This window comes from Pseudomonas sp. FW305-96 (assembly GCF_058783825.1).
Window position 1 is genome coordinate 56746 of sequence record NZ_JBYSYW010000017.1, and the last position, 55447, is coordinate 112192.

A 55447-nucleotide genomic window follows, 5' to 3' on the forward strand; every position below is an offset into this window, starting at 1 on the left:
TCGCACACCCTGATCGGCTCGATCCTCGGCGTCGGCCTGGCCAACGCCCTGCTCAGCGACATTCCGCTGGGTGACGGCGTCAACTGGCAGAAGGCCATCGATATCGCCATGTCCCTGGTGCTCTCGCCAATGGCCGGCTTTGCTGTCGCAGCCCTGGTGCTGATTGGCCTGAAATGGTGGCGCCCGCTGTCGAAGATGCACAAGACCCCTGACCAGCGCCGCAAGCTCGACGACAAGAAGCACCCGCCGTTCTGGAACCGCCTGGTGCTGGTGATCTCGGCCATGGGCGTGAGCTTCGTGCACGGCTCCAACGATGGCCAGAAAGGCATCGGCCTGATCATGCTGGTACTGATCGGTATCGTCCCGGCCAAGTTCGTCCTCGACCTGAACAGCACCACCTACCAGATCGAGCGTACCCGTGACGCCACCTTGCACCTGAGCCAGTTCTACCAGCGCAACGCCGCCACCCTGGGCGAGTTCCTGGCACTGGGCAAGGCGCAGGCAAGCGACCTGCCGGAGCAGTTCAGCTGCAATCCGCAGCAGACCGAGCCGACCATCGCCGCGCTGCAATCGTCGCTCGCCGGTGTGACCGACTATCGCGCCCTGAGCGCCGAGAAGCGCGTCGAAGTGCGCCGCTACCTGCTGTGCCTGGACGACACGGCGAAGAAGGTCGGCAAGCTGCCAGGCCTGGAGCCTCGCGAAAAGGCTGACCTGGATAAACTGCGCAAGGACCTGACCGCCACCACCGAATACGCCCCGTTCTGGGTGATCGTCGCTGTCGCCCTGGCCTTGGGCCTGGGCACCATGGTCGGCTGGAAACGCGTGGTGCTGACCGTTGGCGAGAAGATCGGCAAGCAGGGCATGACCTATGCCCAGGGCATGTCGGCCCAGATCACCGCGGCCTGCGCCATCGGCATGGCCAACGTGTTCAGCCTGCCGGTGTCCACCACCCACGTGCTGTCGTCTGGTGTCGCCGGTACCATGGTCGCCAACAAGAGCGGCCTGCAGGGCGGCACCGTGAAGACCATCCTGCTGGCCTGGGTACTCACCCTGCCGGCGTCGATGGGCCTGGCGGCCGGCCTGTTCTGGCTGGCCACCAAGGCCATTAGCTGAGTGCTGATGCAGTACTGAAAAAGGCGCCCCTTGCAGGGCGCCTTTTTCGTGGGAGCGGCGGTGCGCCGATGCGATTTGTCCCGAGATAGGCCCATTGAGGTTTAACGTTTCTTCCCACCCAACAGCGACCCCATCAACCCACGCACCAACTGGCGCCCCAGCTGATTGGCCGCCTGGCGCACCGCCGACTTGATCGCCTGCCCCGCCGCGCTCTGCAAGAAATCGCCTGCCTTGTCGGCGAAGCTGTCTTCCTCGGCCTTGGCCTGGGGTACCGGTTCCACAGGCTCACCCTTGCGCTGCGTGAGCATTTCATAGGCCGACTCACGATCGATCGGTTTGTCATAACGCCCTGACAACGCTGACGCCGCGATCAGCGCACTGCGCTCAGCCGCGCTCAAGGGTCCGATCCGCGACTGTGGCGGCGCGATCAACACCCGCTGAACCATGGCTGGCGTGCCCTTCTCCTCCAGGGTGCCAACCAAGGCTTCGCCGATACCGAGCTCAGTGAGCACCGCCAGGCTGTCGAACGCCGGGTTCGGCCGGAAACCATCAGCCACGGCACGCAATGATTTCTGCTCCTTGGCGGTGAAGGCGCGCAGGCCATGCTGGATACGCAACCCCAACTGAGCCAACACCGCATCCGGCAGATCTCCCGGCGACTGGGTGACGAAGTACACCCCCACGCCCTTGGAGCGGATCAGCCGCACCACCTGCTCCAGGCGGTCCTGCAACGCTTTGGGCGTACCATTGAACAGCAGATGCGCCTCATCGAAGAACAGTGCAAGCACGGGCTTGTCGGCATCGCCGCGCTCCGGCAACTGCTCGAACAGTTCAGCCAGCAACCACAACAGGAACGTCGCATAGACCTTGGGTGCGTCATGCACCAGACGGCTGGCATCGAGCAGGTGAATGCGGCCGCGCCCGTCGCCCTCCGGGCGCAGCAGATCTTCGAGCTGCAGCGCCGGTTCGCCGAACAATGCCTCGGCGCCTTGTTGTTCCAGCGTCGCCAACCGGCGCAAGAGCGCCTGCGTGGAAGCGCTGGTCATCAACGCGCTGTCCTCGCCCAGCAATTGCGGGTTGTCCTTGAGGTGCGCGAGCAGGGCCTTGAGGTCCTTCAGGTCGAGCAGCAGCAAGCCCTCCCGGTCGGCCACCTTGAACGCCGCATACAAGGCAGCCTGCTGGCTGTCTGTGAGCTCCAGCAGGTTGCCCAGCAACAGCGGCCCCATTTCACTCATCGTGGTGCGCAGGGGGTGCCCCGTTTGCCCCGCGACATCCCACAGGCTTACCGGGTAGCCCCGGGGCGTGTGATTCAGCCACGGCATGCCGGCGATCCGCTCGGCCACCTTGCCCTGTGGCGCGCCCGCCGCACCGAGGCCACACAGATCGCCCTTCACATCCGCCGCGAATACCGCCACCCCGGCGTCACTGAACAGCTCGGCGAGGTGCTGCAGGGTCACCGTCTTGCCGGTGCCCGTGGCTCCGGCCACCAGGCCATGCCGGTTGGCCAGGCGCATGGCCTGGGATACCGGCTGACCATCCGGCCCCGCCCCTACAACCATTCGTAAGGAATCTGACATCTTCTTTCATCCCCTGCTCAAGTTCTGCCGCGTGACAGCCGATATTTCAAAATGATTCTTACCAGAAAGACAGTAACAACCCGAAAAGGACCCACGGGACTTGTTGCACTGTTTTCCAGCCGTGCTTTGTGCGAACGACCCGATAAAAACCTTAGCGGACACGATCACGTTATGAACAAAAGCCTTCGTTTCAGCCACAAGATTCTTCTGGCGGCATCACTGATCGTGATACTCGCCTTCAGCCTGTTCACCCTGTACAACGACTATCTCCAGCGTAACGCCATTCGCGAAGACCTGGAGAACTACCTGGCCGAGATGGGCGAGTCTACCTCCACCAACATCCGCAACCTGTTCGAAGGGCGCATCAAACTGGTCGACAACGTCGCCCAGAACCTCGCCCAGTTCCCACAGAACACCGGCACCCTGCTGGGCCAGAGCGCGCTCACCTCGAGCTTCCTGACCATCTACCTGGGCCAGCCCGACGGCACCTTCACCGTGCGCCCCGACACCAAGATGCCCGACGGCTACGATCCGCGCGTGCGCCCGTGGTACAAGGACGGCCTGAACGCCAGCGGCCCGATCCTCACCGAGCCCTACATCGACATGGCCACCAACAAGATGGTCATCTCGATCATCAGCACTGCGTCGCGCTCGGTTGGCGTGGTCGGCGGCGACCTGGCCCTCGACGGCCTGGTGGAGATCATCAACTCGCTGAACTTCGGCGGCATGGGCTATGCCTTCCTGGTCAACGACCAGGGCAAGATCCTGGTGCACCCGGACAAGAGCCTGGTGATGAAATCGCTGACAGACCTGTTCCCGCAGAACACCCCTCGCCTGTCCCGCGACCTGACCGAAGTCACCCTCAATGGCGAAACCCGCCTGCTGACCTTCACCCCGGTCAAAGGCCTGCCATCGGCCAACTGGTACATCGGCCTGTCGGTGGACAAGGACAAGGCATTTTCGATGCTCAGCACCTTCCGCACCTCGGCAGTGATTGCCACAGTGGTGGCGGTGGTGATCATCATCGCCCTGCTCGGGCTGTTGATCCGCGTGCTGATGCAGCCACTGCACACCATGACCCGCGCCATGTCGAACATCGCCGAAGGCGAAGGCGACCTGACCCGCCGCCTGGAAATTCACAACCACGACGAATTCGGCATTCTCGGCACCGCTTTCAACCGCTTCGTCGAACGCATCCACGGTTCGATCCGCGAGGTGTCATCGGCCACCGAGCAGGTCAACGAAGTGGCGCTGCGCGTGATCAGCGCCTCGAACTCGTCGATGGCCAACTCCGACGAGCAGTCCAATCGCACCAACAGCGTCGCCGCCGCCATCAACCAGCTCGGTGCCGCCGCCCAGGAGATCGCCGGCAATGCCGCCCAGGCCTCGCAGCATGCCAGCTCCGCGCGGCTGCTGGCCGAGGAAGGCCAGCAGGTGGTGCAGCGCAACATCGATGCGATGAACCGCCTTTCGGACCTGATCGTCACCTCCAGCGAGCATATCGAGACGCTGAACAACAAGACCGTGAACATCGGCCAGATCCTCGAGGTGATCACCAGCATTTCCCAGCAGACCAACCTGCTCGCCCTCAACGCCGCCATCGAGGCTGCACGCGCCGGTGAGGCCGGGCGCGGCTTCGCCGTGGTCGCCGACGAGGTACGCAATCTGGCGCACCGCACCCAGGAGTCGGCGCAACAGGTGCAGACCATGATCGAAGAGCTGCAGGTTGGCGCTCGCGAGTCGGTCGACACCATGGGCCAGAGCCAGCGTCACAGCCAGGACAGCATGGACATCGCCAACCAGGCCGGCGAGCGCCTGGGCAGCGTCACCCAGCGTATCGGCGAGATCGACGGCATGAACCAGTCGGTGGCCACCGCCACCGAAGAGCAGACCGCCGTGGTCGACTCGATCAACATGGACATCAACGAGATCAACATGCTCAACCAGGAAGGCGTCGAGAACCTGCAGGCCACCCTGCGCGCCTGTTCGGACCTGGAACAGCAGGCCGGTCGCCTCAAGCACTTGGTCGGCAGCTTCCGCATCTGACCCTGCGCCCGCTCCCACATTTGCAGTGGGAGCGGGCCGCGCCAAACCTCGATCGAACAAACTATCCTTCAAGTAGGTCAACCCTAAGGCGCGTCATCGCCGGCCCAGTGCCGCCTGGTGACACACCCGAGGACGATCCCGGAGGGATGCTGATCGTGCACATCGCCGACATCACCATGTTCTATGCCCCGGCCAGCGGCGGGGTAAGAACCTATCTTGATGCCAAACACCGCCGCCTCGACGCCATGTCCGGCGTTCGCCACAGCCTGTTGATTCCCGGCGCCAGCGCCAGCCAGACCAATGGCGTCTACCATGTTCCCGCGCCGCCCCTACCCTTCGGCAACGGCTACCGTTTCCCGGTGCGCCTGGCCCCTTGGTGCAAGGAGCTGCGTCGTCTGCAGCCCGACCTGATCGAAGTCGGCGACCCCTACCTCACCGCCTGGGCGGCCCTGGAAGCGCGGCGCAAGCTCGATGTCCCGGTGATCGGCTTCTATCACTCCGACCTGCCGCTGCTGGTGAGCAACCGCATGGGCAATTGGTTCACCCCCAATGTCGAGGCCTATGTCAGCAAGCTCTACGGACATTTCGACCGGGTACTCGCGCCCAGCCAGGTGATGGCCGACAAGTTGCGCAGGCTGGGGGTCGAGAATGTGCATGTGCAACGCCTGGGGGTGGACCTGATGCAATTTCACCCTGACAAGCGCGACCCCGGCCTGCGTCGCGAACTGGGCATCGCCGATACCAGTCGACTGCTGGTGTTTGCCGGCCGTGGCTCGCGGGAAAAGAACCTGCCGGTACTGCTCGACTGCATGCAGGCACTCGGGCAGCCCTATCACCTGCTTTTGGTGGGCTCGAACATGCCGATCGGGGTGCCAGACAATGTCAGCGTGATCGACCACTTCTGCCCCCCCGATGAAGTCGCTCGGCTACTGGCCAGCGCCGACCTGCTGGTGCACGCCGGCGACCAGGAAACCTTCGGCCTGGTCATTCTCGAGGCCATGGCCAGTGCCACGCCCGTGGTGGCCGTGCACGCTGGCGCCTTCGGCGAAATCGTCAACGAACAGTGCGGCCGCCTGTGCCCACCTAACGACGGCCGCGCCATGGCCGCCGCCGTGCGCGAAGTCTTCGACCACGGCGTGCGCCAGCTTGGCAGCCAGGCGCGTCGCCACGTGGAACGCCATTACAGCTGGGACAACGTGGTCAGTGGCCTGCTCCAGCATTACCAGGCGGTGCTGGGCCACCCGCTACCGGTGCGCGCCCATGGCTGAGCCCGCCTCCACCCGACGCAGCCTGATGCTGGTGCTGCACGACGTGGCGCCGGAAACCTGGCCGGACTACCAGCCCTTCGTCCAGGCGATCGATGACTTGGGGGACGTGCCCATGACCTGGCTGGTGGTGCCGGATTTCCACCACCGCAATCCGCTCACGCATTCGCCCACCTTCTGTCGCCTGCTCGACCGACGCCTGGCCCGTGGCGACGAACTGGCCCTGCACGGCTACTACCATGCCGACGACGGTCCGGCGCCACGCGGGCCGCGCGAATATTTCATGCGCCGGATCTACACCCACGAAGGTGAGTTCCACGGCCTGGAACAGGCCAGCGCACTTCAGCGCCTGCAAGCCGGGCTGGCATTGTTCGGGCAACAGGGCTGGCCAGTGGCGGGGTTCGTCGCCCCCGCCTGGCTGATGAGCGAAGGCACGCGCCAGGCGCTGCGCCAGCTGCCGCTGCGCTACACCAGTACCCCAAGGCACCTGTACCGGCTGCCGGACTTCACCGCCTTTGATGCCCCGGGGCTGGTATGGAGTGCCCGCAGCGCCTGGAGACGAGGGTTGTCCAAGGTAGTCAGTGACTGGCAGTGCCGGCGCTGGCGCGAGGCCGATACTCTGCGCCTGGGCCTGCATCCGGTGGACATGCGCCACGCCAGCTCACGCAATTACTGGCTCGAGACCTTGCAGCAATTGCTGGCGCAGGGACGTGAGCCACTGACCAAGTCGGCCTGGTTGGAGCGCCAGGCCGCGCCATGAGTCGCCTGGGCTGGCTAGGCCTGGCATTGCTGCTGGCAGTGTCAGTGCCCGCCCTGCTGGGCGGCCGCGATTTGCTCCCACGCCTGCAATCCTTCGCCCCCGGCCTGATGGCGCTGCTGCTGGGCATGATCCTGCTGTGCTGGACGCTCAATGCCCTGCGCCTGCGCCTGCTGCTCGGCGAACAGGGCGCCCGGGTGGGCCGGCTCCGCAGCCTGGGAGTAGTCATGGCCACCGAGTTCGCCATCTGTACCACTCCTGGCGGGACGGGGGGCCCACTGACGCTGATGACCCTGCTGAAACGCGAGCGTATCGCGCCTTCGCTTAGCGGCGCGGTGTTCGCCATGGACCAGTTGAGCGACCTGCTGTTCTTCTTCTGCGCCATGCTGGCGATAGCCGCGTACGCCCTGTTCCACAGGCTCGGCCACAGCCAGACGCAAATGTTGATGGGCAGCGCGTTGCTCTTGTGCACCGCGTTGGCGGGAATCGTCCTGCTGCTGCGTTATCGACGCGGGGTGATGCGCGGCAATGGCCGGCTGTTGCGGCGCCTGGGCATGTCACCGGCACGGCGGCGACGCTGGGCACGCAAAGTGCTGCGCTTCATCCATGCCCTGGGCGATACCTGGCGCATGCCACGGCGCACACTGGCTGCGGTGTTCTTCCTGACCTGCGCGCACTGGTGCCTGCGCTATAGCGTGCTGTACCTGGTGTTGCGCGGATTGGGCGTGGAGCTGGCGTGGATTCCGAGCTTCCTGGTGCAGATGCTGTCGCTCAGCGCGGGGCAGTTCAGCCTGCTGCCGGGCGGCGCCGGCGCGGCGGAGCTGACTTCGGCGACCTTGCTGTCACCGCTGGTGGGCAGTTCGACGGCAGCCGCGGCCATTCTGATCTGGCGCGCGGTTACCTACTATTTCTATCTGTTGGCCGGGGGGCCGGTGTTTCTATATCTGCTGGCGCGGCCATTGCTGGATCGTCGGCGCCGACAGACGGGTTGAGCCGCCCCCAGAGTTCGACAGCACCAGGGAACTCAGTGCCGTCTTCGTCGCTCAGGGACTCGGGATCGAAGCGGGCCAGGCACCCCTCGCCCAAGGTCGCTGGCGCCGAGGCGCCGGCCTTGTCACGTGGATCCGCCATGCACCGGCCCTCGACTCAGTTGAACACCACGGTCTTGTTGCCATGCACCAGGACGCGGTCTTCGAGGTGATAGCGCAAGCCACGGGCCAGGACCATCTTCTCCACATCGCGGCCGAAACGGACCATGTCCTCGATGCTGTCGGCATGGCTGACCCGTACCACGTCCTGCTCGATGATGGGGCCGGCGTCGAGCTCCTCGGTCACGTAGTGGCAGGTCGCGCCGATCAGTTTCACGCCACGCAGCGCCGCCTGGTGATAAGGCTTGGCGCCGACGAACGACGGCAGGAAGCTGTGGTGGATGTTGATGACCTTTTCCGCGTATGCCTGGCACAGCTGCGGCGGCAGGATTTGCATGTAGCGCGCCAGCACCACGGCATCGGCGCCGCACTCCTCGACCAGGCGCGATACCTCGGCGAACGCCGGCTGCTTGTCCTTCGGATCGACCGGCACATGGTGGAACGGAATACCGTGCCATTCGACCATGCTGCGCAGGTCGTTGTGGTTGGAGATCACGCATGGGATCTCGCAGTCCAGCTCGTCGGTGTGCCAACGGTGCAGCAGGTCTGCCAGGCAGTGCGACTCGCGGCTGGCCATCAACACCACGCGCTTCTTCTGTGCCGAATCGGTGATCCGCCAGGTCATGGAGAACTCTTCGGCGATCGGCGCGAACGCCTCGCGGAAAGCCTCGATACCGAACGGCAGGGACTCGGCGCGAATCTCATGGCGCATGAAGAACCAACCGCTCTGCTCGTCGGAATGGTGGCTGGCTTCGTTGATCCAGCCATTGTAGAGGGCCAGGAAATTACTGACTTTCGCCACGATGCCGACACGGTCGGGGCAGGCAATCACCAGTCGATAGGTGCGCATGAGAGAGACTCCAGAACTTCGCAAAGGCGCATATTCTAGCGGCCTGCCGGGGAAAACGCAGTAATCATCTTTACCTGAGCGCCTTGCCTGAAGGGCTCGATCACACAGGTCCATAGCCTTTTTCCCAAGGAGGTAATCGGCATTGCCCCAAGAAATTTGTAAATTTTTCTTAACCTAATGACCGTGAAGTCATGCCCTACTATTAATTGAGTCTTCAATTTTAAATTGTTTACTTGAGAGTATCGTCTGTCTATTATTGCCCCCACTGTCTCTCTCCCTGAACATGTACTAAGGAACACACCATGTCCCTGATCAACGAGTACCGCGCCACCGAAGAAGCTATCAAGGAACTTCAGGCCCGTCTGGCCAACCTGTCGCAAGACGGCAAACTGCAAAAAGAGCTGGAGTTCGAAAAGAAGCTGCGCGAGCTGATGGCCGAAAACGGTAAATCGCTGCGTGACGTGATCGCGCTGCTCGATCCGGAAAGCAAACTGAGCAAGGCGCCACGTGGCGCAGTCAAGACCACCGGCACCAAACGTGCACGCAAGGTCAAGCAATACAAGAACCCGCATAACGGCGAGGTTATTGAAACCAAGGGTGGCAACCACAAGACCCTGAAAGAGTGGAAAGCCAAGTGGGGCGGCGACGTCGTCGAAAGCTGGGCCACCCTGCTGGACTGATACGCTTAACGGGCGCATTGGTTTCAACATGAAAACGCCGGCAGTTGCCGGCGTTTTTGTTTATCTGCACATTTCAAAGCTGGTATTGCACTTTCAGTTGTCGGATATGGCCCTGCCAGGCTTCCAGTACCTGGCGCCCCGCCTCGCTGGCGTCTAGCAGGCTGCTTTGGCATGCCAGCTCGAAATCGCCCAGGGTGTTCGGTGCACCAAAGGCAGGGTCTGTAAGACGTTGCTGACAGAACGCATGCCAACGTGCGCGCTCTTGTTCATCAAGGGTGTCGGAAAAGTTTCGCGCCCGATAGCGGAACAACAATTCCGGCATGCGCGGATCATCGAACATCCACTGCCCCTTGGCCAATTGCGCCGGATCGGTACACCGCACTTGCTCGCTCAGGCGTTTGTCGCGGTCACCGAGGAAACCGTCATACAACTGTTGCTCCGGATCTTCACTGGGTGCAAAGCCCTCTTCCTGATAGATGATGCCCAGCTTGTCTCGCCAAACAGTTTGCTGGTTGGCCAACTGCTGCGCCTGTGCCTGCAACACCGACAATTCAAGCCCCAACCGTTGTTGATCGGCCGGGCGCAGTACCGATAGCGGCGCCAGCACCGGGCACCGATTGATATGCACCAACTTCAGCGGTACCGGTAGTTCGCCCTCGGCCATATCTTCGTGCCGCGTGTACAAACGCTCACGCAATGCTTGCGCGCTCTCCTCGAGCAGCGGCGAACTATCCTGCTGCAAGTCGCAGACGATCAGCGCGTTGCGATTACGCGGGTGCCAGGCCAATGGCAACACCACACCGATATAGTTGCGCTGCGCCGAGAAACGTCCGGATACATGTACCAGGGGCTGCAATAGGCGGATCTGCTCCATGACCTTGTGCTTGCTGCGCAACTGGAACAACCAGTCATACAACCTGGGCTGCCGGTCCCGAATCAACCGGGCCAGGGCAATGGTCGCCCGCACGTCGGAAAGCGCTTCGTGGGCATGGCCATGGTCGATGCCATTGGCCTTGCTCAACAGCTCCAGGCGCAAGCTGGTGCGCCCATCCTGCTGTGGCCAGACGATGCCCTCGGGGCGCAGCGCATAGGCCGTACGCACCACATCGATCAAGTCCCAGCGACTGTTGCCCCCCTGCCATTCACGGGCATAGGGGTCGAAGAAGTTGCGGTAGAGGCTGTAGCGGGTGACCTCATCGTCGAAGCGCAACGTGTTGTAGCCGGCGCCACACGTGCCAGGCCGGGCCAGTTGCGCATGGATGCGCGTCATGAATTCGGCCTCGCACAGCCCCTGGCTGGCCAGCTGCTGTGGAGTGATGCCGGTCACCAGGCAGGCCGCCGGGTGCGGCAGGATATCGTCGGAGGGCCGGCAATAGAGGCTGATCGGCGCCTCGATCTCGTTGAGATCGAGGTCGGTGCGCACGCCGGCCACCTGCAGGGGGCGGTCGCAGCGTGGATTGATGCCGGTGGTTTCGTAGTCGTGCCAGAAGATGCTGGAGCTCACGGGGTCTTCCTGTAACAAGGTCGACCAGAGTCTAACGGCACGCGCGAGGGCTGGGCCAGTTACGCAGAGGCGTTCATGGGCCGGAAGCTGAAGAAATCGCGCAGCGAGCGGACAAAGCCGTCGTATTCCTGCGGCGCCTGCAACAACATGAAACCGGCATCGAAATGCCCGGGCGTTTCATCTTCGCGGCACCACAGGCAACTGGCGGTCAGGTTGATGAACTGCAGGCCACCGCCGGCAAGGGGAACACGCAGTTGCAGCTCGAAGTCCGGCCCCACCAGCACCGGCAACTGGCTGATCAGCATCAGGCCGTCTTCGGAGGCATTGCCCAGATAGCCGATCTGCTGGTCGGTGCAGCGGTTGAAGACCTTGAGCACGCAAGGCAGTTGATGACGCTCTATATGTCGCTCGATAAACATGATCGCAGTGAAGTCCTGTACCTGGAGCCAGGAAGACAAGGTACTGGCGATGATCGTTACAACTCTCCAACAGATTAGCCCAGTCCGACGGACGGACTACATGAAATCATCGACACCTTGGGATTAACGCCAAGGTGTAGTGTTCACCGGGCTGGCCACCGCCGCTTCGCTGCCACGCAGGTGGCCGAGCTTCTCCAGCGTCTGCAGGCGCGCCTGAGCGCGGTAGGCGTATTCGTTGCGCGGGTACTGCTGGATCAGGTACTGGTAGGTCTGCGCCGCGTCGACGTAGAGCTTCTGGCGCTCCAGGCACTGGCCACGCAGCAGCGATACTTCCGGGTGGATGAACGGTCGGGCACGGCTGGTGCGGTCGACCTGCGACAGCTCCAGCATCACCTTTGCACAGTCACCACGGTCATAGGCGCGATAGGCATTGTTCAGGTGGTGGTCCATGGACCAGCGGGTGCAGCCGACGACACTGGCCGCCATGGTCAAAACGATCAGGGTGCGCATGGGAATTCTCCTTTGATGGCAGTGTATCGGCCTTTCACGGCAAATCTTCACAGCCTTTTGCAAGCATACCGCGACCGTTCAAACGCCACCCTCGCAACCGTACAGGTAGTGCAACGGAACAATGACTACAGCGCAATTGAGGAGTAGCCTTTCGCTGCGCTTCACTATAGGAGTCTGTGCATGACCATCCGCCGTACCAAAATCGTCGCCACCCTTGGCCCCGCCAGCAACTCGCCGGAAGTGATCGAACAGCTGATCCTCGCCGGCCTGGACGTGGCACGCCTGAACTTCTCCCACGGCACCCCGGACGAGCACAAGGCCCGCGCCCGCCTGATCCGCGACATCGCCGCCAAGAATGGCCGCCATGTCGCGCTGCTGGGCGACCTGCAGGGTCCGAAGATCCGCATCGCCAAGTTCGCCAACAAGCGCATCGAACTGAAAGTCGGTGACAAGTTCACCTTCTCCACCGCTCACCCGCTGACCGAAGGCAACCAGGATATCGTCGGCATCGACTACCCCGACCTGGTCAAGGACTGCGGCGTCGGTGACGAACTGCTGCTCGACGACGGCCGGGTGGTCATGCGCGTCGAAACCGCCACCGCAGACGCCCTGCACTGCGTGGTGATCATCGGCGGCCCGCTGTCGGACCACAAAGGCATCAACCGCAAAGGTGGCGGCCTGACCGCACCGGCCCTGACCGAGAAGGACAAGGCCGACATCAAGCTGGCCGCGGAAATGGACCTGGACTACCTGGCCGTTTCGTTCCCGCGCGACGCCAGCGACATGGAATACGCCCGCAAGCTGCGTGACGAAGCCGGCGGCAGCGCCTGGCTGGTGGCCAAGATCGAACGCGCCGAAGCGGTCGCCGACGACGAGACGCTCGACCAGTTGATCCTCGCTTCCGACGCAGTCATGGTTGCCCGTGGCGACCTGGGCGTGGAAATCGGCGATGCCGAGTTGATCGCCATCCAGAAGAAGATCATCCAGCACGCCCGCCGCAACAACAAAGCGGTAATCGTGGCGACCCAGATGATGGAGTCGATGATCCAGAACCCGATGCCGACCCGCGCCGAAGTATCGGACGTGGCCAACGCCGTGCTCGACAACACCGACGCAGTGATGCTGTCAGCCGAAAGCGCCGCCGGCAGCTACCCGATCGAAGCCGTACAGGCCATGGCCCGTATCTGCTCGGGCGCCGAGAAGCACCCGACCAGCCAGAAGTCCAGCCACCGCCTGCACACCACCTTCGAGCGCTGCGACGAGTCCATCGCCCTGGCGGCGATGTACACCGCCAACCACTTCCCCGGCGTCAAGGCGATCATCGCCCTCACCGAAAGTGGCTACACCCCGCTGATCATGTCGCGCCTGCGTTCGCACGTGCCGATCTTCGCCCTGTCGCCGCACCGTGCTACCCAGGCCCGTGCCAACATGTTCCGCGGCGTCTACCCGATCGCCTTCGACCCGGCCTCGCTGCCGGCCGACAAGGTCAGCCAGGCGGCGGTCGACGAGCTGCTCAAGCGCGGCCTCGTAGAGCAAGGCGACTGGGTCATCCTGACCAAGGGTGACAGCTACCACACCATCGGTGGCACCAACGGCATGAAGATCCTGCATGTCGGTGATCCGCTGGTCGGCTGATCTGCCAGCAAAAGCCATCGCGGGGCAACCCGACTTGCCCCGCGATGCTTTCAGGCCTCAGGCGTGTTCGCTGAAAACATCCGCCAACACCTGATTCCGCGGTACCCCGGCAATGAACAGTCGACGGGCGAACCGCTCGACACTCCCCGGCGCCCCGCACAGCAATACCATCGTCTGGCGCGACGCCAGGCGCAAACCGGCCAACGCCTCATCCAACTGCTCGGCCAGTACCAACTCCACGCTTACCCCTTCCAGCGCCTGCAACGCCTCGGCCAGGTAGTGCCCGGCTGGCGTGCGCGCCACATGCAGCAGCCGAATCTCGCCCTGATGCCCCTGGCGCAGCGCCTCGCGCAGGATGCCCCACAAGGGTGCCAGCCCGGTGCCCGCCGCCAGCAGCCACAAAGGCCGCGCCTGCCAGTCAGGGTCGTAGTGCAGCGCCCCGCCGCGCAGCTCGCCCAGCCTCAATGCATCGCCTACGTGCAACTGCCGGGCCCTGTCGCAAAACACGCCGGGGCGACTGCAATCCAGGTGAAACTCCAGCGCCTCATCCTCTCCCGGCAGGCTCGCCAGCGAGTAGGGGCGGGCCACGTCGCCGCACCACAGCACCAGGTGCTGGCCAGCCTGGTAGCGCAGCGTCCGGCCTGGGCGCAGGCGCAGGCGCAGCACATCGCCGAACCAATCCCGTGCAACCACCGTGGCCGGCAGGCCATCCTGCAGCGGGTCGAACAGCGCCACCCGCAGGTCGCCGGCCACCGAGCACTGGCAGGCCAGGCGCCAGCCCTCGTCGCGCTGGGTCGCACTCAGGGCCTCGGGCCTGGCATCCACGGGCAGGCCATCGAGGCAGCGCACCAGGCAGGCGTGGCAGCTGCCGGCGCGGCAGCTGTAGGGCACATTCAGGCCTGCCTCGTTGAGGGCATCCAGTAGATTGCTGCCGCCTGGCACTGCCCATTGGCGCTCGCCCACGCAAAGTTCGGGCATGGTCAGGTTTCTCATTCGATTCAAGGTTTTCTGGGGGGCGCTGAAGCACGAAGCGCTCCCGAGGCCACAGCATCGCATGTCATCAGCAAAAAGGATGCCCCTTCCCTGCCGACCTTGGTCCAGACCACGTGCAGGTGTTTCCGAAGACGGGGGCACGGTATACTGCCGCGCCTTTTTTGTGCCGGCCCGACCAGCCGGCGCCTTGCCAGGCGTTCCTGACATACAGGTGTGCACTGTCGGAATGCCTTTTCGAATGTTCCCGTCTTTAAGAGGAGCGCGCTGCATGACCGTGATCAAGCAAGACGACCTGATTCAGAGCGTCGCCGACGCCCTGCAATTCATCTCGTACTACCACCCCGTCGACTTCATCCAGGCGATGCACGAGGCCTACCTGCGTGAAGAGTCGCCTGCCGCGCGTGACTCGATCGCCCAGATCCTGATCAACTCGCGCATGTGCGCCACCGGCCACCGCCCGATCTGCCAGGACACCGGCATTGTCACCGTGTTCGTGCGCGTCGGTATGGACGTGCGCTGGGACGGCGCCACCCTGAGCGTCGACGACATGATCAACGAAGGTGTGCGCCGCGCCTACAACCTGCCCGAGAACGTCCTGCGCGCCTCGATCCTGGCCGACCCGGCCGGTGCCCGCAAGAACACCAAGGACAACACTCCGGCAGTGATCCACTACTCCATCGTCCCCGGCGACAAGGTCGAGGTGGATGTCGCGGCCAAGGGCGGCGGCTCGGAAAACAAGTCGAAGATGGCCATGCTCAACCCGTCCGACTCGATCGTCGACTGGGTGCTCAAGACCGTCCCGACCATGGGCGCTGGCTGGTGCCCGCCTGGCATGCTGGGCATCGGCATCGGCGGCACCGCCGAGAAAGCCGCGGTGATGGCCAAGGAAGTGTTGATGGAATCCATCGACATCCATGAGCTGAAAGCCCGTGGCCCGCAGAACCGCATCGAAGAGATCCGCCTGGAGCTGTTCGACAAGGTCAACCAGTTGGGCATCGGCGCCCAGGGCCTGGGCGGCCTGACCACCGTGCTCGACGTCAAGATCATGGACTACCCGACCCACGCCGCCTCCCTGCCGGTGTGCATGATCCCCAACTGCGCCGCTACCCGTCACGCCCACTTCGTGCTCGACGGTTCCGGCCCGGCCGAGCTGGAAGCGCCATCGCTGGACGCCTACCCGGAAATCGTCTGGGAAGCCGGCCCAAGCGCTCGCCGCGTGAACCTGGACGCGATCACCCCGGAAGAAGTCGCCAGCTGGCAGCCCGGCGAGACCATCCTGCTCAACGGCAAGATGCTCACCGGCCGCGACGCCGCGCACAAGCGCATGGTCGAGATGCTCAACCGCGGTGAAGAACTGCCGGTGGATCTCAAAGGTCGCTTCATCTACTACGTAGGCCCGGTCGACCCGGTCGGCGACGAAGTGGTCGGCCCAGCCGGCCCGACCACCGCCACGCGGATGGACAAGTTCACCCGCCAGATCCTCGAGCAGACCGGTCTGCTGGGCATGATCGGCAAGTCCGAACGTGGCCCGACCGCCATCGAGGCGATCAAGGACAACAAGGCCGTGTACCTGATGGCCGTCGGTGGCGCCGCCTACCTGGTAGCCCAGGCCATCCGCAAGTCGAAGGTCCTGGCCTTCGCCGAGCTGGGCATGGAAGCGATCTACGAGTTCGAGGTGAAGGACATGCCGGTCACCGTCGCGGTGGACAGCAAGGGTGAATCGGTGCACATCACGGGTCCTGCGCTGTGGCAGAGCAAAATCGCCGAAAGCCTGGCGGTGGAAGTGAAGTAATTTCAACATCACCGTAAGAAAAAAGCCGCTCCCTCGAGGAGCGGTTTTTTTTGCTCGCAAGAAATTATGGAGGCTCCCACAGCCAGCAATAAATACCGCTCTCATCGCGCAGTTTCCTACTCAAATGAAGCCTCACTTCCTTCAGAGGCAAACCTTATGAGCAGTACTGTAAAAGCCAATCAATGGCTACGCCGCTTCCAACTGGATATCACTTCCAACTCCCGTCGCGTGTATGCCAATGGCCGCCAACAAGTGGAGATCACCGTCACGCTCGAACCTCGTAACGGCCAGACGATCTCTCGAGAAAGTCTCGACTCGCTAGCCTTGGTCCAGATCGATGACGAAGGCACCCCTCGAGTACTGGATCAGCCGGACCTCTACGCGCACACACAGCGCGATGAGCGATTCATCTACCACAACGCCACCGGCAGTGCCCCCAGCGCACTGCTGGCGTCGTCGTCCAAATCCATTCACCGACGCTTCTATGTGACATCGATGCGTCCTGGCGGCACGCTGAGCCCTATCTACGCGGCGATCTGGATGGATGAAGATCATCTCTTCGTCACCAATGCCGACCCCTTCAAGTCCTCGGTCGTCATTGAGTCCATCACCCCTGCGCTGGGTCATAAGGAGCTCTTCCAACTCAGCGTCGAGTCACCCCTCAAGTACAAGCTCCCCAGCGACAATCTGAATTACTGGGATGACGAATTCGAAGAATCGGTCGGCTATTTCGGATTTGCCGATCCGAGAACCATGGTGGTCCAAAGCGAGGCGCTGGCCACTCCTTCGTCTCACCCTATCTATGAAATGAACGCCTGGGATCACGCATTGATCTCTTTCCAACTTACCAATGACTACAGCCAGCACCGCAAGGTGACGGTCTATGAGGCAGGCCAGCCATTCACGGTGAAATCTCCAGAGTCGGGACGAGTCCATCACCAGCGTCCGGGACACCTGCTGATCCATATGTACGCCAAACGCTTCTATAACCGTCACTACAGCAGCTCCCAGACGAAGCGCAGTATCTGGAAGGTGATCGACCAGCATGGCAATGGCTATGAAGTCGAGTTCTTTGTTGCAGAGGCAGGAAAACATGTGTCCTTCAAGGTAAATGCGAGCCAGGCCTGACCTTCCTGGAAACTCGGTGCCCGTGAAAAGGGGCACCGACCTCTCCCTGCAACAGGAAACAACTAATGTCCTCGATACATACCCAAGCCAGCAATTTTCTGGACTTCATGAAAACCGGCGTGGACCACCGTACCGGCCAGTTCACCCTCGCGGTCTCCCTGCCGCTCCCACCCGCCAACCAACTGTGTGGACCGGCGCTCTCGGTCACCCTGGCCTTCAGCGTGCTGGGCTCAAGTGTCAACAAAGGCTATGGACTAGGCTGGACCCTCGGGCTGTCCGAGCTCGACCGGAACACCCTGAGGCTCGCCTCCGGCGAGCAGTACGCCATAGATCAAGATGCCTCCACGTTCGCAGCCGATACGCCGCTGACCTTCAGCGATCAAAAACTCCCGGCGCTGCGAGTCACCCCACAACACAACGGTGATTTCCGGGTAGACAAGAAGTCCGGAGAACGCGAAATCCTACGTGAGCAGGAAGACAGTGGACGCTATCTGGTTGAGGAAATGCACTCCCCGGAGGGCCATCGCCTGTTCATCGATTGGGCCCCCTACGGTAATGACGGCCACTTCATTCTCCAGCGAATCAGTGATGAACAGCGCGCGCTGCTGAATGTGGATCAGCTGGAGGACGAACTCCTTCTAATCGTCAACCCGGATACCCCGCAAGCGCTCAAATTGCGCCTGGCGCTGAGCAATGACCGACTCAGCGAAATCCACGTTCCCGGCATCCAGCGTCCCTTCGCAATCGAGTACGACGACCTGTCCCTGGACAATGGCGCTCGCCTGCTGCTGCCCACCACCGTGCACAGCCCGCTGGGTGCTCATGACATCGTCAAGTGGGCGACCGGGGCCGACGGCCATCAGCTCCCGGCTGGCGCTCCGTTCTCCCATCTGCCGCGGGTCGAGTCATGGATCCATGGCGCTGGCGCCCCCGACACCGAACGGATTCATTACTACCAATGGGTCGGCACGACCAATTTCCTTGGTTTCGGCAGCGCCCAGGCGTATTCCTGGGAGCACGGACGAGACAACCTCTACCAGGTCGAGAGCGACTATCAGTACGAAGTGGTCGAAACGGTCAACGATGCACAAGGCAAGATCCTCGAGACCATTACCCGCACCTGGAACCGCTTTCATCTGCTACTCCAGGAAAGACTGCGACGGGGCGATTGCGAAGTCACCACGCATACTCGCTACGGTATCGAACCTGACAAGACCTGGGAGGAACAATCCAGTACCTGCCAACTCCCCCATCAGGTCTCGATGACCTACACAGACCATGCCCGCCGAGGGGCCAGTCGCACCGAAACGACCGCTTTTCAGTACGACAGGTACGGCAACACCACCCGAGTCGACTATCCAACTGGCATCAGTGAGATCAACTGTTACTACCCGGCCGAAGGGGGGCAAGGTTGCCCAGCGGATCCGTTGGGGATGGTGCGTTTCTTACGCAAGAAGATTACCCAGCCAGGCAAGATCGACGGCACGGCGCCGACCTTGAGCAGCACCTACACCTATGTGCAACGCCCTTCGCTGATCGAAGGAGCCCTCGCGCATATCGTCGTCGAACGTGAACAGTTGCTGGACGAGCTGGACAACCGCCTACTGGAGGAGACCTGTTATAGGTACTTCGATCAAGCTGACATCTGCAACGGCCGAATTCAGCGAAGCATCACGACGCTCAACGGCAAGCCCACCACTACCGAATACCACTATCGGCACCAGGACGGAGAGCTGATCTGTCGGACCACAGTCATCGGCTTCGAGAACGACGACGTGAACCGCTCGACCCACAGCAGCGCGCAGTCTCTGCTCACGGGCCAGACCACCTGGGAACTCAGCGAAAGCGGTGCCCTTACCCGTTACGAATATGACCAGCTTGGCCGTATCGTCCACACACTCAATGCAACCGGCAGCCCGTACCAGACAGAGCGCCTGGTCCGTTACCACCTGGGTGATGCGCAGGCCACGGCTCTGCAAGGTAGCACCACCTTGCCGCCAATGATGGTCGAGCAGGTGGAGGTCACCGGCCAACGCCAGCGCCTGTGGCTCGACGGCGACGGGCGTACCCGGCGTATCGAACTGGAGGACCTGGACAACGAACCCGGTCGCTTTGTTGAAATCATGCGCTGTGAATTCGATGCCCTGGGCCGGCAAATAAGCCTGACCACCCAGGACTGGTTGACCAAGGGTTCCTCTGCCCCGCTGTCCCTGAACACCACCACCGCCTTCGACGACTGGGGGCAAGCCGCCCTGACCATCACCCCCGACGGCATACACACCCATATCCTGCGTGACCCAATCACCCAACGCTGCGAACAATGGCAAGCTGCGGGCGAACTCCGCAGCCCGCGGCTGGTGACCCTATACAACCTCGCAGGCAGCCCGATCGAGCAGCAGTATCACGATACCGCCGGAGAGCGGGTACGCACGATAAAGCTGCAACGCGATGGGCTGGACCGCGTGTTCGAGGAGCAGGTGCTGATACCGGGCTCGTCCGCCATTACCACACAATATCGGTACGACCACTATTCACGCGTCATCGAAAAGCTTCTGGCCGATGGTACGCGAGTTTCTTGGCAATTCGCTGGCCACAGCGACGACTTTCACCCTGAGTCGATCAGCGTCATACCATCCAAGCAGGAGATCGAAGCATGAATGCCGCACCGCTGCTTCTGGGCCAACAGACCTACGACGGCCTCGGCCGCCAAACTTCAGTCGATGTAGCCGGCCGCACCACCGTTTATCACTATCGTCCAGGACTGCTGCCGCCAATCGCCAATACCTTGTCCGACGGCCAGCGCGTGGCTTTCACTTATGAACCTCAGCTAGGTAACGTCTTGCTCAGCACCACCAGCGGGGACGGTCCACCTGAGTGCCTTCATTACCACCCGCAGCTTGCCCGGCCGCTCGCGGCCGATGGCGCTCTGGGTATCCTGCGCTGGCATTTCACGCCCTCCGGCGCGGTACGAGCGGACTCCTGGACAGTGCAAGGCGTCGAACACGGTACCCAGTGGCGCACCTCGCCGGGCGGCAAGACCTTGGGCTTCACCGATGCCAACGGCACTGAGCACCAGCACCTGTACGATGAAGCAGGTCGGATCGTGCGAGTCACCGTCGGTCAGGTCAGCACGACAATCGCCTACGACAACCTTTCACGCATCCATCGTGAAACGACTTATGACCCACACAACTCACGCACCCTCGAGAAACAGTTGACCTACGACACCATGGGCCGTGAAGCCACCTGCACCTTCACCCTCAACGGCGATGGCAAACCTCAGGTTTTCACCCAGACACTCACCTATTCAGCACTCGACCAGGTCACCTCACGCACCTGGCACGACGGCAAGACACAACATGAAGAGCGCTTCGTCTACGACGCGCGTGGTCGCCTCGTGCGCTACACCACGACCTCCGGCAGCGGGCCGCGCGACCCCTTCGGCAACCTCATCATCGAACAGCGCTTCATCCTCAACGCCCTGGATGGCTATCGCCAGGTCATCACTACCTTCAGCGACGGCAGCAAGGATATCGCCACTTTCAGCTACGCAGCCCAAGACCCGTGCCAGGTCGTGGCGATCGACCACAGCCATCCCAGCTGGCCAGCGCGGATCGACCTGAACTACGACCGCCAGGGCCGCTTGGTGGCCGACAGCCTCGGACGCGTGCTCACCTGGGATGCCCAGGGGCGCCTGCAGCGGGTGGAATACGCCGGCAAGTCCTGTGAATATCGCTACAGCCCCGATGGCCGCCTGCGCGACCGCGTCATCGACGGCACTCTCCACCGCAGCTTCTTCAGCGCCAGCCAGCTGACCCACGAACAACAAGGCGACGCGCGCCTGGAGATAGTCGGCGACGGCCACAGCCTCTTCGGCCTGAGCAAGGTCGCCGCAGGCGTGCGCCAGACCACCTTACTGGGCTGCGACAGCCAAGGCAGCGTGCGCCTGGAAAGCGACGACACGACAAGGCCGCTGCGTTATGGCCCCCACGGCACCGAACACGACAACACTTCGCTACAACCCTTCGGTTATGCCGGCGAGCGGCGCGAGCCGCTGACCGGCTGCTACATGGCAGCCGGCTACCGCCCCTACGATCCAGTGCTGATGTGCTTTCTCGCGCCCGACAGTGAAAGCCCGTTCGGTCGGGGCGGCCTCAACGCCTATGCCTATTGCGGCGCTGATCCGGTCAACCGGGTCGATCCGGACGGGCATAGTTGGCAGGCCTGGGTGTTGGGTAGCGCAGGACTCTTGCTGGGTGCGGCGACTACCGTAGCCAGCCTCGGGAGCGCAGCCCCAGCCATCGCGACATTACTCGCCGGTGGTCTGGGCGCACTCAGTGCCAACAGCGCCCTGGCCATCAGCTCGGCAGCCCTGAGCGCCATGTCCCTGGGGAGTGGCGCCGCTGCGATAGCCATGCAGGCCGGGGGGGCCAACGAAAAAGCCGTCAGCGCGCTGGGCTGGTTATCGCTGGGCACAGGGATCGCTGCCGCAGTGGTCGGCATGGTGCCCAAGATCGCACGCTTGGCGACGGATCTTTACAACGCCTCTGGCCGGGCAGCCAGCAAGGTCTCTCAATTCAAGCCCTATCATGTGGGGCCGGGCGGTAATACGCGACCGGCCAGTGTGATCTTCGGAACCGGCAAAAGAGCCGAAGATGTCGCCTTTGTGCCCAGCTTGTTCGGTGAAGGCAATGCTGCGCTGGTAACTCATGGACACCCGCTCGGCATGCTGATGAACGGCCAGGGCTTGGCTGACGACGCCGTCAATGTCGCGAGGGACCTGATCGCACCGCGGCTGGCCCAGATGAATTACCCCGAGGGGCAGAAGCTCGTGTTGCTGGCCTGCTGGGGCGGTAAAAGCGGAGCCGCTCAGAAAATCGCTAACGCGCTGAACAGGCCCGTGGAGGCCTACGGCGAGAAGCTGCTGTTGAAAAACCTCGCTTCGTTGCAATCGAGCCGCTCGACCGGCCTTGCGTTCAGGGGTAACAACCTACCGCTTTACAAGCCCTCTCCATGGGAAAGGCTGACGAGCAAGGCCGACTTTATGGATAGCTCGAAATACCGTATTGCCCGCCCGAAACTCTATACCCCGCAATGAACGCGACGGCGAGCCCGCGCTAGGTACCTGGATCAGGCCGGCAACGCCTTGAGCCAGAATGACAGGATCTTGGCCGAAGACGCTTGTTCATGCTGGTCGCGCCAACGGTAAAGGGTACGTATCGAGGGCTCATGGAGAAATCCCCGATTGCGCCAGAACCCCTGCAGCGGCTTGTAGTCCACTGGCCGCTGCGGATGCCCGGTCGGGCGCTCCACGGTACAGAAAGCGCAGGTATCGAACTCGACGAGCTTGTGGGCATAGGACTCGCGCTCGATGAAGAAACGCACGCCCAGCCCTTGCCCACGGTAAGCCGGCAACAATACCGACTCGCCAAAGTAATAGACCGATGCCGGATCGCGCCCCTGGGCGATAAAGGGTTGCTGCAACTCGTGATCGGCATCCACCAACGGCAGGCCGGTAGCGGCGCCTACAACCTGATTGCCGTCCAGCGCCAGTACCACAAGGCTGCGCCCCGACTCGGCGTAGCTAGCCAGGTGATCCGCCTGATGGCTTAAGGAGCTGTCCAGCAGATAGGGATACTCACGCAACAACGTTAGCCGCAGGTTCGCGAGGTCATCAATGTAAGGCGCTATGGCGGCGCCATGGAGCAAACGTATTTCCATGCGGGGCGGTCGTCCTGTGGATGGCCATGGCTGGGACTCTGTCTGGTGTGTTTTTCACAAATAACGACCATAACTCGCGGCGCTTTTTGCGCTCATGCGGCGTTGTCGCTCGTCGCCGTAGCTAGGCTACGACTGGTCGCGACGCCCTGCCTGAGCACAAAAAGCGCTCGCGAGTTATTGGACGTATTTGCAAAACACCACACTAGCACCCACACTGCCCAGTGGCCTTTTCCCTACGCGACAGATATTTCTCCATGACCGCTACCGAAAGGCTGCACGCCTGCCACGCGACCGCTCGCACAAGCGCGACGCCCGTCTTACTGGATTCGCGTTCCCAAAACCTTGAGAAACGCCGCGAGCCAGACCGGATGCGCAGGCCAGGCCGGCGCCGTCACCAGGTTGCCGTCCACATGGGCCTGGTCCACCGCGATATCGATGAACCGTCCGCCCGCCAGCCGTACCTCGGGCGCACAGGCGGGATAAGCGCTGCACTCACGCCCTTCGAGCACACCTGCCGCCGCCAGCAACTGCGCCCCATGGCACACCGCCGCGATCGGCTTGCCGGCCAGGTCGAACGCCTTGACCAGCTCCAGCACCTTGTCGTTCAGGCGCAGGTATTCCGGCGCACGCCCACCGGGGATCAGCAACGCGTCATAGCTCTCGGCCCGCACCTGAACGAAGTCGTAGTTCAACGCGAAGTTATGCCCGGGCTTCTCGCTGTAGGTCTGCTCGCCTTCGAAATCGTGAATCGCCGTGCGCACCGTCTGCCCGGCGATCTTCTCCGGGCACACGGCATGGACGGTATGGCCGACCATGGCCAGGGCCTGGAACGGCACCATCACTTCGTAGTCCTCCACATAGTCACCCACCAGCATGAGAATCTTCTTCGCCGTCATCGCATCCACTCCATCGGTTGTCTGGGAACAGTTCCAGCACGATAGTCTGCTTTGCGTGACGGCGATATACGTCGCTAGTCGCGGCGATCCAGCAGATTGGCCACCAGCCGGTCCAGCCAGCCCCACAGGCGCTGTTGCACCCGACGCCACAGTGGACGGGCATGCCAGCGCGCCAGGTCGACCTCCAGGCTCTGGGCGAAATCGCGCTCGAAGCTGGCGGCGACAGCAGCACTCAGCGGCGGATCGATGGCTTCGACGTTGGCCTCGAGGTTGAAACGCAGGTTCCAGTGATCGAAATTGCACGAGCCAACGCTGACCCAGTCGTCCACCAGCACCATCTTCAGGTGCAGGAAGCATGGCTGGTATTCGAATATCCGCACCCCGGCACGCAGCAGCCTTGGGTAATAGCGGTGCCCGGCATAGCGCACCGCCGGGTGGTCGGTGCGCGGGCCGGTGAGCAGCAGGCGCACGTCGATGCCCTTCTGCGCGGCACGGCGCAGCGAGCGCCGCACGCTGAAGGTCGGCAGGAAGTACGGCGTGGCCAGCCAGATACGCCGCTGGCCGCTGTTCAGCGCGCGCACCAGCGCATGCAGGATGTCCTTGTGCTGGCGGGCGTCGGCATAGGCCACCCGGCCCATGCCCTGGCCCTGCGCCGGCACCTGGGGCAGGCGCGGCAGGCCGAAGCCCTCAGGCGGGCGCCAGGCGGTGCGGCGCTGGTTGGCATGCCACTGGCGGTCGAACAAGAGTTGCCAGTCGGTGACGATCGGCCCCTCCATGCGCACCATCACCTCGTGCCACTCGCTGGTGTCGGCATCCGGTGTCCAGAACTCGTCGGTGACCCCGGTACCGCCGACCACCGCCCAGCACTCGTCCACCAGCAACAGCTTGCGATGATCGCGATAGAGGTTGCGCAAGCCCCGGCGCCAGCGCAGGCGGTTGTACCAGCGCAGCTGGACACCCGCCGCCAGCAGGCGCTCGCGCAACGACACGGTAAAGGCCAGCGAACCGTAGTCGTCGAACAGGCAGCGTACCCGCACGCCGCGCCGAGCCGCCTGCTCCAGGGCGTCGACCACAGCCTCGGCGCAAGCGCCGGCCTCGACCAGGTAAAGCTCCAGGTCGACCTGGAACTCGGCACGCACGATCGCCAGGAGCATGCGCGGGAAGAACTCGGGGCCGTCGATCAGCAGTTCGAACTGGTTGCCATCCCGCCAGGGGAAGACCGGCCCCGGCATGTCAGCGGGCGGTGAAGATCAGCACCGCGCTCACCGGCACCGAAGGGTTGATCGACTTGAGCCCGGCCAGCTTGCGCAGGTTTTCCAGGCCCGGCAGCAGGCCGAACGCCGAGGCGCGCAGGATCAGCGGCTCCAGCGTCACCACCTGGAAACGCCGCTCGTCCAGGCGTGTGGCCAGCAGCAGGGTGTTGTAGCTGCGGGTCTGGCCGTGCAGGGTCACGCTCACCGGCAAGCGCAGTTCCAGCTGCGCGCCGTTGGCCAGGTCGTTGATCGGGCGCAGGTCGATCTGTGCCTGCACCGTGGCCTCGGGGAACTGCTCGAAGGCGAACAGGCTGTCGCGCATGCGCTCGTCACGCAGTGGGATGCCGCTGCTGATCGAGTCCATCTCGATGCTGACCTCGGCCGCGCCCTTGCGGTCGACCTTGCCATGCAGCACCAGGAAACGGTTGACCTCGGCGATATTGCCATTCTTGCCGGTGACGAAGGACAGGCGCGAGGACTCGCCATCCAGGTGCCAGTTGGCATGGGCGGGCAGGCACAGGGCGAGCAGGAGGGCGGGCAGCAGGCGGGACGGCTTGAACATGTGAAATCCTGTGAATCAAGGCCGTCAACCTTACCTGCACGGTTTCACGGCAGCAAGCGGCAGCCTTCGCGGTTGCCCTGCCAGGCCGCCTGGTTGCGCCGACCTAGGCCCTCGGCGGTGACCAGACGCCGGGAGCTGTCCTCTTCCAGCAGGCCCAAGGGCAGGTACTGGCGCACATAGCCCCGGCAATAGGCCTCAGCGAAACCCATCACGAACCGGCACGAGCAGTACTCTTTCGCCGAGTAGGCCGAAAGGATATCCGAGAAGTCCGCCAACGCCTGGCGCTCGTGCCAGCCCCAGGCCGACAGGGCCAGTACCAGCAGAAGCACGACCCGCTTCATGCCCCCTCCCCGGCGACGGCCGCCAGCACCCGCTTGAGCAGTTCGTTGTGGCTGAAGCTGCCATCGCGGTCATCGGCGTAGCGCACGATCACCAGCTTTTGCGTGGGCAGCACATAGAGCGCCTGGCCCCAGTGGCCGAGTGCGGCGAACGTGTTGCTCGGCGCATCCGGCCACGGCACTGGCTGGCCGGGCAATGACTGGTTGAGCCACCAGTGCCCGCCGGGGTTGGCTTCACCCGGCACAGGCTGCGCGGCGCTGAACAAAGTGCGGTTGAACGCCACCCACTCGGCCGGCAGCAACTGTTGCTCGCGCCAGTGCCCGTCACGCTGCATCAACAGACCGATGCGCGCCAGATCGCGCGCACTGAGATAGAGGTACGAGGAACCTACATAAGTGCCCGCGCCATCACGCTCCCAGACCGCACTGTCGATCCCAAGTGGGGTGAACAGGGCTTGCCAGGGATAGTCCGCATAGCGCTCAGGTGCGAGCATGCCGCGCAGGCTGGCGGCCAGCAGGTTGCTGTCACCGCTTGAGTAGACGAACTGCGTGCCAGGCGCACTGGCAGCGGGCCTGGAGGCCGTGTAGGCGGCCATGTCGGTGCGGCCACGGGTGTAGAGCATGGCCACCACCGACGACTTCAATGGCGCATATTCGTAATCTTCCTGCCAGGCCAGGCCACTGGCCCAGTGCAGCAGGTCGGCCAGGCGCAGTCCGGCATGCCGCTGCAGGGCCGGGTAATAGCGGGCAGCCGGGTCATCAAGCCTGAATCGCCCCTCGCCGTAAGCCACGCCCATGACCGTGGCCAGCACGCTCTTGCTCACCGACCAGGTCAGGTGGGGTGTGTCGGCACGGGTCGGCTCGGCGTAGCGTTCATGGAGAATGCGCCCGTCGCGGATGATCAACAACGCATCGGTGCGAATGCCACCGCGCACGGCATCGCGTGGCGCGAAGGCGTAGGTGTCTACGGCTTGCCAGTCGATGACGGCGTTGTCGACTGGCCACTGCGCTGAGGGCCAGTCTTCGGCCAAGGCCGGGGCTGCGGTCATGGCAAGGGCAAGTAGCACTGCCTTCATGGGGCGCTCTGCAAGGGGCTGCTTTGCAGCCCAGGTTCAAAGGTTCCCCCAGCGTCTCAGGCTTTCATGACAATCCAGCGGCAGCCCAGGCCTTGGCCAGGCGTTTGTCACGGGCCGCGCCGGCCAGCGCCAGCAGGCCTTGGTCGCGTTGCCACAACTGTGCCCAGTGCCCCGGCCCTGCGGCCAACGCCTGGTCGATCTCGACCCGCAAGCCCTGGAACTGGGCAAACAGGCCACCCAGCAGCAGGTGGCAGGCCACGCTGTCCGGGCATTGCCGGCTGCCCTCGGCGCAGCCGGCGAGCAGCCCGATCAGTTTCAGACGGAGTGGCTGCGGCCAGGCGCACTCCTGGGCAACGCCATGCAGCCAAGCCACCAGCGCGGCGAGCACATACAGGTCTTCGAGGGAGCGGAACGGCTTGACGTAGGCATCCCAGCCATCGCCGGCCAGCAACTCGCACGCGGCATCCTGGAGCTGCAGGCGGCCATGGCCGACCTCAGGCATCAACGGCAGGGTCGGCAAGGCTTCAAGGCTGACCCCCGGCTCGCCCGGATAGACCACCGCCAGTTGCAACCGCGGCGCCTCGCCCGGTCCTTCGTGGCGCGCCGCCACCAACAGCCATTCAGCGTCCAGCCCGGCGGTGACGAAGTCCTTGCTGCCGGTCAAGCGCAGGCCGTCCAGGCGGGTGTGCATGTCCGCCGGGCGCACGCTGCGCCGCTCGGTGGCACACAGCGCCCCCAAGCTGGCCGGTGCGCTGGGCCACAGCACCCGCAGTGCCGCCTGGTAGCCGAGCAGGAAGGCCAGACCGGGCGTGGCCATGGCACGCCCGCCCAATACCGCCAGCTCGAACGGCGCCACCGCCCCCAGGCGCTCGAGCACCGCCGCATAGGTTTCACCCAGGGTCGCCGCCAGCGGGTGGCGCAAGGGGTCGTTGAGTCGTTGCAACCAGGCCATCGCAAGCTCCTTTCAGGGGTGTCACGCAAGCATCACCAAAGATTCACGGGGGTGACACCGGGCGTACCTAGGCTGACTTTGCACAACAAAGCCGACCGGCCGCAACCCTTTGGCTGGCTTATGGAGACTCACGATGACCCGGATCGCTCGCTCTGGCGACACCAGTACTGAACGCCGTCTGCAAGCCGAACGCCTGGTCGGCGCCGCGGCCCTGCAGGAAGCACAGGCCCTGCGCTTCAAGGTGTTCAGCGCCGAATTCAAGGCCAAGCTCAAGGGCGCCGAACACGGGCTGGACATGGACGACTACGACATCCACTGCCGCCACATCGGCGTGCGCGACCTGGCCACCGGCCAGCTGGTTGCCACCACCCGCCTGCTCGACCACCAGGCCGCCAGCAGCCTGGGCCGCTTCTACAGCGAAGAGGAGTTCAGCCTGCACGGCCTGTTGCAGTTGCAGGGGCCGATCCTCGAGCTGGGCCGCACCTGCGTCGACCCGGCCTACCGCAACGGCGGCACCATCGCCGTGCTCTGGAGCGAACTGGCCGAAGTGCTCAACGAGGGCCGCTACAGTTACCTGATGGGCTGTGCCAGCATCCCCATGCAGGACGGCGGCGTGCAGGCCCACGCAATCATGCAGCGCCTGCGTGAACGCTACCTGTGCACCGAGCACCTGCGTGCCGAACCGAAGAAGCCGCTGCCCAGCCTGCCGCTGCCCAACAACGTCATCGCCGAAATGCCCCCGCTGCTCAAGGCCTACATGCGCCTGGGCGCGAAGATCTGCGGCGAGCCGTGCTGGGACGAGGATTTCCAGGTTGCCGACGTGTTCATCCTGCTCAAGCGCGACGACCTCTGCCCGCGCTATGCCCGTCACTTCAAGGCGGCGGTCTGATGCGGCGCCTGCGGGCCGGTGCCCGCCTGCTGCGGCTGTTTCTGGTGCTGACCCTGGGGCTGGCCATGGCCTGCGTCATCGCCCTGGGCGAGCGTCTGGGGCTGAACGCCTCGATAGAGCAGCGCCAGCGCTGCACACGGATGTTCATGGGGCGCCTGGTCGCCGCCCTGCCCTTCGAAGTGCAGGTCAGGGGCGAGCTGCCGCAACAACCAATGCTGTGGGTCTGCAACCATGTGTCATGGACCGACATCCCACTGCTCGGCATGCTCACCCCGCTGTCGTTCCTGTCCAAGGCCGAGGTGCGCCACTGGCCGCTGGCCGGCTGGCTGGCCGAGAAGGCCGGGACCCTGTTCATTCGTCGCGGCGGCGGCGATGCACAGCGCCTGCGCGAGCAGATCAGCGAACAATTGGGCGAACAACGCCCCCTGTTGATCTTCCCCGAAGGCACCACCACGGACGGTCGCAGCCTGCGCACCTTCCATGGGCGCCTGCTGGCCGGGGCGATCGACCAGAACACACCATTGCAGCCAGTGGCAATCCAGTACCTGCGCGCGGGCCAGACCGATCCGATCGCGCCGTTCATTGGCGAGGACGACCTGGTTTCCCACTTGATGCGGCTGTTCGGCCAGGATCGCGGGCAAGTGCTGATCCACCTGTTGCCGCCTATCGGCAGCGCGGGCAAGGAACGGGCGGTGCTGGCGCTCGAGGCGCAACAGGCGGTCCATCTGGCGCTGTTCGGGGCAGAGAGAGTCGAGGTGGCACCTAAGCGGCAGGCTCGGGCAGCCTGAGCCCGCGATTGCGGGCTCAAGACAATCGCTGAGCCCGGGCAAATGCCTGCAACTGCGGATAGAACTCGCGAAAGTCCGCCAGCAACGGCTCGTACAAGCGCTCCAGTTCCACCATCACCCCTGCCATCCCCTCAGGCCGCGACAGGCGCCGGGCAATCCCGGCAAACACCTGCTCCAGGGTGGCGAAATCGCCATACGCTCCCAGCCAGTCGTCCGCCGCCATCAATGGCGCAATGCGCGCCAACCGGCCCGGCAACTCCGGCTCGGCGAGCAATACCTTGTAGAAGTCATCGGTGAACCGCGCCAGCGGCTGCTCGGCATACGCCGCCCAATGCCGTGCCAGGCAGTGGTCGAAGAACACATCCAGGACGATCCCCGCGAACCGCCGCCGCTCGCGCGGGAAACGCGCCAGCGCCGCCAGCACCAGCGGGTGGCTGTCGGTGTAGCGGTCGATGTGTCGGTGCAGCCGAATCGAAGCCTCCAGCGCAGGCGGGAAGCGCCCTGCGAGCTCGCCCTTGACGAAATCGCCATACAGGCTGCCAAGCAGTTGCTGCGGCGCGGGGCCGCCCAGATGAAGGTGCGCGAGATAGTTCATGGCGCCAGTCTAGCACCGCTGTCAGCTATATCGTCACAAGACGATATAGTTATCAAGACTTGCCTTATGACCACTTCATATTTGTATATCGCGATGCAGCGATTTATATTTCGCCACATCGCGATATACCGCTACACACCACGAGCCCCACCATGCCCATCGATCTCGACGAAATAATAAAAGCCCTGGCCCATCCGGTTCGGCGCGACATCCTCAACTGGCTGAAAGACCCGGCCGCGCAGTTCCCCGAGCAGCATCACAGCACCGAACACGGTGTGTGTGCCGGGCAGATCGACCAACGCTGTGGCCTGTCGCAGTCGACCGTCTCCGCTCACCTGGCCACCCTGCAGCGCGCCGGCCTGATCAGCAGCCAGAAGATCGGCCAATGGCATTTCTTCAAACGCAACGAGGCGACCATCAAGGCGTTCCTCGAGCACATGAGCCAAGAGCTCTGACCTGATCCAAGCGAGGCTTTGCACATGACGACGTTGTTCGACCCGATCACCCTGGGCGACCTGGAACTGCCCAACCGCATCATCATGGCCCCGCTGACCCGTTGCCGCGCCGACGAAGGCCGCGTGCCCAATGCGCTGATGGCCGAGTACTACGTGCAACGCGCCAGCGCCGGGCTGATCCTCAGCGAGGCGACCTCGGTCACGCCGATGGGCGTCGGCTATCCGGATACTCCCGGGATCTGGAACGACCAGCAGGTGCGTGGCTGGCACAACGTGACCAAGGCCATCCATGGCGCGGGTGGGCGCATCTTCCTGCAACTGTGGCACGTCGGGCGCATCTCCCACCCGTCGTACCTCAACGGCGAACTGCCAGTGGCCCCCAGCGCGATCCAGCCCAAGGGTCATGTCAGCCTGGTGCGCCCGCTCAGTGACTACCCGACACCGCGCGCGCTGGAAACCGAAGAGATCGCCGACATCGTCGAGGCCTACCGCAGCGGCGCCGAGAACGCCAAGGCCGCCGGCTTCGACGGCGTGGAGATCCACGGCGCCAACGGCTACCTGCTCGACCAGTTCCTGCAGAGCAGCACCAACCAGCGCACCGACCGCTATGGCGGCTCGCTGGAGAACCGCGCGCGGTTACTGCTGGAAGTGACCGATGCCGCCATCGAGGTGTGGGGCCCGGGCCGCGTGGGCGTGCACCTGGCGCCACGGGCCGATGCCCATGACATGGGCGACGCCGACCGTGCCGAGACATTCACCTATGTGGCCCGGGAGCTGGGCAAGCGCGGCATCGCCTTCATCTGCTCGCGGGAGAAAGAGGCTGACGACAGCATCGGTCCGCTGATCAAGGCGACGTTCGGCGGCCCCTATATCGTCAATGAGCGCTTTGACAAGGCCGGCGCCAACGCTGCCCTGACCAGCGGTAAAGCCGATGCGGTGGCGTTCGGCATTCCGTTCATCGCCAACCCCGACCTGCCAGCGCGCCTGGCCGCCGATGCACCGCTCAATGCGCCGCATCCGGAGACCTTCTATGCCAAAGGGCCGGTAGGTTATATCGACTACCCGCGGCTGTAGTCGCATTCAAAACCTGCAGGAGCGGGGCGAGCCCGCTCCTGCAAGTGCATGCCTGCGAGCGATCAGAAGTTATAGCGCAACCCCAGGTTGACCCCGTACGGCTGCTCGATATGCTCGCCATTGCTGTACTGGAACTCGCCGTGCAGCTGCAGCACTTCCGAGACCTGCGCCACCAGGCCCACGGCCACTTCGCCACGGGTGCCGGAGAGGTCGTTGGTGAAGTGGTTGTCGTTGATCTTCACCTTGTTGCTGTTGATGAACTCGTGAGCCGCCGCGACTTTCAGGTAAGGCTGCAGGACACTGCCGTTGTCCAGCGCCAGGCTGCGCCCGACCTGCGCTCCGACCTTGCCGAGCACCGAGTTGGCGCCATCGCTCTGTGCGCGCATGCCGTTGTCCAACGTGTAGCTGTCATCATCGACCCACAGCGTGGACAGCTGGGTGAACGGCTCGACATACCAGCCATCGTCCAGCTTGAAGTGCCGCCCGACCTCCACCGAGGCCCCGAGGCCGTCATTGTGATATTCGCCCTTGGTCTTGCGACCATCGCTCATCACCACGTCGTTGCGATTACGGAAACGGTTGTATTTGAGCACAGCGTCAATGTAGTACCCATTGTCGGCCATCCAGGTGCTGTAGGCCCCGACGTAGTAGCTCTTGACCTTGCCGGATGAACCGAGGCTGAAGTCCAGGTCGGACTCGCTGTAACCGCCCATGACCCCGAGCAGCCAGCGCCCGTCGTGGCCCGGCACCGCGCCGTCGGCACCGAAACTCACACCGTTCTGGTCCTGCTGATAGGCCACAGCGTTGCCCGCCGAAAGGTTGTAGCGGTTGCCGTAGCTGCGCATCCAGATGCCCTGGCCATGCCCCAGGCGCAATTCACCCATGCGGCTGCGCAACGAGGACAGCTCGCCATACCAGACGGTAGGCGCGGCGCTGAACATCCCCAGCACTGCCCGGGCGCCCGGCGTCACGATGGGGCTGCCGCTGTCGTCGAACTTCTGCACCAGGTACCAGTTGTCCTCGCCCTCGCCTTTTTCCAGGGTGTAGGTGTAGGTACCGAAATCGATATCGTGCAGCAGGCCGAAGGTCGCATCACCACCACCGGTTTCGACGATACGGTGCGGAGCCTGCCCTTCGACCGGGTCGGCACCGGTACTGGCGATGCTCAACTGGTGGCTGCCCTCGGCGGCCCCGGTGACCTTCAGCAGATCGCCGGTACCACTGGCCAGGTCGATGTCCATCACGAAGATGCCCGAGCCCTTGAGGTTGTCTACCGTCAGGGTCTTGAAGCCAGTCGTTGTGTCCCGGTCGGTGAAATCCACCGTGCCATTGTCGAGCGTCAGGTCGCCAACCTCGCCATCCTTGGTCAGGATCCAGCGGCCACCGCTGTTCAGCTCCAGGCTCTGCACATTGACCAGGTTCCCCCGCAGCGAGGCATTGTTCTGCAGCAACAGGTTCGCGGTACTGCCGGCTTCCACCACTACGTCGCCGCTCAGTTGACTGTTGTCTGCGGTGAAGTCGGCGGTCATGCCGCCGATGACCTCGAGGATATTGCCATTGCCACCGATAAGCTGGCTGCCGTTGGCCACCAGAATATGTGCGGTGCCGGTGGAACTACGGGTGCCGGCCCTGACAATGATGGCACTCTGGGTGTCGCCCCTGACCGTCGATCCATCCAGGGCCACCCGGGAGTCGCCACCGCCGTTGGCTGCCGACTCCTGGCGCACATCCAGACCATACGTCTTGCCACTGACGAGGCTGCCACCCGTGGCTTGCAGACTGGAGCCGACGACGAAAGCACCGACGCGTTCCAGCCCAGTGAGCGTGCTGCCTTCCAGTACAAGACTGCTGCCTTGCACAAGGGAGGCACCACTGCCACCTGCAATCGTGCTGCCCTGGGCCCGGATGCTGGAGGCCAGAAGCGCCGAAACGCCGAACGAGGATGCCGCCGCCCCACCCGTCACGGTTGCGCCATTGAGCAGCGCCTGGGTGCCATCGCGCAGGTTGATGCCGGCTTGCGTGCCGGTGGCAGCTACCTGTCCACCATTGACAGTGACAGTCGATCCCGTAGAGACCGTAATACCCTGAGTGCTGCCGGTGGCGGTGATCTCCAGGGTCGATCCGTTTCTCAGCTCATAGGTATCCGCGACCGGCCCCGTGACCGTTTCACTCTGGTTGTCGAGTACCTTGGCCTCGACCAGGCCAGTGCCTGTCATGGCAGCTATCAGACCCACCGCAATATTCAAGGGTATGCTGAAAACTCTCATATCGATCTCCCACTTAACATCGTCAACCGAACGGCTAGTTGTGGTAGCAACTCGGCGCAGTTGAAACGGCGAACAGTCTCGACAGAAAGCCGAAAATCTTCTGTAAGATTTTTCTGTTGTTACGTCGGAAGAACACTGCTTTCCGTCTCGCCATAGCGCCTGGAATGTGGGATCTGCTGGGGCCGAGCCGTTACTTCGGTTTGAATGCATGAACAGGCGAAAACTGCCGTTTTTCACCCACTTTCGGAACAATGGAATAGTTGGCGTAAACCGTCTTTCCTTCATCTGCGTCAACCCAGCCTGGCTCGATAGACACAAGCCAGTAGGTGGCGTCCTTAAATACTGCCGCCGTTGCACTCCTGGACAGTTCCCCTTCAACCTGCCAGTGAATGTCGACCTGGTCGCCGCTCTTGACCTCGTGATAGCGCACGATGAACTTCGGTTCCTGGCCGGCAAAGGACATGTATCTGGGAGCCTGCATATCCAACAGCTGTTCGTGAATGTTCAGCTCCAGCACATCCGAGGTTTCCTCTTGATCACCGCGCAGGATCCTGTAGCTGATCGGCACCCTATGTCCGATCCCATGCATCACCACGCCAGCGGGCACCTCGAACACCAGATCCGCTGGCCCGACGACGTCCTTCCAGGGTGACTGGTAGGCAAGGTCCGGCACTTCCAGCACTACCGCGACCTGGTCCCCGACCATGCCGGCGTACTGGCGCACGGTGACCTTCACATGGCTGGCCCCGACGAAGTCGCGGTTGAAGTCCAACTGGTCTTTGTCATCGCCGAACGCCTTTTCCACTTCGGGGCGCGGGAAAGCAACACGCCCTACTCGCAGATCACAATTCGCGGAACCGGAGAGGGCGCCGCCCACTGCAGTCAGCGTATGGAACAAGGTGACCCGCCCCCCGTCGAGGACGTCGACCTCGTCCTTCCCGACCTGTTGCTCAAGGTCACCCACCTGTTGAACATCGAGGGTCCAGGAAAGATCATGAGGATCTCCAGCAGCGGACATGCCTTTCCACTCCAGCAGGAGCTGATCCCCCTTGGCCATGTGCGGGTAGGCCTTGATCCGTATCGTCGCGCCCTGCGGCGGAACATCCTCGGGATCGAGCGCCCCCTCCGCTGCCTCATCCACCTCAGGAGCTTCAAGTTCGAGGGAGCCGATAATGGAGATCACCCGTGGATCGGACCCGAGTCCACTTTCGTCAATGCGATAGACAAGGTGTGCATCCCCCTGTAAAACCGCTGCCGCATGGGCGTTCTCCAAAGAACACTCAACGCCATCAGCCTTCAATTGGCCGTGCTTGATCACAGGCGCCAGACGGCTGCCATTGGCGGTCATGCCCACCCAGACCAGCGTCACCGCCTGCCCGACTACCCAACGGTCGTCGGGGTCCAGATAAACAAGAACGTCGGCATCTCCAAGCAGGCTGAAGTCAAGATTGCCCGCCTCGTCTGCCTCCGCCACTCGCGGCGCGGGCAGGGGCTGAACGACCTCGAGCACCAGGCTGTCATGAGCCAGGGACAGGGCGGACTCATTACCTGCCCGGTCCAGTACCTGGTAGGTGAAAGAGACAGGAATTCCGCCAACCAATGTCTGCAACTGGGCCTGGGGCAATGCGATGGGGGTAGCCTCTCTCTCGCTGTCCACGGTGAACGGCCCCGCGCTGACTCGTTCAATGCCATCGGTCATACTCACCGTGATCGTGTCACCCAGCGCCTGATGCAAATAACCACTGATCGTGGCCCAGAGCACACCCTGCTCGAAATCGGACTCAAGGATGACGCCCCTGTCCTCCAATGCCTTGGGGAACACCATCTTCCCCAAGGCCCCCTCCTCACCTCCGGGGGCCAGCCTGTCAACGCGAACAAACCGGCTGGGACCATGCTCCCAGACCGTGCTCAGGGAAGGGCGGACTGCGTAGCCCAAGCTGAACCGCGATTCCTCCCCCTCCCCTACCGAACGCCAATAGGAAGCGGGCAGGGTCAGCTCGAACTCATGCTTGGGGTCTTGCGCCTCATATTGCTCGACACGATGGTTAGCGCCGTGCTCGGCCTCGAGGATCTCTTCGTCCCAGACCAACGCGATGTGGTCATCAACCACAATCTCCGGCCACCACGGGACGATTACATGCAGATCATCGCCCAGCCTGTCGCCCGGTAACAGTTCGGGGAGCTCATCGTAACCGTCATCCAACAGCGCATCGACTTCGAGTGCTTTGAATTCAAGCGTGCCCTTTATCCCTTCATTGAAGGTGCTCATGCGTCATCCTCTGCTAGCCAAGGTGCCTACAGGCAACCACGGAATATGAAGAAGCAGTGCCCTGGCGAATCACCAGGGCACCGTCACTTCAAGGCAGCGGGCATGTCGGCTGGCTGGGCTCTCTTACCGTGACCGGCACACGCATGTGACCAGCCTTCACCGGCCCATGGGCATTCGTCGCCGTGTATTCGACGGTGGCCGAGCCGGAACAGACGATGAACGCCCATCGACGTGCGATTTCGAGGGTGAGTTCTCCGGCACGTTTATGGTGGGCTTCGATTCTGATGAAATCGAGATCTTCTTCAGCAGCCGAGATCGGGTTTCCGGGAGTCGGCCGCTGACTGTCGTCTGCCCTGAGATGGATCACGATGGTGTCGCCCTCCTCCACGTTGTCATAAAGCTCTATTTTCACCGGTAAAGGTCGTTGCGCCTTTTCGATGTCGATTGCGCCAAACCGATTGAGGTCGGTGAACTCGAGTGCCTTGAGCGCAGTACCCTCTCCCGGTAGATCTTGCCCGCGCAAGACGGCAACAGGCTTGGAGGGCGACAGCGCGGTGTTTTCCTCGCCGTTCGCACCGAACACCCGGGTCACGGTATAGGCCATCTGTACGGTGCCGCTGGGCTCGCTGGCCAACACGGTCGAGGGAACCCGGCGGGTGATGTCGACCTCGGCAGCCGCCTCGGCAGCGCTCACGGGATCAAGCGCGTGGGGGGGCTGTTCGCCCCAGATCAGTTCGAGTTCATCGTCCTCCTCCAACAGTTCACTACCGTCCACGGCGAACCAGGGGATGGTCACTTGCGCCCCGGCGGCGACATCCTCGGGTGTCAGGTCATCCGCTTGCCCGGAGTCATTGCCGACGATGGTGGCCAATTTCAGATTGCCATGCCCTGGCAGCTCCGGATCGGGATCGGGCCCACCCGGCAGTCGCAGGTCGACATTCACGGTCGCCGTGGACATCGCGTCGCCGATCTTGAAGCCGTCGCGCCACAGTTCATAGCTGACCGCCACGGCACCTGTCTGCGGCCCAGCGCTGGTCAGCGGATAAAGCAAATACGGCTCCAACAATGGGTCTGGCGATGGCCGCACCACAGTGACTTCATGTTTATCCGAACGTTGCGTTCCCCAAAGCACGACGACCTCGTCTCCGATACGAGCCCCGGTGACCGTGGGAACCACCAGCCTGATGCCCGCACGGGCATCTTTGTCGAGGATCAGCGGATCGCCCGGCTGATCAAAGCCTGGCACTTCAGGTGTTGGCAAAACGACGGGAATATCCTGTAGCAGTAACTGGAGGGTGTCATGTGGCACGGAAACGATCGAGAGATTCCCTGCCCGATCCTGCGACGTGTAGGTGAATTTGATCGGGGTATTGTCCTTGAGCTTTTGCAGCTCGGCCAGCGGCAACTCCACAGGCGTGGCGTCAGTACTGCTGGTGACGGAGAAGGGGCCAACCAACAATGGGGTGGTGCCGTCAGTTATGGTCACCATGATCTGGTCACCCTGCCGCTGCGCCAGATAGCCCCTGACATGAACCGTAAGCATACCCGCGACAAAATCCGTTTTCAGGATGCGTTGCCTGGCCTCGATGTCCGCAGCAAACGATAGCCTGGCGAGCGTACCCGGGTTGCCACCCGGCGCCAGTTTGTCGATACGGATGACCCGGTTGGGCCCTCTTTCGTACTCACCTGAAAACTCTGGTCGGACCGAGTAACCCACCTGGAAGGTGCGATCCTCGCCCTTTGCAACGAAATCCCAGTAACTACTTGGCAACGCCAGTGGAAACTTGTGAGTCGGATCCGCCTCTTCAGCCCTCGTGACCGAATGCCAGGCCCCATCCACCCCTTCAAGTTCGTCGTCACCGTTCACATACAGCGCGATGACCATACCTTCCTCGACCTCATCCCAGTTGGGCACCCTCACGGTCAACGGTTTGTCATGGGCCGCCACCGGCAAGAGTTCGGCAGGATTGTCCACGCCGTCATCAACCAGACCCTCGACAATCAGGTCCTTGAATTCCAACACTCCACCCTGTGGAAACAATACTCTGGAGCGTTTACCCGCGGGCCGCAGCAATTGACCGCTAAGTTGTTTGGATACAGGCTTGTTCATGGCCATTTTCCTAATCGATTCTACAGGTACGCGGCCCTGCACCCTTGCGGATACGGGGCAACGAGTTCGTCACGACACAAGGCATTTGCCAACGAGTGATGGAAACAGGATCAAGGAAGGAAACGGCTGCCGTCGTCGTGCTGTAGATGTAACAAACTCCCGCCAGTCCAACACCTGACAAAAATGCCAGGTACGGACGGGGCGGGGTCTGCCGAAGGGAATGCTGCAGGCGCGGGAAACAGGCAAGATCAGAGGCAATGGCACCTGATCGAAGTACCAGGTGCCACATTCATGCTCGGCTCAAGGGCGGGCATTGATCTGCTGTTGCAAGTTCTGGATCTGGCTCTGCAGGGTGTTGATATTGCGGGTCGTCTGCCCGCGGAAGGCATCGAACTCCTGCACCGAAGCTCCGCCTGCAGAGACTGCCGGGCGATTGTCCACCTGGCTCTTGAGCACCAGCATATCTTGCTCCAGGCTCTCGATGGCGGCACTCGGGTTGCCCTGTTTCTTCAGCGCCGCCACCTCGTTGCTCAGGCTCTTGAGCTGGCCATCGAGCTTACCGCCATCCACCTGCCCCGACTTGAGTGCGGCCAGCTCGGCATTGACGGCCTTGAGTTGCGCCTGCAACTGGCTTTGCAGTTCGGTGACCGCCTTCTGCTGTTCACGGGTATCGGCCAGCACCTGTTCAAGGCGCTTGCCCAGGTCTCCCGCCTGCCCGGCGACGCCCAACTGCTGCTTGCCCTGCTCGGCCAGGGAAGCCTGCAACTGGCGAATCTGCAACTTCAATGCCTCGCTGCCGGTGTTGCTGCTGGACTCACTGGCATCGACCTTGCCGCTGATCACCTGCAGGCGCCCGGCTGCCTCTTCACTGATCCGGGCAAAGCTTTCCTGGGTCGCGACCAGCTGTTGCTCCATCAGGGTGATCTGCTGGAAACTCCACCAGCCAAGCCCGGCCAAGGCGATGAACGAGGCGCCCAGCAATGTCCACAGCGGGCCATTGCTACGCGGTCGCACCGCCTTCTGGCGGCTACGGGCCACATGGGCAGGCAGCAATTCATCGTCATCAGGGGTGCCGGCACGAAGGGTCGGCACATCATCGAAATCATCGTGGGCGTCGTTACGCATGGGTGCATTCAACCGCGGTAGTAGCAAAGAGGCATGAGTATAAACCGCCAGGGCGGCGCACTGATGACCATCATCCCACGCACAGGTTCAGCGTTGCCCGGATTGCGCCTGCCACCAGCTGCAGAATTCATCCAGCGCCGACCACACATCGCTGCCGGGCCGGTAGTCCAGATACTGGCGCGCGCGGCTGATATCGAGGGTGAAATCCGTGCTCATCACTTGCACCGCGGTGCGGCTCAGGGTCGGCTGCGGGCGCCCGGGCCAGAGCAGGCAGGCGCCTTCGTTGAGCGCCGCCAGGCTGTAGGCCAGGCCGGGTGAGCGATAGCGGGTGACCTGGGGCAGCTGCATGCGGCGCATCACGTAGTTGACCACATCCCACAGCGGCAGCGGCTGGCCGTTGCTGATGTTGTAGGCCTGGCCCAAGGCCTGGTCCTCGACGAACAGTGCGCTGAGCAGTGCCTCGTTGAGGTTGTGCACACTGGTGAAATCGACCTTGTTCAGGCCATTGCCGATGATCGCCACGCGCCCCTTGGCCTGCATGCGCATCAGCCGTGGGAAGATGCTCGCATCGCCCGCACCGGTGACGAAGCGCGGGCGCAGCGCCAGCACCTCCAGGCCGAACTCCTGGGCGCCGAACACCTTCTGCTCGGCCAGGTGCTTGGTCAGCGCGTAGTGGTCGTGGAAGCGGCGTGGGACCTGGTCTTCGCGGATGTCCAGGCGCGAGCGGCCGGTGAAGTAGATCGACGGCGACGACAGGTGTACCAGGCGCCGCACATGTTCCTTGATGCAGCCCTCAACCACGTTCTCGGTAAGCACCACGTTGCCTTGGTGGAAGTCCTGATAGCGGCCCCAGGTCCCCACGGCGCCAGCGCAGTGCACCACCGCGTCCATGCCCTGACACAGGCGCCGGGCCAGTTCGGCGTCGCCCAGGTCGCCGGGGATGAACTGCGCCCCACGCTTGACCAGATGCTCCACACCCTCTGCCCGCCGGCCATTGACCCGCACATCCAGGCCCTGCTCCAGGGCAAAACGCGCAAAGCGTCCGCCGATGAAGCCGCTCGCGCCGGTGACCAGAATTCGCATGTAAGACTCCGCCTTGCTTTATTTCGGATGCAGCTGACGCTTGAAGTGCCTACAAGGGCACCAGCCAGTCCCGCGCCGAATGGCGCAGGTGGTCGGTCAACTGGGCGAGCAACTGCCCGCCGTTGCGCCAATGATGCCAGTACAGCGGCACATCGATGGGGGTATCGACACAGATTTCCACCAGCTCGCCACGTGCCAGCTGCTTGGCCACCTGTCGCTCCGGCACCAGCCCCCAGCCGAGGCCGGCCTCCGTCATGCGCATGAAACCTTCGGACGAGGGGCACAGGTGATGCAGGAAGCCCTCCTGTACACCCAACGACGCCAGGTAACGATGCTGCAGGAAATCGTCCGGCCCGAACACGATTGCCGGGGCACGGGCCAGGCGCTCGACCGCGAACCCGGTGGGAAAGTAACGCGCCTTGAACATGGGGCTGGCCAGCGCCCGATAGCGCATCGAGCCCAACGGCAGACTGCGCGCTCCGGCCACCGGCCGTTCACTGCCACACAGGCAGGCCGCCACTTCGCCGGCGCGCATGCGCTTGAGACCGACCTCCTGATCCTCGACCACCAGGTCGAGCAGCACCTGCTGCGCGGCGCAGAACGGGCCTACCGCCCCCGCCCACCAGGTCGCCAGGCTGTCGGCGTTAAGGGCGATACGCAGGCGCTCGGGCATGCCTTCCTCGTCCAGTGCCGGCACCTGGCGTTGCAGGTCGCGCTCGAGCAGGCGCACCTGCTGCACATGGTTGAGCAACTGGCGCCCGACTTCGGTCGGGCTCGGTGGCGTGGCGCGCACCAGCACTGGCTGGCCAACCCGTGCTTCAAGCAGCTTGATGCGTTGCGAGATGGCTGATTGCGACAACCCCAGTACCTGGGCCGCACGCTCGAAACCACCTTGCTCGATTACCGCGGCGAGGGCAGCGAGCAATTTGTAGTCGAACATCGATTTCTCTAATGACTGATCAGCTCTATTTGTTTTTCTTATACCGCCACAACAGCCAGAATGGCCACATCTTTCTTGGCAACCCGCGCCGATCGTGCATCGGCGCCAGTGGAGTGTTCCCGCTATGTGGCAAAGCTATCTCAACGGCATGCTGGTGGCCTTCGGCCTGATCATGGCCATCGGCGCGCAGAACGCCTTCGTCCTGGCACAAAGTCTGCGCCGTGAACACCACCTGCCCGTAGCCGCATTGTGCATCGTCTGCGATGCGCTGCTGGTCGCCGCCGGGGTATTCGGCCTGGCCACGGTGCTAGCGCACAACCCGACACTGCTGGCCGTGGCCCGCTGGGGCGGTGCGCTGTTCCTGATCTGGTACGGCGCCAAGGCCCTGCGCAGCGCTTGCTCTAAACAGAGCCTGCAGCATCAGGAAGGCCAGGGCATGCGTTCGCGCCGCGCGGTGTTGCTCAGCGCCCTGGCGGTGACCCTGCTCAACCCGCACGTCTACCTCGATACCGTGTTGCTGATCGGCTCCCTCGGCGCCCAGCAGACCGTGCCCGGCGCCTACGTGGCCGGCGCCGCCAGCGCCTCGCTGGTATGGTTCTCGACCCTGGCGATCGGCGCTGCCTGGTTGGCGCCATGGCTGGCGCGCCCGGCGACCTGGCGCATGCTGGACCTGATGGTGGCGGTAATGATGTTCGCGGTGGCGGCGCAGTTGATCTTCAACTGACGCCGCGAAAAAACCGGGTATCCCTCGCTGAGCCGAGACAGTCACGCAGCCCACCTGTCGGCCCCAGCCAACCGCTCTGGAACCTCTATTCCCTATAGATGTTGCGTGGTTAAGCGCCGAGGCCGGTGCTATGATCCAGCCCTTGCGTCGCAAAGAGTACAAACTCGCCGACGCTCACCGGGCCGCCCGTGATCGGCCTTGCGCATACCGCAAACAGACCTGAATCAGGAGATCCACCATGGCTTTTGAATTGCCGCCGCTGCCGTACGCCCACGATGCCCTGCAGCCGCACATCTCCAAGGAAACCCTGGAGTTTCACCACGACAAGCACCACAACACCTATGTCGTGAACCTGAACAACCTGGTCCCAGGCACCGAATTCGAAGGCAAGACCCTGGAAGAGATCGTCAAGAGCTCTTCGGGCGGCATCTTCAACAACGCAGCCCAAGTCTGGAACCACACCTTCTACTGGAACTGCCTGTCGCCAAACGGCGGTGGCCAACCGACCGGTGCCCTGGCTGACGCCATCACCGCTGCCTTCGGTTCCTTCGACAAGTTCAAGGAAGAGTTCACCAAGACTTCGGTCGGCACCTTCGGTTCCGGCTGGGGCTGGCTGGTGAAGAAGGCTGACGGTTCCCTGGCCCTGGCCAGCACCATCGGCGCCGGCTGCCCGCTGACCAGCGGCGACACCCCGCTGCTGACCTGCGACGTCTGGGAACACGCCTACTACATCGACTACCGCAACCTGCGTCCGAAGTACGTCGAGGCGTTCTGGAACCTGGTCAACTGGAAGTTCGTTGCCGAGCAGTTCGAAGGTAAGACCTTCAAGGCCTGATTGCTCGCCTTGAATTCAAAAGACCCGGCCCGGCGCCGGGTTTTTTATTGCCTGGGGAAATGTGTTCGCCTCCTGCAAGGGCAGACCTGACAGAATTGCTTGCAACCCATCTTCGCGCTCTTGCTCAGCCCGCATAGCGCGCTAACATCAACCTTCTGGAAAGTTGACGCAGCGCACTCAAGTCGCATGACCGCTCGACCGATACAGAGTCAAGGGCAATTCCGTCGACGGACAGGTTGCCTGACGGGGTATGGGGTCGATAGTCTCTCGCCATGGTTGATGGCAAAATAATGGCATGCGCATGGATTAAGGAAACCCCATTGAAGCTGGAATTCCGAAACAGCTTATCGGTCAAGTTGCTGAGGGTCGTACTGCTCTCGGCATTGGCTGTCGGCGTCGTACTCAGCTGTGCGCAGATCGTCTATGACGCCTACAAGACCCGCCAGTCCGTGAACAACGACGCCCAGCGCATCCTCGACATGTTCCGCGACCCCTCGACGCAGGCGGTGTACAGCCTCGATCGGGAGATGGGCATGCAAGTGATGGAAGGCCTGTTCCAGGACGGCTCGGTGCGCATGGCCTCCATCGGCCACCCCAACGAAACCATGCTCGCGGAAAAATCCCGGCCACTGCAGGACATGTCCATGCGCTGGCTGACCGACCTGATCCTCGGCCAGGAGCGCACCTACACCACGCAACTGGTCGGCCGCGGTCCCTACAGTGAATACTACGGCGACCTGAGCATCACCCTCGACACCTGCGCCTATGGCGAGGGTTTCCTGGTCAACGCGGTGATCATCTTCATCTCCGGCGTGCTGCGCGCACTGGCCATGGGCCTGGTGCTGTACCTGGTGTACCACTGGCTGTTGACCAAGCCGCTGTCGAAGATCATCGAGCACCTGACGCAAATCAACCCCGACCGCCCCAGCCAGCACCAGATCCCCTGCTCAAGGGGCACGAGCGCAACGAGCTGGGCATCTGGGTAAACACCGCCAACCAGTTGCTGGCCTCCATCGAACGCAACACCCACCTGCGCCACGAGGCCGAGAACAGCCTGCAGCGCATGGCCCAGTACGACTTCCTCACCGGCCTGCCCAATCGCCAGCAACTGCAACAGCAACTGGACAAGATTCTCGTCGACGGTGGCCGCCTGCAGCGCCGCGTCGCCGTGCTGTGCGTGGGTCTGGACGACTTCAAAGGCATCAACGAGCAGTTCAGCTACCAGGTCGGCGACCAGCTGCTGCTGGCCCTGGCCGACCGCCTGCGCGCGCACAGCGGCCGCCTCGGCGCCCTGGCGCGATTGGGCGGCGACCAGTTCGCCCTGGTCCAGGCCAATATAGAGCAGCCCTACGAAGCCGCCGAGTTGGCCCAGAGCATCCTCGACGACCTCGAGGCACCCTTTGACCTCGACCACCAGCAGATCCGCCTGCGCGCCACCATCGGCATCACCCTGTTCCCCGAGGACGGCGACAGCACCGAGAAGCTGTTGCAAAAGGCCGAGCAGACCATGACCCTGGCCAAGGCCCGCTCGCGCAACCGCTACCAGTTCTACATCGCCAGCGTCGACAGCGAGATGCGCCGCCGCCGCGAGCTGGAAAAGGACCTGCGCGAAGCCCTGCCGCGCAACCAGCTGTACCTGGTGTACCAACCGCAGATCAGCTATCGCGACCACCGCGTGGTCGGCGTCGAAGCGTTGCTACGCTGGCAGCACCCGGAGCTGGGCATGGTCCCGCCCGACCAGTTCATCCCCCTGGCCGAGCAGAACGGCAGCATCATCAGCATCGGCGAGTGGGTGCTCGACCAGGCCTGCCGGCAGTTGCGCGAATGGCACGACCAGGGCTTCAGCGAACTGCGCATGGCGGTGAACCTGTCCACTGTGCAGTTGCACCACAACGAGCTGCCGCGGGTGGTCAACAACCTGCTGCAGGCCTACCGCCTGCCACCGCGCAGCCTGGAGCTGGAAGTCACCGAGACCGGCCTGATGGAAGACATCAGCACCGCCGCCCAACACTTGCTGAGCCTGCGCCGCTCCGGGGCCTTGATCGCCATCGACGACTTCGGCACCGGTTACTCCTCGCTCAGCTACCTGAAGTCGCTGCCGCTGGACAAGATCAAGATCGACAAGAGCTTCGTCCAGGACCTGCTCGACGACGATGACGACGCCACCATCGTTCGCGCCATCATCCAGCTGGGCAAGAGCCTGGGCATGCAGGTGATCGCCGAAGGCGTGGAAACCGCCGAACAGGAGACCTACATCATCGCCCAGGGCTGCCATGAGGGTCAGGGCTACCACTACAGCAAACCGCTTTCCGCGCGTGAACTGACCAACTTCCTCAAGCAGGCGCAACGCAACCAGGTTTCCGCGTTGTAACCACCGCCAACCTGGGTGAAGCCGCGCAAACGGGCGTTTGCATGAAATGCGCGCCCGCCCCTTTACAGCAAATGCAAATCTTTCGCATGATGTTGCGGTTTCGCGTGCCACGGCGCACGGTCCACCCATGGTCCAACCACACGACGCAGGAAACCAACAATGATTCGAATGCCTCTGGCCTCCGCCAGTCTGCTGGCCATCGCCATCGCCCTCGCCGGTTGCGGCGAAGGCAAGGACGACAAGGCCGCCGCACCGCAAGCCCAGGCACCTGCCGCTGCCACCACCACCGCGGCACCAGGGGCTGTCGATGAAGCCGCCGCCAAGGCCGTGGTCAAGCACTACGCCGAGATGGTCCATGCCGTGTACAGCGACTCGCTGAGCACCGCCAAGCAGTTGCAGACCGCCGTCGACGCCTTCCTCGCCAAGCCCGACGACCAGACGCTCAAAGCCGCCCGGGACGCCTGGGTCGCCTCGCGCGTACCGTACCTGCAGAGCGAAGTCTTCCGCTTCGGCAACACCATCATCGACGACTGGGAAGGCCAGGTGAACGCCTGGCCCCTGGATGAAGGCCTGATCGACTACGTCGACAAGAGCTACGAGCACGCCCTGGGCAACCCGGCGGCCAACGCCAACATCATCGCCAACACCGAGATCCAGGTGGGCGAAGACAAGATCGACGTCAAGGACATCACCCCCGAGAAGCTGGCCAGCCTGAACGAGCTGGGCGGCTCCGAAGCCAACGTTGCCACCGGCTACCACGCCATCGAATTCCTGCTCTGGGGCCAGGACCTCAACGGCACCGGCCCAGGCGCGGGCAACCGCCCGGCCTCCGACTACCTCGAAGGCAAAGGTGCCACCGGCGGGCACAACGACCGTCGTCGTGCCTACCTGAAGGCGGCCACCGACCTGCTGGTCAAGGACCTCGAGGAAATGGTCGGCAACTGGGCGCCGAACGTCGCCGACAACTACCGCGCGAGCCTGGAAAAAGAGTCGGCCAACGATGGCCTGCGCAAGATGCTGTTCGGCATGGGCAGCCTGTCGCTGGGCGAACTGGCGGGCGAGCGCATGAAGGTCTCGCTGGAGGCCAACTCGCCGGAAGACGAACACGACTGCTTCAGCGACAACACCCACTACTCGCACTTCTACGACGCCAAGGGCATCCGCAACGTCTACTTGGGCGAATATTCCCGTGTCGACGGCAGCAAGCTGAGCGGCCCGAGCCTGTCGTCGCTGGTGGCCAAGGCCGATCCCGCCACCGACGCCACCCTCAAAGCCGACCTGGAAGCCACCGAAGCCAAGATCCAGGTGATCGTCGATCACGCGCTCAAGGGCGAGCACTACGACCAACTGATCGCCGCCGACAATGCCGCCGGCAACCAGATCGTGCGTGATGCCATCGCCTCCCTGGTCAAGCAGACCGGCGCGATCGAGCAGGCCGCGGGCAAGCTGGGCATCGACAACCTGAACCCGGACACCGCCGATCACGAATTCTGATCAGCGTCGCGGTTCAGCAGAGGCGGCCTTCGGGCCGCCTTTTTCATTTCCGTGACATGCCTTCGGGAGCGCAATGGGTGGGCGCGGACATTTCCAGGTAAAGCCAATTTCATCTGGCAATTGCAAATTGCTCTTATTCAATCACCCCCGGCCTGATAAGCTTGCACGCCGGTTTTTCGCCCATGCCCAGGATCCTCGATGTCCGTGCTCCGCCTAAGCCCCCTGCTGCTGGCCTTCGCCCTCGCCGCCTGTGACGACGCCCCGCGTTTCACCCAGGCCGAGCCCGGCGAGGCGCTCTCGGGCGGCAAGGCGACGGTGCAGCGCAGCGATCGCAACGCCTACTCGCTGCCCTCGGCCAATCTCACGCCCGAACGACGCCTGGACTTCGCCGTGGGCAACAGCTTCTTCCGCAACCCCTGGGTGATCGCCCCTTCCACCACCACTGCCCGCGATGGCCTCGGCCCGTTGTTCAACACCAACGCCTGCCAGAACTGCCACGTGCGCGATGGTCGCGGCCATCCGCCGGAGCCAGACGACAGCAACGCGGTATCGATGCTGGTGCGCCTGTCGATCCCTGACCAGCCGTACTACGCCCAGGTGATCGAGCGCCTGGGCGTGGTCCCAGAGCCCGTCTACGGTACCCAGTTGCAGGACATGGCCATCCCCGGCGTGGCCCCGGAAGGCAAAGTCCGCGTGACCTACGACAACCACAGCGTTACCTTCGCGGACGGCCACCAGGTCGAGCTGCGCCGCCCGACCCTGCGGATCAGCCAGCTCGGCTACGGCCCGCTGCACCCGGACACCCGCTTCTCCGCCCGGGTCGCCCCGCCGATGATCGGCCTGGGTCTGCTCGAGGCCATCCCCGAAGCCGACCTGCTGGCTAATGAGGACCCGGACGACCACAACCGCGACGGCATCCGTGGCCGCGCCAACCGAGTGTGGGACGATGCCCAGGGCAAGACCGTGGTCGGCCGCTTCGGCTGGAAGGCAGGGCAGCCCAACGTCAACCAGCAGAACGTGCACGCCTTCGCCGGCGACATGGGCCTGACCACCACCCTGTTGCCCAAGGACGACTGCACCGCCGCGCAGGTCGATTGCCTGGCCGCGCCCAATGGCGATGGCCAGGGCGGCGAAAAGGAAGTCAGTGACAATATCCTGCGCCTGGTCACCTTCTACACCCGCAACCTTGCCGTGCCGGCCCGGCGCAACGTCGATGCGCCGCAGGTATTGGCCGGCAAGAATCTGTTCTACCAGGCCGGTTGCCAGAGCTGCCACACCCCGCAATTCACCACCGCAGCCAATGCGGCCGAGCCGGAACTGGCCAACCAGGTGATCCGCCCCTACAGCGACCTGCTGCTGCACGACATGGGCCCGGGCCTGAGTGACGAGCGCACCGAATTTGCCGCCAACGGCCAGGACTGGCGCACCCCACCGCTGTGGGGCATCGGCCTGAGCGAAACCGTCAGCGGCCACAGCCAGCTCCTGCATGACGGCCGCGCCCGCAACCTGCTCGAGGCCGTGCTCTGGCACGGCGGCGAAGCCCAGGCGGCGCGCGATCATGTACTGACCTTCAATGCCGAGCAGCGCGCCGCGCTGCTGGCCTTCCTGAATTCACTTTAAACGCACAAGGAGCCGGGCATGTTCCGACCCAAACTGTTGTTCACCAGCCTCGCCGCACTCGCCTTGGGCGCCTGCTCGCCACAAGACCCACAGGCAGTGACCTCCGCGGCCATCGCCAAGCAGGTGATCCTGCCGACCTACAGCCGCTGGGTCGAGGCTGACCGACAACTAGCCGCCAGCGCCCTGGCATACTGTGAGGGCAAGCAGGACCTTGAGGCCGCCCGCGCCGACTTCCTCAACGCACAAAAAGCCTGGGCCGAATTGCAGCCGTTGCTGGTCGGCCCGCTGGCCGAAGGCAACCGTGCCTGGCAGGTGCAGTTCTGGCCAGACAAGAAGAACCTGGTCGGCCGCCAAGTCGAGCAACTGGTCAACGGCGAGCAGGCGGTCACCGTCGAATCGCTGAGCAAGGCCAGCGTCGTGGTCCGTGGCCTGTCCGCCTACGAATACATCCTGTTCGACAGCAAGCCGGACATCGCCAGCGCCGAACAGAAGGCCCGCTACTGCCCGCTGCTGGTCGCCATCGGCGAACACCAGAAGGCCTTGGCCGAAGAAATCCTCAAAGGCTGGAACAGCACCGACGGCATGCTGTCGCAGATGACCAAGTTCCCCAACCAGCGCTACGCCGACTCCCACGAGGCGATCGCCGACGTGCTGCGTGCCCAGGTCACCGCCCTGGACAGCCTGAAGAAGAAACTTGGCGCGCCGATGGGCCGGCAGAGCAAGGGGATTGCCCAACCACTACAAGCCGAGGCCTGGCGCAGCCACTCCTCGATCAAGAGCCTGGAAGCCTCGCTCAAGGCCGCCCAGACCGTCTGGGTCGGGGTCGACAATCAAGGCCTGCGCGGCCTTTTGGGCAAGGACCAGACGGCACTGGCACAGAAGATCGACGATGCCTATGCTGCTGCGCTCAAGCTGCTGGCCGACAACCAGAAGACCCTCGGCGAACTGCTGGCCGACGACGCTGGCAAGCAGACCCTCAACCAGATCTACGATGCCCTCAACGTCGTCCACCGCCTGCACGAAGGCGAGCTGGCCAAGGCGCTGAATATCCAGCTGGGCTTCAACGCCAACGACGGTGACTGATCATGCTGCGACGCCAGGCCCTGAAACTCGGTAGCGTTCTGCTCAGCGCCCTCACCCTGGGTGGCTGGAGCCTGTTCCGCGGCAAAGGCAGCGAACCGTTGCTGCTGTCGGCCCGCGACGACGGCGACGGCAAGCACTACGCCGTCGGCTTTCGCCTGGACGGCACCCAGGTGTTCAGCACCCAGGTGACCCAGCGTTGCCATGCGATCATCAACCATCCGACGCTGCCGATCGCCTTGTTCGTCGCCCGCCGGCCCGGCACCGAGAGCTATCTGGTCGACCTGCGTGACGGGCGCCTGCTGCAGACCCTCGCCTCACAGCCCAGCCGGCACTTCTACGGCCACGCAGTGATCCACAAGGGTGGCGAGTGGCTGTATGCGACCGAGAACGACACCAGCGACCCGGGCCGTGGCGTATTGGGCGTCTACCGCTTCGAGGGCGAGCGCCTGGTTTACAGCGGCGAGATCCCCACCCACGGCATCGGTCCCCACGAAGTGGCCTGGCTGCCCGACGGCGAGACCCTGGTGGTGGCCAACGGCGGCATCCGTACCGAGGCCGAGAGCCGGGTGGAGATGAACCTCGACGCCATGGAGCCGAGCCTGGTGCTGATGCAGCGTGACGGCACGCTGCTGAGCAAGGAGACCTTGGCCCAGCAGATGAACAGCGTGCGTCACTTGGCAGTTGGCGATGATGGCACCATCGCCGCCTGCCAGCAGTTCATGGGCGGCTCGGAAGAAACCGCCGAACTGCTGGCGATCAAGCGCCCGGGCGAGCCGTTCCAGGCCTTCCCGGTGCCGGAGCGCCAGCTGCAATCGATGGCCCAGTACACCGCCAGCGTCGCCATCCACAGCGACCTGCGCCTGGTGGCGCTGACCGCGCCGCGGGCCAACCGCCTGTTCATCTGGGACCTGGACAGCGGCGCAGTCAAACTTGATGCGCCGATGCCCGATTGCGCCGGGGTCGGAGCGGTGAAGGATGGTTTCGTCGTCACCTCCGGGCAGGGTCGCTGCCGCTTCTATGATTGCCGCAAGGCGCAGTTGATCGGGCAACCGATGGACCTGCCGTCCGGGTTCTGGGACAACCACCTGCATCTGGTCTGATTTTTCTGCCAGGACCTACCGGCCTCATCGCGGGACAAGCCCGCTCCCACAGCTGCTACACAATACCTGTGAGAGCGAGCTTGCCTCGCGATAGCGCCGGCACAAGCCAACTCCCTCTCCCCTTTTCCAGAAAACCGACAATACTTGCCCCATCGCACGTGGGCCGGATCGCCCGTGGTCGTGCCCGACGAACAACAAAATCCACCTCCAGGGAACCGGACCATGTTGCGCCGCCGCATGCTGATCATGTTGGCCGTCGTCCTGCTGATCGTGTTGATCCTGGGGGGCATCAAGGCCGTTTCCATCTACCGGCAAGTGCAGATGTTCTCGCAGCCCAGGCCCCCGGTCAGTGTTGCCGCGGCCCAGGCCGAGCTACGCCAGTGGCAGGAGCGCCTGCCGGCGGTCGGTAGCCTCAAGGCCTACCAGGGCGTTGAGTTGAGCCTGGAAGTGGCCGGCACGGTGAAGTCACTGCATTTCGAGTCCGGGCAGCAGGTCAAGGCTGGCCAGTTGCTGCTGCAGCTGGACAGCGACCAGGAAACCGCCCTGCTCGGCACTGCCCAGGCTGACCTGGGACTGGCCAAGGTCGACTTCGGCCGTGGCAGCCAACTGGTCGGCGACTCGGCGATCTCCCGGGGCGAGTACGACCGCCTGACCAGCCAGTACCGGCGCAACCAGGCCGTGGTCGACCAGCTCAAGGCATCGCTGGCGAAAAAGAGCATCAGCGCTCCGTTCAGCGGCACCATCGGCATCCGCCAGGTGGACGTCGGCGCCTACCTGCCCAGCGGTACGGTGATCGCCACCCTGCAGGATCTGTCCAGCCTCTACGTCGATTTCAATGTGCCCGAGCAGGCCCTACCGCACCTGAGCCTCGGCCAGCGGGTGCTGGCCCAGGTGGCCGCCTACCCTGACCAGACCTTCCCCGCCAGCCTCAGCGCGATCAACCCCAAGGTCGAGGAAAGCACGCGCAACCTGCTGGTCCGCGCCACCCTGGCCAACCCCGAAGGCAAGCTGCTGCCGGGCATGTTCGCCAGCCTGCAACTGCTGCTGCCCGACCCGCAACCGCAGGTCGTGGTGCCGGAAAACGCCATCACCTATACCCTCTATGGCAACTCGGTGTATCGCGTCAGCCCGAAAAAGGGCGAGGACGGCCAGCCGTTGCGCGATGCCAACGATCAGCCGCAACTGATCGCCGAACAACTCACCGTACAGACCGGCGAACGCCGCGAGGGTTGGGTCGTGGTGCTCAAGGGCCTGCAGGCCGGCGACCAGGTCGTCACCGCCGGTCAGCTCAAGCTGAGCCCAGGCGCGGCGATCCGCATCAGCGCCGATACGCCCCTGAAACCCACCGCGCCCGGCGCGCAGTGAACGGGAGGCGGCCATGGCGTTCACCGACCCGTTCATCCGCCGCCCGGTGCTGGCCTGCGTGGTCAGCCTGCTTATCCTGCTGCTGGGCCTGCAGGCCTGGAGCAAGCTGCAGATCCGCCAGTACCCACAGATGGAAAACGCCCTGATCACGGTGACCACCGCCTACCCCGGGGCCAACGCCGAGACCATCCAGGGCTACATCACCCAGCCGCTGCAGCAGAGCCTGGCCAGCGCCGACGGCATCGACTACATGACCTCGGTGAGCCGGCAGAACTTCTCGATCATTTCGGTCTACGCGCGGATCGGCGCCGACACCGACCGCCTGTTCACCCAGTTGCTGGCCAAGGCCAACGAGGTGCGCAACAAGCTGCCCCAGGACTCCGAGGATCCGGTACTGAGCAAGGAGGCCGCCGACGCCTCGGCACTGATGTACATCAGCTTCTACAGCAAGGAAATGAGCAACCCGCAGATCACCGACTACCTGTCACGAGTCATCCAGCCCAAGCTGGCCACGTTGCCGGGCATGGCCGAGGCCGAGATCCTCGGCAACCAGGTGTTCGCCATGCGTATCTGGATCGACCCGGTGAAGCTGGCCGGCTTCGGCCTGTCGGCGGTGGACGTGACCAACGCCGTGCGCCGCTACAACTTCCTCTCCGCGGCCGGCGAAGTGAAGGGCGAGTACGTGGTCACCAGCATCAACGCCACCACCGAACTCAAGTCTGCCGAGGCCTTCGCAGCCCTGCCGGTGAAGACCAGCGGTGACAGCCGGGTGCTGCTGGGTGACGTGGCCCGGGTGGAAATGGGTGCGGAAAACTACGACACGGTCAGTTCGTTCGACGGCACGCCCTCGGTGTACATCGGCATCAAGGCCACGCCGGCGGCCAACCCGCTGGAGGTGATCAAGGAAGTGCGGCGGATCATGCCGCAGCTCGAAGAAGAACTGCCCTCCAGTCTGAAGGTGTCCATTGCCTACGACGCCACCCTGTTCATCCAGGCCTCCATCGACGAAGTGATCAAGACCCTCGGCGAAGCGGTGCTGATCGTCATCGTCGTGGTGTTCCTGTTCCTCGGCGCCCTGCGTTCGGTGGTGATCCCGGTGGTGACCATCCCGCTGTCGATGATCGGCGTACTGTTTTTCATGCAGATGATGGGCTATTCGCTGAATCTGCTGACCTTGCTGGCGATGGTACTGGCCATCGGCCTGGTGGTGGATGACGCCATCGTCGTGGTGGAAAACATCCACCGCCATATCGAAGAAGGCAAGACGCCCTTCGAAGCGGCCCTGGAGGGTGCCCGCGAGATCGCCCTGCCGGTCGTGTCGATGACTATCACCTTGGCTGCTGTGTACGCTCCCATTGGTTTTCTCACCGGGCTGACCGGCGCCCTGTTCAAGGAGTTTGCCCTGACCTTGGCCGGTGCCGTGGTCATCTCCGGGGTCGTCGCCCTCACTCTCTCCCCCATGATGTGCGCCGTACTGCTGCGCCACGAACAGAACCCCAGCGGCCTGGCCCACCGCCTGGACCTGATCTTCGAATCGCTCAAGGCACGCTACCAGCGCCTGCTGCACGGCACGCTGAACAGCCGCCCGGTGGTGCTGGTGTTCGCCGTGCTCATCCTGTGCCTGATCCCGGTGCTGCTGATGTTCACCCGCAACGAGCTGGCCCCGGAGGAGGACCAGGGGGTGATCTTCATGATGAGCAGTTCGCCGCAGACCGCGAACCTGGACTACCTCAACGCCTATACCGACCAGTTCACGCCGATCTTCAAAGGTTTCCCCGAGTACTACTCGTCATTCCAGATCAATGGTTTCAACGGCGTGCAGAGCGGTATCGGCGGCTTCCTGCTCAAGCCCTGGAACGAACGCGAGCGCACGCAGATGCAGCTGTTGCCGTTGGTACAGGCCGAACTCGAACAGATCGGCGGCCTGCAGATCTTCGGTTTCAACCTGCCGTCGCTGCCCGGCACCGGCGAGGGCCTGCCGTTCCAGTTGGTGATCAACACCGCCGGTGACTACCCGGCGCTGCTAGAGGTGGCGCAACGGGTCAAGGAACGCGCCCAGGCCTCGGGCAAGTTCGCCTTCCTCGACATCGACCTGGCCTTCGACAAACCCGAAGTAGTGATCGACATCGACCGCGCCAAGGCGGCGCAGATGGGCGTGTCGATGGACACCCTGGGCAGCACCCTGGCGACCTTGCTGGGCGAGGCCGAGATCAACCGCTTCACGCTGGAGGGCCGCAGCTACAAGGTCATCGCCCAGGTCGAACGGCCCTACCGCGCCAACCCCGGCTGGCTGAACAGCTATTACGTGAAGAACGAGCAAGGCCAGCTGTTGCCATTATCGACCTTGATCACCCTGAGCGACCGCGCCCGACCGCGACAGCTCAACCAGTTCCAGCAGCTGAACTCGGCGATCATCCAGGGCGTTCCGCTGGTGAGCATGGGTGAAGCACTGGATACCGTGCGCGCCATCGCCCGCGAGGAGGCGCCGGAAGGTTTTTCGCTGGACTATGCCGGGACAGCGCGGCAGTTCGTCCAGGAGGGCAGCGCGTTGTGGGTGACCTTCGGCCTGGCGCTGGCGATCATCTTCCTGGTGCTGGCGGCGCAGTTCGAGAGCTTCCGCGATCCGCTGGTGATTCTGGTGACCGTGCCGTTGTCCATCTGCGGGGCGCTCTTGCCGCTGTTCCTTGGGGTCTCGAGCATGAACATCTATACCCAGGTAGGGTTGGTGACACTGATCGGGTTGATTACCAAGCATGGGATTCTCATTGTCGAGTTTGCCAATCAGCTACGGGACGAGCGGGGGCTTGGGGTACGCGAGGCGATCGAAGAAGCCGCCGCGATTCGCTTGCGGCCGGTGCTGATGACCACGGCGGCCATGGTGTTCGGCATGGTGCCCTTGATATTGGCAACCGGGGCCGGGGCGGTCAGCCGGTTTGATATCGGGATGGTGATTGCTACCGGGATGTCGGTGGGGACTTTGTTTACGTTGTTTGTTTTGCCGTGCATTTATAGTGTTTTGGCGCATAAAGGGGGGCGGGGTGTTGC

The 55447-nt window shown here is 63.4% G+C and carries 42 protein-coding genes and 3 pseudogenes (1 of these 45 cut by a window edge); 25 read left to right on the plus strand and 20 right to left on the minus strand.

Features of this window, described 5'->3' with window-relative positions; genetic code table 11:
• Nucleotides 1–1113, plus strand: partial view of an inorganic phosphate transporter gene (locus tag AC3WL2_RS14805; protein WP_023629967.1) — the 3' portion only. 360 nt of this gene lie to the left of the window's left edge; the window shows 1113 of its 1473 coding nt (coding positions 361–1473); its start codon lies off the left edge, out of view; it ends in the stop codon at nt 1111–1113.
• A 101-nt stretch (nt 1114–1214) separates the two neighbouring features.
• Here the strand turns inward: AC3WL2_RS14805 and AC3WL2_RS14810 are convergent, their stop codons facing one another.
• A complete protein-coding gene (locus AC3WL2_RS14810) occupies nt 1215–2690 on the minus strand; it encodes a helicase HerA-like domain-containing protein (protein WP_102682780.1) in 1476 nt (491 codons plus the stop codon).
• Nucleotides 2691–3005: 315 nt separating this feature from the next.
• Between AC3WL2_RS14810 and AC3WL2_RS14815 the strand changes: the two are divergent.
• From AC3WL2_RS14815 to gpgF, 5 genes and pseudogenes are all read left to right on the plus strand, one after another.
• Nucleotides 3006–3878: pseudogene (locus AC3WL2_RS14815) on the plus strand (cache domain-containing protein); the annotation flags it as partial.
• Between the two features lie 261 nt (nt 3879–4139).
• Nucleotides 4140–4736, plus strand: a pseudogene (locus AC3WL2_RS14820) (methyl-accepting chemotaxis protein); the annotation flags it as partial.
• Between the two features lie 146 nt (nt 4737–4882).
• Complete coding sequence (gene gpgS / locus AC3WL2_RS14825) at nt 4883–6004, plus strand: N-acetylglucosaminyl phosphatidylglycerol synthase (RefSeq protein ID WP_102682782.1); 1122 nt, start codon at nt 4883–4885, stop codon at nt 6002–6004.
• Complete coding sequence (gpgD, locus tag AC3WL2_RS14830) at nt 5997–6761, plus strand: N-acetylglucosaminyl phosphatidylglycerol deacetylase (RefSeq protein ID WP_102682783.1); 765 nt, start codon at nt 5997–5999, stop codon at nt 6759–6761. Before gpgS ends, gpgD begins: the two co-directional genes overlap by 8 nt.
• Nucleotides 6758–7750: a glucosaminyl phosphatidylglycerol flippase gene (gene gpgF / locus AC3WL2_RS14835; protein WP_102682784.1), complete on the plus strand. Its 993-nt coding sequence runs from the start codon at nt 6758–6760 to the stop codon at nt 7748–7750. The genes gpgD and gpgF overlap by 4 nt, the downstream gene beginning before the upstream one ends.
• 154 nt (nt 7751–7904) lie before the next feature.
• Here gpgF and purU read toward each other — a convergent pair whose 3' ends face one another.
• Nucleotides 7905–8756: a formyltetrahydrofolate deformylase gene (gene purU / locus AC3WL2_RS14840; protein ID WP_046856933.1), complete on the minus strand. Its 852-nt coding sequence runs from the start codon at nt 8754–8756 to the stop codon at nt 7905–7907.
• A 302-nt stretch (nt 8757–9058) separates the two neighbouring features.
• Here purU and mvaT point away from each other — a divergent pair, with 302 nt between their 5' ends.
• Nucleotides 9059–9436, plus strand: coding sequence for a histone-like nucleoid-structuring protein MvaT (mvaT, locus tag AC3WL2_RS14845; protein ID WP_028690229.1), 378 nt, complete (start codon nt 9059–9061; stop codon nt 9434–9436).
• A 73-nt stretch (nt 9437–9509) separates the two neighbouring features.
• Here mvaT and sbcB read toward each other — a convergent pair whose 3' ends face one another.
• The 3 genes from sbcB to AC3WL2_RS14860 all read right to left on the minus strand — a co-directional run bounded on the left by sbcB (nt 9510) and on the right by AC3WL2_RS14860 (nt 11869).
• The gene (gene sbcB / locus AC3WL2_RS14850) at nt 9510–10940 is read right to left on the minus strand and encodes an exodeoxyribonuclease I (RefSeq protein ID WP_102682786.1); all 1431 of its coding nucleotides are present in this window, start codon (nt 10938–10940) and stop codon (nt 9510–9512) included.
• Nucleotides 10941–10999: 59 nt separating this feature from the next.
• Nucleotides 11000–11359 (minus strand): PilZ domain-containing protein, encoded by a 360-nt coding sequence (locus AC3WL2_RS14855; RefSeq protein ID WP_046856935.1) that lies wholly within the window; start codon nt 11357–11359, stop codon nt 11000–11002.
• Between the two features lie 123 nt (nt 11360–11482).
• Nucleotides 11483–11869, minus strand: a complete 387-nt coding sequence (locus AC3WL2_RS14860; RefSeq protein ID WP_023631127.1) for a tetratricopeptide repeat protein — start codon at nt 11867–11869, stop codon at nt 11483–11485.
• A gap of 180 nt (nt 11870–12049) precedes the next feature.
• Between AC3WL2_RS14860 and pyk the strand changes: the two genes are divergently transcribed.
• The gene (pyk, locus tag AC3WL2_RS14865; RefSeq protein WP_023631128.1) at nt 12050–13504 is read left to right on the plus strand and encodes a pyruvate kinase; all 1455 of its coding nucleotides are present in this window, start codon (nt 12050–12052) and stop codon (nt 13502–13504) included.
• A gap of 57 nt (nt 13505–13561) precedes the next feature.
• On the opposite strand, the gene AC3WL2_RS14870 is transcribed toward pyk, so the two are convergent.
• Nucleotides 13562–14482, minus strand: a complete 921-nt coding sequence (locus AC3WL2_RS14870; protein WP_102682787.1) for an iron-sulfur-binding ferredoxin reductase — start codon at nt 14480–14482, stop codon at nt 13562–13564.
• A 283-nt stretch (nt 14483–14765) separates the two neighbouring features.
• Here AC3WL2_RS14870 and AC3WL2_RS14875 point away from each other — a divergent pair, with 283 nt between their 5' ends.
• The 4 genes from AC3WL2_RS14875 (at nt 14766) to AC3WL2_RS14890 (ending at nt 22515) form a co-directional block, all read left to right on the plus strand.
• Nucleotides 14766–16289 (plus strand): fumarate hydratase, encoded by a 1524-nt coding sequence (locus tag AC3WL2_RS14875; RefSeq protein WP_102682788.1) that lies wholly within the window; start codon nt 14766–14768, stop codon nt 16287–16289.
• Between the two features lie 156 nt (nt 16290–16445).
• The gene (locus AC3WL2_RS14880; RefSeq protein ID WP_102682789.1) at nt 16446–17417 is read left to right on the plus strand and encodes a hypothetical protein; all 972 of its coding nucleotides are present in this window, start codon (nt 16446–16448) and stop codon (nt 17415–17417) included.
• Between the two features lie 65 nt (nt 17418–17482).
• On the plus strand, nt 17483–20074 hold the full coding sequence (locus AC3WL2_RS14885) for an RHS repeat domain-containing protein (protein ID WP_102682790.1): 2592 nt from the start codon (nt 17483–17485) through the stop codon (nt 20072–20074).
• The gene (locus tag AC3WL2_RS14890; protein WP_102682791.1) at nt 20071–22515 is read left to right on the plus strand and encodes an RHS repeat domain-containing protein; all 2445 of its coding nucleotides are present in this window, start codon (nt 20071–20073) and stop codon (nt 22513–22515) included. The genes AC3WL2_RS14885 and AC3WL2_RS14890 overlap by 4 nt, the downstream gene beginning before the upstream one ends.
• Before the next feature lie 32 nt (nt 22516–22547).
• Here the strand turns inward: AC3WL2_RS14890 and AC3WL2_RS14895 are convergent, their stop codons facing one another.
• The 7 genes from AC3WL2_RS14895 to AC3WL2_RS14925 form a co-directional block, all read right to left on the minus strand.
• Entirely contained in the window at nt 22548–23138 is a 591-nt protein-coding gene (locus tag AC3WL2_RS14895; protein WP_102682792.1) for a GNAT family N-acetyltransferase, read from the minus strand.
• 317 nt (nt 23139–23455) lie between these two features.
• Complete coding sequence (locus AC3WL2_RS14900) at nt 23456–24034, minus strand: DJ-1/PfpI family protein (protein ID WP_102682793.1); 579 nt, start codon at nt 24032–24034, stop codon at nt 23456–23458.
• A 74-nt stretch (nt 24035–24108) separates the two neighbouring features.
• Nucleotides 24109–25266: a phospholipase D-like domain-containing protein gene (locus tag AC3WL2_RS14905; RefSeq protein ID WP_102682794.1), complete on the minus strand. Its 1158-nt coding sequence runs from the start codon at nt 25264–25266 to the stop codon at nt 24109–24111.
• A gap of 1 nt (nt 25267) precedes the next feature.
• The gene (locus tag AC3WL2_RS14910) at nt 25268–25849 is read right to left on the minus strand and encodes a YceI family protein (protein ID WP_102682795.1); all 582 of its coding nucleotides are present in this window, start codon (nt 25847–25849) and stop codon (nt 25268–25270) included.
• Nucleotides 25850–25893: 44 nt separating this feature from the next.
• A complete protein-coding gene (locus AC3WL2_RS14915) occupies nt 25894–26190 on the minus strand; it encodes an amidase (RefSeq protein ID WP_102682796.1) in 297 nt (98 codons plus the stop codon).
• The gene (locus AC3WL2_RS14920; protein WP_102682797.1) at nt 26187–27263 is read right to left on the minus strand and encodes a serine hydrolase domain-containing protein; all 1077 of its coding nucleotides are present in this window, start codon (nt 27261–27263) and stop codon (nt 26187–26189) included. Before AC3WL2_RS14920 ends, AC3WL2_RS14915 begins: the two co-directional genes overlap by 4 nt.
• 64 nt (nt 27264–27327) lie before the next feature.
• Nucleotides 27328–28215 (minus strand): acyl-CoA dehydrogenase middle domain-containing protein, encoded by an 888-nt coding sequence (locus AC3WL2_RS14925; RefSeq protein WP_102682798.1) that lies wholly within the window; start codon nt 28213–28215, stop codon nt 27328–27330.
• A 133-nt stretch (nt 28216–28348) separates the two neighbouring features.
• Between AC3WL2_RS14925 and olsB the strand changes: the two genes are divergently transcribed.
• Together olsB and AC3WL2_RS14935 are read left to right on the plus strand one after the other, a co-directional pair.
• Complete coding sequence (gene olsB / locus AC3WL2_RS14930) at nt 28349–29104, plus strand: L-ornithine N(alpha)-acyltransferase (protein ID WP_102682799.1); 756 nt, start codon at nt 28349–28351, stop codon at nt 29102–29104.
• Nucleotides 29104–29892, plus strand: coding sequence for a lysophospholipid acyltransferase family protein (locus AC3WL2_RS14935; RefSeq protein WP_102682800.1), 789 nt, complete (start codon nt 29104–29106; stop codon nt 29890–29892). The genes olsB and AC3WL2_RS14935 overlap by 1 nt, the downstream gene beginning before the upstream one ends.
• 16 nt (nt 29893–29908) lie before the next feature.
• Here the strand turns inward: AC3WL2_RS14935 and AC3WL2_RS14940 are convergent, their stop codons facing one another.
• A complete protein-coding gene (locus tag AC3WL2_RS14940) occupies nt 29909–30487 on the minus strand; it encodes an acyl carrier protein phosphodiesterase (protein ID WP_102682801.1) in 579 nt (192 codons plus the stop codon).
• Nucleotides 30488–30639: 152 nt separating this feature from the next.
• Here AC3WL2_RS14940 and AC3WL2_RS14945 point away from each other — a divergent pair, with 152 nt between their 5' ends.
• Both AC3WL2_RS14945 and AC3WL2_RS14950 read left to right on the plus strand, forming a co-directional pair.
• Complete coding sequence (locus AC3WL2_RS14945) at nt 30640–30942, plus strand: ArsR/SmtB family transcription factor (RefSeq protein WP_102682802.1); 303 nt, start codon at nt 30640–30642, stop codon at nt 30940–30942.
• Between the two features lie 24 nt (nt 30943–30966).
• The gene (locus tag AC3WL2_RS14950) at nt 30967–32016 is read left to right on the plus strand and encodes an alkene reductase (RefSeq protein ID WP_102682803.1); all 1050 of its coding nucleotides are present in this window, start codon (nt 30967–30969) and stop codon (nt 32014–32016) included.
• A gap of 62 nt (nt 32017–32078) precedes the next feature.
• Here the strand turns inward: AC3WL2_RS14950 and AC3WL2_RS14955 are convergent, their stop codons facing one another.
• The 6 genes from AC3WL2_RS14955 to AC3WL2_RS14980 form a co-directional block, all read right to left on the minus strand.
• A complete protein-coding gene (locus tag AC3WL2_RS14955) occupies nt 32079–34232 on the minus strand; it encodes an autotransporter outer membrane beta-barrel domain-containing protein (protein ID WP_158247505.1) in 2154 nt (717 codons plus the stop codon).
• 241 nt (nt 34233–34473) lie between these two features.
• Nucleotides 34474–36552 carry a hypothetical protein gene (locus AC3WL2_RS14960; protein WP_102682805.1) on the minus strand — a complete coding sequence of 693 codons (2079 nt, stop codon included), beginning with the start codon at nt 36550–36552 and terminating at the stop codon, nt 34474–34476.
• An 88-nt stretch (nt 36553–36640) separates the two neighbouring features.
• Complete coding sequence (locus AC3WL2_RS14965; protein ID WP_102682806.1) at nt 36641–38662, minus strand: hypothetical protein; 2022 nt, start codon at nt 38660–38662, stop codon at nt 36641–36643.
• Nucleotides 38663–38962: 300 nt separating this feature from the next.
• A complete protein-coding gene (locus AC3WL2_RS14970; protein WP_102682807.1) occupies nt 38963–39787 on the minus strand; it encodes an ATPase in 825 nt (274 codons plus the stop codon).
• Between the two features lie 87 nt (nt 39788–39874).
• Nucleotides 39875–40870 carry an NAD-dependent epimerase/dehydratase family protein gene (locus AC3WL2_RS14975; protein WP_102682808.1) on the minus strand — a complete coding sequence of 332 codons (996 nt, stop codon included), beginning with the start codon at nt 40868–40870 and terminating at the stop codon, nt 39875–39877.
• A 49-nt stretch (nt 40871–40919) separates the two neighbouring features.
• Nucleotides 40920–41810 carry a LysR family transcriptional regulator ArgP gene (locus AC3WL2_RS14980; protein WP_102682809.1) on the minus strand — a complete coding sequence of 297 codons (891 nt, stop codon included), beginning with the start codon at nt 41808–41810 and terminating at the stop codon, nt 40920–40922.
• A gap of 124 nt (nt 41811–41934) precedes the next feature.
• Between AC3WL2_RS14980 and AC3WL2_RS14985 the strand changes: the two genes are divergently transcribed.
• The 9 genes and pseudogenes from AC3WL2_RS14985 to AC3WL2_RS15025 all read left to right on the plus strand — a co-directional run.
• Nucleotides 41935–42534, plus strand: a complete 600-nt coding sequence (locus AC3WL2_RS14985) for a LysE/ArgO family amino acid transporter (protein WP_038705505.1) — start codon at nt 41935–41937, stop codon at nt 42532–42534.
• A 238-nt stretch (nt 42535–42772) separates the two neighbouring features.
• Nucleotides 42773–43369, plus strand: coding sequence for a superoxide dismutase (locus tag AC3WL2_RS14990; protein ID WP_102682810.1), 597 nt, complete (start codon nt 42773–42775; stop codon nt 43367–43369).
• 320 nt (nt 43370–43689) lie between these two features.
• Nucleotides 43690–45740, plus strand: a pseudogene (locus AC3WL2_RS14995) (putative bifunctional diguanylate cyclase/phosphodiesterase).
• Between the two features lie 159 nt (nt 45741–45899).
• Complete coding sequence (locus AC3WL2_RS15000) at nt 45900–47234, plus strand: imelysin family protein (protein ID WP_102682812.1); 1335 nt, start codon at nt 45900–45902, stop codon at nt 47232–47234.
• 198 nt (nt 47235–47432) lie between these two features.
• Nucleotides 47433–48854, plus strand: a complete 1422-nt coding sequence (locus AC3WL2_RS15005; RefSeq protein WP_102682813.1) for a di-heme oxidoreductase family protein — start codon at nt 47433–47435, stop codon at nt 48852–48854.
• 18 nt (nt 48855–48872) lie between these two features.
• Entirely contained in the window at nt 48873–49937 is a 1065-nt protein-coding gene (locus AC3WL2_RS15010; RefSeq protein WP_102682814.1) for an imelysin family protein, read from the plus strand.
• Nucleotides 49938–49939: 2 nt separating this feature from the next.
• Nucleotides 49940–51037 carry a DUF1513 domain-containing protein gene (locus tag AC3WL2_RS15015; protein WP_102682815.1) on the plus strand — a complete coding sequence of 366 codons (1098 nt, stop codon included), beginning with the start codon at nt 49940–49942 and terminating at the stop codon, nt 51035–51037.
• Nucleotides 51038–51259: 222 nt separating this feature from the next.
• A complete protein-coding gene (locus AC3WL2_RS15020; protein WP_102682816.1) occupies nt 51260–52402 on the plus strand; it encodes an efflux RND transporter periplasmic adaptor subunit in 1143 nt (380 codons plus the stop codon).
• A 13-nt stretch (nt 52403–52415) separates the two neighbouring features.
• Nucleotides 52416–55447, plus strand: a 3032-nt coding sequence (locus AC3WL2_RS15025) for a multidrug efflux RND transporter permease subunit (protein ID WP_102682817.1), incomplete at its 3' end; no start/stop codon positions are given.

Excerpts from the sequence above, each read along its gene's own strand:
- AC3WL2_RS14810 (WP_102682780.1), bottom strand. The coding sequence starts at position 2,690 with ATGTCAGATTCCTTACGAATGGTTGTAGGGGCGGGGCCGGATGGTCAG.
- gpgS (WP_102682782.1), top strand. The coding sequence starts at position 4,883 with ATGCTGATCGTGCACATCGCCGACATCACCATGTTCTATGCCCCGGCC.
- gpgD (WP_102682783.1), top strand. The coding sequence starts at position 5,997 with ATGGCTGAGCCCGCCTCCACCCGACGCAGCCTGATGCTGGTGCTGCAC.
- gpgF (WP_102682784.1), top strand. The coding sequence starts at position 6,758 with ATGAGTCGCCTGGGCTGGCTAGGCCTGGCATTGCTGCTGGCAGTGTCA.
- purU (WP_046856933.1), bottom strand. The coding sequence starts at position 8,756 with ATGCGCACCTATCGACTGGTGATTGCCTGCCCCGACCGTGTCGGCATC.
- mvaT (WP_028690229.1), top strand. The coding sequence starts at position 9,059 with ATGTCCCTGATCAACGAGTACCGCGCCACCGAAGAAGCTATCAAGGAA.
- AC3WL2_RS14855 (WP_046856935.1), bottom strand. The coding sequence starts at position 11,359 with ATGTTTATCGAGCGACATATAGAGCGTCATCAACTGCCTTGCGTGCTC.
- AC3WL2_RS14860 (WP_023631127.1), bottom strand. The coding sequence starts at position 11,869 with ATGCGCACCCTGATCGTTTTGACCATGGCGGCCAGTGTCGTCGGCTGC.
- pyk (WP_023631128.1), top strand. The coding sequence starts at position 12,050 with ATGACCATCCGCCGTACCAAAATCGTCGCCACCCTTGGCCCCGCCAGC.
- AC3WL2_RS14870 (WP_102682787.1), bottom strand. The coding sequence starts at position 14,482 with ATGCCCGAACTTTGCGTGGGCGAGCGCCAATGGGCAGTGCCAGGCGGC.
- AC3WL2_RS14875 (WP_102682788.1), top strand. The coding sequence starts at position 14,766 with ATGACCGTGATCAAGCAAGACGACCTGATTCAGAGCGTCGCCGACGCC.
- AC3WL2_RS14880 (WP_102682789.1), top strand. The coding sequence starts at position 16,446 with ATGAGCAGTACTGTAAAAGCCAATCAATGGCTACGCCGCTTCCAACTG.
- AC3WL2_RS14885 (WP_102682790.1), top strand. The coding sequence starts at position 17,483 with ATGTCCTCGATACATACCCAAGCCAGCAATTTTCTGGACTTCATGAAA.
- AC3WL2_RS14890 (WP_102682791.1), top strand. The coding sequence starts at position 20,071 with ATGAATGCCGCACCGCTGCTTCTGGGCCAACAGACCTACGACGGCCTC.
- AC3WL2_RS14895 (WP_102682792.1), bottom strand. The coding sequence starts at position 23,138 with ATGGAAATACGTTTGCTCCATGGCGCCGCCATAGCGCCTTACATTGAT.
- AC3WL2_RS14900 (WP_102682793.1), bottom strand. The coding sequence starts at position 24,034 with ATGACGGCGAAGAAGATTCTCATGCTGGTGGGTGACTATGTGGAGGAC.
- AC3WL2_RS14905 (WP_102682794.1), bottom strand. The coding sequence starts at position 25,266 with ATGCCGGGGCCGGTCTTCCCCTGGCGGGATGGCAACCAGTTCGAACTG.
- AC3WL2_RS14910 (WP_102682795.1), bottom strand. The coding sequence starts at position 25,849 with ATGTTCAAGCCGTCCCGCCTGCTGCCCGCCCTCCTGCTCGCCCTGTGC.
- AC3WL2_RS14915 (WP_102682796.1), bottom strand. The coding sequence starts at position 26,190 with ATGAAGCGGGTCGTGCTTCTGCTGGTACTGGCCCTGTCGGCCTGGGGC.
- AC3WL2_RS14920 (WP_102682797.1), bottom strand. The coding sequence starts at position 27,263 with ATGAAGGCAGTGCTACTTGCCCTTGCCATGACCGCAGCCCCGGCCTTG.
- AC3WL2_RS14925 (WP_102682798.1), bottom strand. The coding sequence starts at position 28,215 with ATGGCCTGGTTGCAACGACTCAACGACCCCTTGCGCCACCCGCTGGCG.
- olsB (WP_102682799.1), top strand. The coding sequence starts at position 28,349 with ATGACCCGGATCGCTCGCTCTGGCGACACCAGTACTGAACGCCGTCTG.
- AC3WL2_RS14935 (WP_102682800.1), top strand. The coding sequence starts at position 29,104 with ATGCGGCGCCTGCGGGCCGGTGCCCGCCTGCTGCGGCTGTTTCTGGTG.
- AC3WL2_RS14940 (WP_102682801.1), bottom strand. The coding sequence starts at position 30,487 with ATGAACTATCTCGCGCACCTTCATCTGGGCGGCCCCGCGCCGCAGCAA.
- AC3WL2_RS14945 (WP_102682802.1), top strand. The coding sequence starts at position 30,640 with ATGCCCATCGATCTCGACGAAATAATAAAAGCCCTGGCCCATCCGGTT.
- AC3WL2_RS14950 (WP_102682803.1), top strand. The coding sequence starts at position 30,967 with ATGACGACGTTGTTCGACCCGATCACCCTGGGCGACCTGGAACTGCCC.
- AC3WL2_RS14955 (WP_158247505.1), bottom strand. The coding sequence starts at position 34,232 with ATGACAGGCACTGGCCTGGTCGAGGCCAAGGTACTCGACAACCAGAGT.
- AC3WL2_RS14960 (WP_102682805.1), bottom strand. The coding sequence starts at position 36,552 with ATGAGCACCTTCAATGAAGGGATAAAGGGCACGCTTGAATTCAAAGCA.
- AC3WL2_RS14965 (WP_102682806.1), bottom strand. The coding sequence starts at position 38,662 with ATGAACAAGCCTGTATCCAAACAACTTAGCGGTCAATTGCTGCGGCCC.
- AC3WL2_RS14970 (WP_102682807.1), bottom strand. The coding sequence starts at position 39,787 with ATGCGTAACGACGCCCACGATGATTTCGATGATGTGCCGACCCTTCGT.
- AC3WL2_RS14975 (WP_102682808.1), bottom strand. The coding sequence starts at position 40,870 with ATGCGAATTCTGGTCACCGGCGCGAGCGGCTTCATCGGCGGACGCTTT.
- AC3WL2_RS14980 (WP_102682809.1), bottom strand. The coding sequence starts at position 41,810 with ATGTTCGACTACAAATTGCTCGCTGCCCTCGCCGCGGTAATCGAGCAA.
- AC3WL2_RS14985 (WP_038705505.1), top strand. The coding sequence starts at position 41,935 with ATGTGGCAAAGCTATCTCAACGGCATGCTGGTGGCCTTCGGCCTGATC.
- AC3WL2_RS14990 (WP_102682810.1), top strand. The coding sequence starts at position 42,773 with ATGGCTTTTGAATTGCCGCCGCTGCCGTACGCCCACGATGCCCTGCAG.
- AC3WL2_RS15000 (WP_102682812.1), top strand. The coding sequence starts at position 45,900 with ATGATTCGAATGCCTCTGGCCTCCGCCAGTCTGCTGGCCATCGCCATC.
- AC3WL2_RS15005 (WP_102682813.1), top strand. The coding sequence starts at position 47,433 with ATGTCCGTGCTCCGCCTAAGCCCCCTGCTGCTGGCCTTCGCCCTCGCC.
- AC3WL2_RS15010 (WP_102682814.1), top strand. The coding sequence starts at position 48,873 with ATGTTCCGACCCAAACTGTTGTTCACCAGCCTCGCCGCACTCGCCTTG.
- AC3WL2_RS15015 (WP_102682815.1), top strand. The coding sequence starts at position 49,940 with ATGCTGCGACGCCAGGCCCTGAAACTCGGTAGCGTTCTGCTCAGCGCC.
- AC3WL2_RS15020 (WP_102682816.1), top strand. The coding sequence starts at position 51,260 with ATGTTGCGCCGCCGCATGCTGATCATGTTGGCCGTCGTCCTGCTGATC.